General features: G+C 62.4%; 50 protein-coding genes (2 of these 50 only partly in view). 19 read left to right on the forward strand and 31 right to left on the reverse strand.

The features are described 5' to 3' along the window. The 5 genes from thiC to L4X63_RS05755 all read left to right on the forward strand — a co-directional run. Positions 1-649, forward strand: partial view of a phosphomethylpyrimidine synthase ThiC gene (thiC, locus tag L4X63_RS05735; RefSeq protein ID WP_250677623.1) — the final stretch only. 659 nt of this gene lie to the left of the window's left edge; 649 of the gene's 1308 nt are visible here — the last part of the coding sequence; the start codon falls outside the window, past its left edge; its stop codon occupies positions 647-649. A gap of 68 nt (positions 650-717) precedes the next feature. Then, a complete protein-coding gene (locus L4X63_RS05740; RefSeq protein WP_250677888.1) occupies positions 718-1401 on the forward strand; it encodes an energy-coupling factor ABC transporter permease in 684 nt (227 codons plus the stop codon). Next, positions 1394-1684 (forward strand): energy-coupling factor ABC transporter substrate-binding protein, encoded by a 291-nt coding sequence (locus L4X63_RS05745; RefSeq protein ID WP_250677624.1) that lies wholly within the window; start codon positions 1394-1396, stop codon positions 1682-1684. The genes L4X63_RS05740 and L4X63_RS05745 overlap by 8 nt, the downstream gene beginning before the upstream one ends. Before the next feature lie 15 nt (positions 1685-1699). Further along, the gene (cbiQ, locus tag L4X63_RS05750) at positions 1700-2461 is read left to right on the forward strand and encodes a cobalt ECF transporter T component CbiQ (RefSeq protein WP_250677625.1); all 762 of its coding nucleotides are present in this window, start codon (positions 1700-1702) and stop codon (positions 2459-2461) included. 10 nt (positions 2462-2471) lie between these two features. Further along, positions 2472-3320: an energy-coupling factor ABC transporter ATP-binding protein gene (locus L4X63_RS05755; protein ID WP_250677626.1), complete on the forward strand. Its 849-nt coding sequence runs from the start codon at positions 2472-2474 to the stop codon at positions 3318-3320. Between the two features lie 1156 nt (positions 3321-4476). On the opposite strand, the gene L4X63_RS05760 is transcribed toward L4X63_RS05755, so the two are convergent. Beyond that, on the reverse strand, positions 4477-5910 hold the full coding sequence (locus L4X63_RS05760) for a transglutaminase-like domain-containing protein (protein ID WP_250677627.1): 1434 nt from the start codon (positions 5908-5910) through the stop codon (positions 4477-4479). Between the two features lie 563 nt (positions 5911-6473). On the opposite strand from L4X63_RS05760, the gene L4X63_RS05765 reads away from it, so the two are divergent. Further along, positions 6474-8759, forward strand: a complete 2286-nt coding sequence (locus L4X63_RS05765; protein WP_250677628.1) for a sigma 54-interacting transcriptional regulator — start codon at positions 6474-6476, stop codon at positions 8757-8759. Between the two features lie 252 nt (positions 8760-9011). Then, on the forward strand, positions 9012-9197 hold the full coding sequence (locus L4X63_RS05770; protein WP_250677629.1) for a ribbon-helix-helix protein, CopG family: 186 nt from the start codon (positions 9012-9014) through the stop codon (positions 9195-9197). A gap of 218 nt (positions 9198-9415) precedes the next feature. Here the strand turns inward: L4X63_RS05770 and cysS are convergent, their stop codons facing one another. The 6 genes from cysS to L4X63_RS05800 all read right to left on the reverse strand — a co-directional run bounded on the left by cysS (position 9416) and on the right by L4X63_RS05800 (position 16214). Continuing rightward, on the reverse strand, positions 9416-10861 hold the full coding sequence (gene cysS / locus L4X63_RS05775) for a cysteine--tRNA ligase (RefSeq protein ID WP_250677630.1): 1446 nt from the start codon (positions 10859-10861) through the stop codon (positions 9416-9418). Positions 10862-10897: 36 nt separating this feature from the next. Continuing rightward, positions 10898-12583 carry a glutamine--tRNA ligase/YqeY domain fusion protein gene (locus tag L4X63_RS05780; RefSeq protein ID WP_250677631.1) on the reverse strand — a complete coding sequence of 562 codons (1686 nt, stop codon included), beginning with the start codon at positions 12581-12583 and terminating at the stop codon, positions 10898-10900. 36 nt (positions 12584-12619) lie between these two features. After that, entirely contained in the window at positions 12620-13096 is a 477-nt protein-coding gene (ispF, locus tag L4X63_RS05785; RefSeq protein ID WP_250677632.1) for a 2-C-methyl-D-erythritol 2,4-cyclodiphosphate synthase, read from the reverse strand. Positions 13097-13109: 13 nt separating this feature from the next. After that, complete coding sequence (gene ispD / locus L4X63_RS05790; RefSeq protein ID WP_284694461.1) at positions 13110-13799, reverse strand: 2-C-methyl-D-erythritol 4-phosphate cytidylyltransferase; 690 nt, start codon at positions 13797-13799, stop codon at positions 13110-13112. A 94-nt stretch (positions 13800-13893) separates the two neighbouring features. After that, the gene (selA, locus tag L4X63_RS05795; RefSeq protein ID WP_250677633.1) at positions 13894-15297 is read right to left on the reverse strand and encodes an L-seryl-tRNA(Sec) selenium transferase; all 1404 of its coding nucleotides are present in this window, start codon (positions 15295-15297) and stop codon (positions 13894-13896) included. A gap of 221 nt (positions 15298-15518) precedes the next feature. After that, positions 15519-16214, reverse strand: coding sequence for a GntR family transcriptional regulator (locus L4X63_RS05800; RefSeq protein ID WP_250677634.1), 696 nt, complete (start codon positions 16212-16214; stop codon positions 15519-15521). Positions 16215-16390: 176 nt separating this feature from the next. Here L4X63_RS05800 and L4X63_RS05805 point away from each other — a divergent pair, with 176 nt between their 5' ends. Continuing rightward, the gene (locus L4X63_RS05805; protein ID WP_250677635.1) at positions 16391-17467 is read left to right on the forward strand and encodes a potassium channel family protein; all 1077 of its coding nucleotides are present in this window, start codon (positions 16391-16393) and stop codon (positions 17465-17467) included. After that, the gene (locus L4X63_RS05810) at positions 17436-18233 is read left to right on the forward strand and encodes a sugar phosphate isomerase/epimerase family protein (RefSeq protein ID WP_250677636.1); all 798 of its coding nucleotides are present in this window, start codon (positions 17436-17438) and stop codon (positions 18231-18233) included. Before L4X63_RS05805 ends, L4X63_RS05810 begins: the two co-directional genes overlap by 32 nt. Here L4X63_RS05810 and L4X63_RS05815 read toward each other — a convergent pair. The 9 genes from L4X63_RS05815 to L4X63_RS05855 form a co-directional block, all read right to left on the reverse strand. Further along, the gene (locus tag L4X63_RS05815) at positions 18204-19268 is read right to left on the reverse strand and encodes a protein-glutamate methylesterase/protein-glutamine glutaminase (protein ID WP_250677637.1); all 1065 of its coding nucleotides are present in this window, start codon (positions 19266-19268) and stop codon (positions 18204-18206) included. The two genes, L4X63_RS05810 and L4X63_RS05815, sit on opposite strands and share 30 nt — an antisense overlap. Before the next feature lie 41 nt (positions 19269-19309). Next, positions 19310-20983, reverse strand: a complete 1674-nt coding sequence (locus L4X63_RS05820) for a CheR family methyltransferase (protein WP_250677638.1) — start codon at positions 20981-20983, stop codon at positions 19310-19312. Between the two features lie 19 nt (positions 20984-21002). Then, entirely contained in the window at positions 21003-23309 is a 2307-nt protein-coding gene (locus tag L4X63_RS05825) for a methyl-accepting chemotaxis protein (RefSeq protein ID WP_250677639.1), read from the reverse strand. A gap of 69 nt (positions 23310-23378) precedes the next feature. Beyond that, on the reverse strand, positions 23379-23738 hold the full coding sequence (locus tag L4X63_RS05830) for a hypothetical protein (protein ID WP_250677640.1): 360 nt from the start codon (positions 23736-23738) through the stop codon (positions 23379-23381). A 38-nt stretch (positions 23739-23776) separates the two neighbouring features. Beyond that, a complete protein-coding gene (locus L4X63_RS05835) occupies positions 23777-24328 on the reverse strand; it encodes a chemotaxis protein CheW (protein WP_250677641.1) in 552 nt (183 codons plus the stop codon). Further along, positions 24325-25983 carry a chemotaxis protein CheA gene (locus L4X63_RS05840; RefSeq protein ID WP_250677642.1) on the reverse strand — a complete coding sequence of 553 codons (1659 nt, stop codon included), beginning with the start codon at positions 25981-25983 and terminating at the stop codon, positions 24325-24327. Before L4X63_RS05840 ends, L4X63_RS05835 begins: the two co-directional genes overlap by 4 nt. After that, a complete protein-coding gene (locus L4X63_RS05845; RefSeq protein ID WP_250677643.1) occupies positions 25984-26409 on the reverse strand; it encodes a response regulator in 426 nt (141 codons plus the stop codon). A gap of 11 nt (positions 26410-26420) precedes the next feature. Continuing rightward, entirely contained in the window at positions 26421-27578 is a 1158-nt protein-coding gene (locus tag L4X63_RS05850) for an HD domain-containing phosphohydrolase (protein ID WP_250677644.1), read from the reverse strand. 298 nt (positions 27579-27876) lie between these two features. After that, positions 27877-29259: a sigma-54-dependent transcriptional regulator gene (locus L4X63_RS05855; protein ID WP_250677645.1), complete on the reverse strand. Its 1383-nt coding sequence runs from the start codon at positions 29257-29259 to the stop codon at positions 27877-27879. A gap of 183 nt (positions 29260-29442) precedes the next feature. On the opposite strand from L4X63_RS05855, the gene L4X63_RS05860 reads away from it, so the two are divergent. Continuing rightward, positions 29443-33180, forward strand: a complete 3738-nt coding sequence (locus L4X63_RS05860; protein WP_250677646.1) for a PAS domain S-box protein — start codon at positions 29443-29445, stop codon at positions 33178-33180. A gap of 49 nt (positions 33181-33229) precedes the next feature. Here the strand turns inward: L4X63_RS05860 and L4X63_RS05865 are convergent, their stop codons facing one another. Together L4X63_RS05865 and L4X63_RS05870 are read right to left on the reverse strand one after the other, a co-directional pair. Beyond that, entirely contained in the window at positions 33230-33718 is a 489-nt protein-coding gene (locus L4X63_RS05865; protein ID WP_250677647.1) for a DUF2127 domain-containing protein, read from the reverse strand. Positions 33719-33754: 36 nt separating this feature from the next. Continuing rightward, entirely contained in the window at positions 33755-34084 is a 330-nt protein-coding gene (locus L4X63_RS05870; RefSeq protein ID WP_250677648.1) for a DMT family protein, read from the reverse strand. Between the two features lie 417 nt (positions 34085-34501). Between L4X63_RS05870 and L4X63_RS05875 the strand changes: the two genes are divergently transcribed. Then, complete coding sequence (locus tag L4X63_RS05875) at positions 34502-35956, forward strand: glyceraldehyde-3-phosphate dehydrogenase (protein ID WP_250677649.1); 1455 nt, start codon at positions 34502-34504, stop codon at positions 35954-35956. Between the two features lie 140 nt (positions 35957-36096). On the opposite strand, the gene L4X63_RS05880 is transcribed toward L4X63_RS05875, so the two are convergent. Continuing rightward, on the reverse strand, positions 36097-36747 hold the full coding sequence (locus L4X63_RS05880; protein WP_250677650.1) for a response regulator: 651 nt from the start codon (positions 36745-36747) through the stop codon (positions 36097-36099). Between the two features lie 195 nt (positions 36748-36942). On the opposite strand from L4X63_RS05880, the gene L4X63_RS05885 reads away from it, so the two are divergent. Then, entirely contained in the window at positions 36943-37350 is a 408-nt protein-coding gene (locus L4X63_RS05885) for a hemerythrin domain-containing protein (protein WP_250677651.1), read from the forward strand. Positions 37351-37483: 133 nt separating this feature from the next. On the opposite strand, the gene L4X63_RS05890 is transcribed toward L4X63_RS05885, so the two are convergent. Beyond that, the gene (locus tag L4X63_RS05890) at positions 37484-38461 is read right to left on the reverse strand and encodes a lysozyme inhibitor LprI family protein (protein ID WP_350339162.1); all 978 of its coding nucleotides are present in this window, start codon (positions 38459-38461) and stop codon (positions 37484-37486) included. Positions 38462-38743: 282 nt separating this feature from the next. Here L4X63_RS05890 and L4X63_RS05895 point away from each other — a divergent pair, with 282 nt between their 5' ends. The 6 genes from L4X63_RS05895 (at position 38744) to scpC (ending at position 47066) form a co-directional block, all read left to right on the forward strand. After that, a complete protein-coding gene (locus L4X63_RS05895; protein ID WP_250677653.1) occupies positions 38744-40843 on the forward strand; it encodes a methyl-accepting chemotaxis protein in 2100 nt (699 codons plus the stop codon). A 145-nt stretch (positions 40844-40988) separates the two neighbouring features. Continuing rightward, positions 40989-41684 (forward strand): GntR family transcriptional regulator, encoded by a 696-nt coding sequence (locus L4X63_RS05900; protein ID WP_250677654.1) that lies wholly within the window; start codon positions 40989-40991, stop codon positions 41682-41684. A gap of 3 nt (positions 41685-41687) precedes the next feature. Next, positions 41688-42587 (forward strand): methylisocitrate lyase, encoded by a 900-nt coding sequence (gene prpB, locus L4X63_RS05905; RefSeq protein WP_250677655.1) that lies wholly within the window; start codon positions 41688-41690, stop codon positions 42585-42587. Further along, positions 42577-44034: a bifunctional 2-methylcitrate dehydratase/aconitate hydratase gene (locus L4X63_RS05910; protein ID WP_250677656.1), complete on the forward strand. Its 1458-nt coding sequence runs from the start codon at positions 42577-42579 to the stop codon at positions 44032-44034. The genes prpB and L4X63_RS05910 overlap by 11 nt, the downstream gene beginning before the upstream one ends. A gap of 64 nt (positions 44035-44098) precedes the next feature. After that, complete coding sequence (locus L4X63_RS05915) at positions 44099-45415, forward strand: citrate (Si)-synthase (protein WP_250677657.1); 1317 nt, start codon at positions 44099-44101, stop codon at positions 45413-45415. Between the two features lie 55 nt (positions 45416-45470). Beyond that, positions 45471-47066 (forward strand): succinyl-CoA:acetate CoA-transferase ScpC, encoded by a 1596-nt coding sequence (gene scpC, locus L4X63_RS05920; RefSeq protein WP_250677658.1) that lies wholly within the window; start codon positions 45471-45473, stop codon positions 47064-47066. A gap of 47 nt (positions 47067-47113) precedes the next feature. Here scpC and L4X63_RS05925 read toward each other — a convergent pair whose 3' ends face one another. The 11 genes from L4X63_RS05925 to L4X63_RS05975 form a co-directional block, all read right to left on the reverse strand. After that, positions 47114-48136, reverse strand: coding sequence for a zinc ribbon domain-containing protein (locus tag L4X63_RS05925; protein ID WP_250677659.1), 1023 nt, complete (start codon positions 48134-48136; stop codon positions 47114-47116). 59 nt (positions 48137-48195) lie between these two features. Then, complete coding sequence (locus L4X63_RS05930) at positions 48196-48603, reverse strand: type II toxin-antitoxin system VapC family toxin (protein WP_250677660.1); 408 nt, start codon at positions 48601-48603, stop codon at positions 48196-48198. Beyond that, positions 48578-48817, reverse strand: a complete 240-nt coding sequence (locus L4X63_RS05935; protein WP_250677661.1) for an AbrB/MazE/SpoVT family DNA-binding domain-containing protein — start codon at positions 48815-48817, stop codon at positions 48578-48580. Before L4X63_RS05935 ends, L4X63_RS05930 begins: the two co-directional genes overlap by 26 nt. A 205-nt stretch (positions 48818-49022) precedes the next feature. After that, positions 49023-49991: a hypothetical protein gene (locus L4X63_RS05940; protein WP_250677662.1), complete on the reverse strand. Its 969-nt coding sequence runs from the start codon at positions 49989-49991 to the stop codon at positions 49023-49025. A gap of 26 nt (positions 49992-50017) precedes the next feature. Continuing rightward, positions 50018-50293 (reverse strand): hypothetical protein, encoded by a 276-nt coding sequence (locus L4X63_RS05945; protein ID WP_250677663.1) that lies wholly within the window; start codon positions 50291-50293, stop codon positions 50018-50020. Between the two features lie 85 nt (positions 50294-50378). Then, positions 50379-50858 carry a hypothetical protein gene (locus L4X63_RS05950; protein WP_250677664.1) on the reverse strand — a complete coding sequence of 160 codons (480 nt, stop codon included), beginning with the start codon at positions 50856-50858 and terminating at the stop codon, positions 50379-50381. 148 nt (positions 50859-51006) lie between these two features. Then, a complete protein-coding gene (locus L4X63_RS05955) occupies positions 51007-51498 on the reverse strand; it encodes a DUF3124 domain-containing protein (RefSeq protein ID WP_250677665.1) in 492 nt (163 codons plus the stop codon). Positions 51499-51570: 72 nt separating this feature from the next. After that, entirely contained in the window at positions 51571-52581 is a 1011-nt protein-coding gene (locus L4X63_RS05960; protein ID WP_250677666.1) for a transposase, read from the reverse strand. Positions 52582-53092: 511 nt separating this feature from the next. Then, entirely contained in the window at positions 53093-53596 is a 504-nt protein-coding gene (locus tag L4X63_RS05965; protein WP_250677667.1) for a carboxypeptidase-like regulatory domain-containing protein, read from the reverse strand. A 148-nt stretch (positions 53597-53744) separates the two neighbouring features. Next, entirely contained in the window at positions 53745-54089 is a 345-nt protein-coding gene (locus L4X63_RS05970) for a hypothetical protein (RefSeq protein ID WP_250677668.1), read from the reverse strand. Positions 54090-54335: 246 nt separating this feature from the next. Further along, positions 54336-54731 carry a hypothetical protein gene (locus L4X63_RS05975; protein WP_250677669.1) on the reverse strand — a complete coding sequence of 132 codons (396 nt, stop codon included), beginning with the start codon at positions 54729-54731 and terminating at the stop codon, positions 54336-54338. 612 nt (positions 54732-55343) lie between these two features. On the opposite strand from L4X63_RS05975, the gene L4X63_RS05980 reads away from it, so the two are divergent. Beyond that, positions 55344-56845, forward strand: partial view of a DUF748 domain-containing protein gene (locus L4X63_RS05980; protein ID WP_250677670.1) — the 5' end (the start) only. It continues 2101 nt past the right edge of the window; the window shows 1502 of its 3603 coding nt (coding positions 1-1502); the start codon lies at positions 55344-55346; its stop codon lies off the right edge, out of view.

Consider the following 56845-nt stretch of genomic DNA (forward strand, 5'->3'; position numbering starts at 1 on the left):
CACCGTCCTCTCGCTCGGGAACGGCCTTAGGGCCGGCGCCATCCACGATTCCAGCGACCGCGCACAGATCCAGGAGCTCTTGATCAACTGCGAGCTTGCCGAGATCGGGCGCGAGATGGGATGCCAGATGCTGGTCGAGGGGCCGGGTCACGTCCCGCTGGACGAGGTGCAGGGGAATATCCAGCTCCAGAAGCGGATGAGCGGCGGTGCCCCCTACTACATGCTGGGCCCCATCTCCACCGACGTGGCCCCTGGCTTCGACCACATCACCGCCGCCATCGGGGCCGCCCAGTCCTCGCGTTTCGGTGCCGACCTGATCTGCTACATCACTCCGGCCGAGCACCTGGCGCTTCCCAATGAGGAGGACGTCCGCGCCGGTGTCAAGGCGGCCAAGGTTGCTGCCTACATCGGCGATATGAACAAGTACCCGGAAAAGGGACGCCAGCGCGACAAGGAGATGAGCAAGGCGCGCCGGGACCTCGACTGGCAGAAGCAGTTCGAGCTGGCCCTCTATCCCGAGGACGCCGCCGCCATCCGCAAGAGCCGGGTCCCCGAGGACGAGCAGACCTGCACCATGTGCGGCGACTTCTGCGCTTCGCGCGGGGCCGGCAAGATCTTCGCCGCCGACCTGCGCGGGGACAAGATCTAAAGGGAGTCGTCGTGCGGTTCGCTTACATCACACCAGTCCTGCTGCTGATCGCCACCCCGGCCCACGCCATGCACATCTCGGAGGGGATCCTCCCCTTCTCGTGGGCGGCGATCTGGTATGCGGTGGCCGCCCCCTTCGTTGCGCTGGGGGTGAGAAGGCTGAACATCCTCGGCCGGGACGATCTTTCGCTCAAGCCCCTGGTCGGGTTGCTGGCGGCGGTGGTCTTCATCATCTCCTGCATGCCGATCCCGGTCCCTACCGCAGGCACCTGTTCGCACCCGTGCGGCACCGGCCTCTCCGCGGTGCTGGTGGGGCCACTGGTGAGCGTGCTGATCGCTTCCGTCGCCCTCCTTATCCAGGCGCTCTTTCTCGCCCACGGAGGGCTCTCCACCCTGGGTGCCAACATCCTCTCCATGGGGATCGTGGGATCGTTTGCGGGTTGGGGGGTGTACCGGGCTATCCGCCGGATGGGGGGAGGCGTGGCGCTGGCCGGTTTCATCGCCGGCGTCGCGGCCGACTGGTCGACCTATGCGGCTACCGCCCTGGTCCTTGCGCTGGGGATCCGGGGCGACGCGCCGCTCATCCCCCTATTCACCAAGGTGGCGCTGGCCTTTCTGCCCACCCAGCTTCCCCTCGGCATCCTGGAAGGGGTGATCACCGCCGGGATGCTCAAGCTGCTTTACAACAAACGTCCCGATCTCCTCGTCAAGATGAAGGTGATTACGGAAAGGGAGCTGCCGAGTAATGGGTGAGGGGCGCAAAAGCTACAGGGTAAAGGTGGCCGCGGCCCTGTTTGTCGCCGTCCCCCTGCTTTTCTTTGCCGTAAAATCGTGCTATTTCTCCGGGAAGTCCTGGAACGGTGTCGACGAAGCGGTGGTGGAGAAGATCGCCAAGGAGCACGGCCGTCAGGCTGCCGCTCCCCTGCTCGATCCCGGCTCTGGCGACCTTTTGCTGTTCCTGTTCCTGCTGGCCGGAGCGGTGGGAGGTTTCGCGGCAGGATACTGCTGGCGCGACTTGGTCAAAAAAAATGATTAACCGTCAGGAAACGTGATGCACCATTTCACCCCCCACAATCCGTCAGCGACCCACCTGCTGACCCGGCTCGACGCCCGGGTGAAGCTCCTCTGTGTGCTGGCGCTGCTCCTCATGGTGATCAGCTGTCACGGAATGGTCTTCCCGCTGGTGGTGGCCTTTCTCTGCTGTCTGCTCTGCCTGCGACTCGGGTTGCCGGCCAAGCTGCTTTTGCTCCGTTTTTCCGAGCCCCTCTTCATTGCCTCCGGGGTGCTCCTCTTGAAGCTCTTCTTCAGTGGCCACCTGCCGCTCTTCACCTTGGATATCTTCGGGCTCCATCTCACCGGCTACCGCGACGGGCTCCTCGACGGCGCCGCCATCGCCAGCCGGATCATGGGCGGGGTATCGCTGGTGGCCCTCTTCGGCTTCGCCACCCCCTTCACCGAGGTAATGGCGGCTCTCTCCTGGCTGAAGGTCCCGCAGGCCCTGGTGGACGTGTCCCTGTTCGCCTGGCGCTATCTCTTCCTGCTCATCGAGGAGGCCCAGGTGGTCTACCAGGCGCAGAGAAACAGGCTCGGCTATGCGGGGTACCGGCGGGGGCTCTCCTCCTTCGGGACCTTGGCCGGTGTGCTGGTCATCAAGGCCTTCGACAACAGCCAAAACGTCACCACCGCCATGGTCCAGCGCGGCTACGACGGCCGGATGCCGATGCTGTCCCACCAGCCGTTCCGGGGTGCCGAAGTGGCGCTCTCCATCCTCGTGGTGGCCGCCATGGGAGTGCTCCGGATGCTGGTGGTCTAGGGGGGAGGCTATGGACGATGTCAGGATTTCAGCGAAGATAGAGAATTTCCGGTACCCGGACGGGACGGTCGCCCTCTCGGGCATCGACCTCGGGGTGGTCCGCGGGGAGTTCACCGGCATTCTCGGTTCCAACGGCTCCGGCAAGACTACCCTCCTCAAGGCTATGGACGGGCTGGTCAAGGGGTACCAAGGCGAAGTGCTGCTGGATGGAGAAAACGTCCTACGTCTGCATCCCCGCGATATCTACCGCAAGGTCGGCCTGGTGTTCCAGAATCCCGACGACCAGCTGTTCGCCGCCTCGGTCTTCGAGGATGCCGCCTTCGGGCCCCGCAACATGGGATGCCCGGAGCCGGAAGTCCGCGAGCGGGTGGAGGCAGCGCTGGCCAGTGTGGACATGGCGGGACATGCCGCCAAGTCGATCCACAACCTGAGCTACGGTCAGAAGAAGCGGGTCTGCATCGCCGGCCTACTCGCTATGGGGCATGAGATCCTGCTTTTGGACGAGCCGACCGCCGGCCTCGACCCGATGGGGGAGTACCGGATGATGGAGCTCCTGACCCGCCTCAACCGCGAGAAAGGGGTCACCATCGTCATGGCAACCCACAGTGTAGACCTGGTGCCGGTCTTTCTCCACCGGCTCCACATCCTCAGCCGCGGGGCCTTGGTCAGGGGGGGCGCCCCCGAGGAGGTCCTCACCGCTCCCGACGAGCTGCAACAGGTCAAGCTGCGCCTGCCGCACATCGCCGAGCTGATCTACCGTCTCAAGCACGAGGAAGGGGTTCCATTTGGCCGGATCCCGCTCACCATCGGTGAGGCCAGGAGAGAAATTGTGGAGACGCTGGGCCGCCAAAAGGGATGACCCTGCCGGAAAGATGTAAGCCTCCAAAAGAGCTGCCAATGGGCGGCTCTTTTTTTTGTGCGCGGAACGCCGACCGGCATGGGCGGGCTCGGAGTGGTAGGTGAAAAGGCTAAGACTTTTATTTCATTAAAGACGAAACACATGTTTTATTTTGTCCGGCGCCGGACACCACCCGAGCGAATGTGGACTAATATTTCTTGGCGATAAAATAGACCTGTCATTCCGATGGTTTGTAAGGATAATTCCTGCTGGTAACCATATGGTAACGCGTAAATGACGAAACTGTCATAAAAGCAAAGACTTGACGGAGTGGAACAGGAAATGTTCTTTTACCAAGCCTGAGTATCATGATGTTTTATCGTTTTTAAATAACTGGTAATGCAACATAAATTCTTTTGGAAAGGCAATGATTGTTGCTTGCGTTCAATAATTTATAGAATAAAGTTTTATGGCATCTATATTGAGCTAATTGCCCGACAACAAAAGATAAAGCAATAAAAGTAATAACTACATTGAAAAAAATCTAAAAGAACTTGACAGAGGGCTAATTTGGTCTTATAAATTCCATCACAAAATTAATTCCATTGTTTTAATGTAACCTTGGTTGCGCACCACTCATTGGTTGCCGGTTGCGCGATATTGCGGTGTTTGGAATGTCGTAATTCTTATGAGGCCGCACGACCGAGGGTGCGGAGGCGCCGCCAGCTGACGGCGTCTCATGCCTCACTACGAAGCCTGAGCCAGCGTTATGGCTCACAAAAGGAGTCCGATCATGGGAAAGATCATCTGGGGCTGGAGTATCGTTTATGCGGTAGTAGTGGGGGTGTACGGAATGTATCTTCTGAAGAAGTACCTGTTCACCAAGGATAAAAAGTAGCGGGCACCGTTTTGATCACTTGCCTGCCCTAAGGGCCGGCTATCAATACACGGTAAGGAGTGAAAAGATGGGAAAACTGTTTGTGCTTCTCGGAGTTGTGTACGCGGTCATGGTTGCGGTGCAGATTCTGTCGGGAATGCTCGGCAAGAAGCAGGCGTAACCGGGAGAAGTCAGCGGCGATGCTGACCGATCTGCAAAGAAGCAGGCGTCTTCGGATGCTGTAGGAAGAGTTGAAAGGGGGGTGGACCACCAGGTCCACCCCCCTTTCGCGTTCCGGTCTCAGTAAGCCTTGTCGGCGACCTTTATCTTGATCCTGCCGATCACCCCGGCCAGGGCTTCCATCTCCCCGGCAGAGTCCCCCTCAACGAGCTTGATGTGGGTAACATCGGCGGGAACCTCTCCGAAGGTGGGATCCACCGGCACCCAGCCGTTCAGGTAGCTTTCGGCCCAGCTGTGGTAGAGGAAACCGCGCTCCGGGAGATAGACCAGTCCGGAGACGAAGCGGGTCGGGATGCCGGCTGCACGGGCCAGGGAGGCATAGAGCCGGGCGTGGCTCTGGCAGTTCCCTTCCTTCTTCTCGAGGGTTTCCAGTGGCGATTGGCTGTCGGTGCCGCTCCCCTTGATCTCCCTGGCCACCCAGGCCGCCAGGAGCCGTACCTCGGCGACCGGGTCGCTCTCCTTGACGAGGATCTCGTTTTTGAGGGCGACGATCTGGGGGGCGTCCGCGGGGATGCGCTGAGTCGCTTCCAGGCCGGTACCGGCAGGGGGTGCCCCTTCGGGAGCCGGTGCCGGGTTCGGCATTACGAACCGCACCGAACCGTCGAGAAGCCGCGTCGCGGATTGGCCCTGCCCCTGCAGAAGGGGGTAGCGTTCCGGGATGCCGGAGACCTCCACCGCGAGCCGTTTCAGCCCCTGCGGATTCTCCAGCGGAGGGGTTACCGGCACCAGGCTGAAATCGAGCACCATATCCTTCTTGGAGAGGGCGTCATCGGCAAGCTGCAGCTTGGCAGTCGCCTCGTCCACCGCTTCGGTCACCACCAGGTCCTCGCGGACCGCCTCCTTCACCGTGTTCCCCTTGAGGTCCACCCATATGTCGTTGTCGACGATCGGGTAAAGGTCGTTGGATAGATGGACGGCGGGAAGCCCGGACGGCAGAGTCTCCTGGCCGATCACCTTAACCTTGACCTGCTTGACCTTGAGCGCTTCCAGGTCGAGCATGGGAATCTTGTAGCTCTTACCGGACACCGCCCCCGCCATGAGGGGGTAGATGTTGAGGGCTTCGGGAGGGTAGGAGACCCCTTTGTGCTTGATGGTGCGTTCCTTGGTTCCGCTGCGGGACTGGACGGTGGCATGGATGGCGTTGGCGGCGACCTTGCCGTTGACGGTCAGATGGCTTCCGTCGATCACCGTGTCGGAGAAAAACGACACCAGGGCGAGGTCGGGACGGACCAGGTAGCTCTCCTTGGCCGAGGCCTCCCGGGAGAAGCCAAGCCCCTTCATCTTCACCCCGGACTCGGAGGAGATCCGGTACCCTTCACCTTCCCGGGTGATGTTGAGATGGGCGAAGCCGACCCGTTCTCCTCCCATGCTGACGGTGAACCAGCGCTCCCCGACCGGCGGGGCGGAGAGTTTGGGGAGGGAGGCGGCAAGCAGTTGCAGCGGGATCAGGACCAGCAGCACGGTCAACAATAAGGTGAGATAGCGAGTTTTCATGTGATTACCTGGTGGATAGCCCCTCGAAATTGCCCCGGCCGTTAAAGGCGGGAACGAGGGATGAGATTGCCGCCTTTTTTGCGGCGTGGCAGCGAGGAACAGAAAAGGAGCTCACGGTCCAGGTAAGGCCGCCGCGGGGCGGATGTGCGCGGGCACATCCGTCCCTGGACTGCCGGTGCGGACTCAATGAGCTCTCGTTGGCATCGATTTTAATAGACATATAACACAGCAGCCGTCGCACGTGCAATCGGAGCCGCTTGCACTCTGGAAGAGTTGTGGTTAAATATTGCTAATGTATTCAATCTAGCTTTCGTCATGCCCCGTTCGGCCAAAAATTGTGAGAAAACTAGCTACTTGCGGCGCTATTGGGGCGGCAGTATAATGAAGGTAGAGATAAGAGTTGCGGAGGGTCGTAGGATCCTCCTTTCCCCTAGCTGACTTGCCCTCCTAGTCGCTAGGGTTTTTTTTGCCCGGTTTCCGGAAAAGGTGTGCCAAATCTTGCACAGGTTCTGCTCTTCGTATACAATGGCGCCTCGATCAAATATTGCCGGACCAGAGGTGTCATGTACCCCATCGTTACCCTTACCGATCAGTGCCGTAAATGCTACTCCTGCGTCAGGAGCTGCCCGGTCAAAGCGATCAAGGTAGAGAGAAGCTACACCGAGATCATCTTCGAGCGCTGCATCGGCTGCGGCAACTGCCTGAGCACCTGCCCCCAGCACGCCAAGGTCATCGCCGACAAGGTCGGGGAGACCGAGGCGCTCCTCGCCTCGGACGCCCGCGTGGTCGCCGTGCTTGGCTGCTCGTTCCCCTCCTATTTCCACTATGCCACCCCCGGCCAGCTCTCCGCCGGTCTTAAGCTCCTCGGCTTCGCCGAGGTTCACGAGGGGGCCGAGGGTGTCGAGCTGATCGCCGAGGAGTACCGGGAAGCGATCGGCAAGAGCGAGGTCCCGCTCATCTCCTCCCACTGTCCGGCGGTGGTCGACCTGATCGAGCGCCACTATCCCCAGCTGATCGGCAACCTCGTGGGGGTGGTGACCCACATGGTGGCCGCCGGCCGCTACCTGAAGAAGGTGCTCGGCGACCAGGTCAAGATCGCCTACATCAGCTCCTGCATCGCCGGCAAGTTCGAGGTCCAGGCCGAGGAGACCAAGGGGGCGGTGGACGTGGTGCTGACCTACCGCGAGCTGGAATCGATGTTCAAGGCACGCTCCATGGACCTCCAAAGCCTCGACGACGCCCCCTTCGACGGCAACGAGCCGCACCTGGGGAGGGTCTTCTCACTTTCCCAGGGATCGTTCCAGGCCTTCGGCATCGAGACCGATCCCCTCGACACCGAGATCGTTACCGCCGAGGGTGAGGTCAACGTCATGGGGATCGTGAAGGACCTGGCCCAGGGAAGGATCAGCCCCAAGCTGGTCGATCTCCGCTTCTGCTACGACGGCTGCATCGGCGGCCCCGGCAGGAACCAGGCGCTGACCGAGTTTTCCCGCCGCAACCTGGTGATCAACCACTTCAGGAAGAAGACCCCTTACCTTACCCGCCCGGTCTACAAGAAGGCGCATCCCGCGGTAAGCCTCTCCCGCACCTTCGCCGACCGCTTCGCGAAGCTTCCGACCCCCAAGGGTGGCGACGTCAAGAAGATCCTCCAGGCCACCAACAAGTTCACCCAGAAGGACGAGCTGAACTGCCGCACCTGCGGCTACAACACCTGCCGCGAGTACGCGGTGGCGGTCTACCAGGGGCTTGCCGACCTGGAGATGTGCCTCCCCCACAACCTCCAGCAGCTGGAGGAAGAGCGCGGAAGGTTGATCCAGAAGTACGAACTGGCCAAGAGGGAGCTCGACCGCGAGTACGGCGACGAGTTCATCGTGGGGAGCGACCGCAACACCCACGAGGCGCTCGACCAGATCAAGCAGGTCGGCCCCACGCCGACCACCGTGCTTTTGCGGGGGGAGTCTGGCACCGGCAAGGAGCTCGCGGCCCGCGCCATCCACCGCTACTCCAAGCGCAACGACAAGCCGCTGGTCACCGTGAACTGCACCACCATCACCGACAGCCTCCTCGAGAGCGAGCTCTTCGGCCACAAGAAAGGCTCCTTCACCGGCGCTCTGGCCGACAAGAAGGGGCTCTTCGAGGCGGCCGACGGCGGCACCATCTTCCTCGACGAGATCGGCGACATCACCCCCAAGCTGCAGGCGGAGCTCCTGCGGGTGCTCGACATGGGGGAGGTCCGCCCGGTCGGCGGCACCACCGCCAAAAGGGTCGACGTCCGCCTGATCGCCGCCACCAACAAGCCGCTCGAGGAGGGTGTGCGGGACGGCTGGTTCAGGGAGGACCTCTACTACCGGCTGAACGTCTTCTCCATCACCATGCCTCCCTTGCGCGACCGGGTGGAGTCGATCCCCATGCTGGCCCACCACTTCCTCGAGAAGGCGCGCCAGAAGCTGAACAAGAACATCGTCGGGATCGAGGAGCGGGCCATTAACGCCATGGTGAAGTACCCCTGGCCGGGCAACATCCGCGAGATGCAAAACGTCATCGAGCGGGCCGCGGTCCTCACCCACGACGAGGTCGTTAAATTGGGGAATCTCCCGCTCGCCTTCGCCGAGAGCTACGCTGACGAGGCGGAGAACGTCATCGACCTCCGCTCCTTCAAAAAGGAGCGCGAGCCGCACGTCCTGCGGGTGGAGAAGAAGCTCATCCAGCGCTATTTGGCCGACGCTGGCGGCAATGTGTCAAAAGCGGCACAGCTTGCCAACATCCCGCGGCGCTCATTCTACCGCCTCCTGGATAAACACGGACTTAAAGGGCGCACGATACGCGCACGGGAGGGCGAAGAGGACTAACTTGGTCCGAAATGGCGGGGTGAAATTGTTTACTATTGACCACATTGGGACACAATTTCCACCGGTGTGCCAAAACTGTCTCACTTTGTATACAGCATAAAATAACAAGGCCTTAACCTTGACAGATCTCACTCGTGTAATTTCAGCAAGTTAGCTGAAAAAAGGTGGTCGTTTTCGTGTTGGCACGGATATAGCTATATAAGGGTAACAGCGCCGCACTTAAATGAAACATCTTAGTAAGGAGTGAATCAAATGGGCAGAATGAGAGAAAATCCGAGGTACAACGTCATTTCGATGAGGATCAGCGACGCCGAGCGCGAAACCCTTGAGCTGATCATGAGCACCACCAAGAAGAGCGTCTCCGACATCATGAGGGAGGCCATGGAGCTGGTCAAGATGAGGGCTTGCGCCGCAGACATCAACCAGAAGGCGGCTTAACGGCCGCCTCTCCCATCGCGCCCCGGATAACGAGCGCAAAAAAATAGGCCGCTATGAGCGGCCTTTTTTTTGTCCAATTGCTAAGGGGAAGTCCCCCGAAGGGGCTCGGGATTTAGGGGGATTGCCTCTCGATCCTAAAGAGTAATAACCCTCGCCGCCGTGGTACTAACTGCAAATCCCCCCCTGCCCCCCTTTGACAAGGGGGGAGTTAGAGTAGCCTACTTCGCCTTCCAGGTGGTCCCTTGGGCGCTGTCGAGGATCTGGATGTTCTTGGACAGGAGCAGGTCGCGGATTTCGTCGCTACGCTTGAAATCCTTGGCCTTCCTGGCCGCCGCCCTCTCTTCGATGAGGCTCTCGATCTCCGCCACCGAAATATCCAGCGCCGAGCTCTTCCGCTCCTGCATTCTCTTCAGGAATTCCGCAGGCACCGTGTCGCAGACCCCCAGCACCTTCGCGATCCCCGCCACTTCCGCCTTGACCCTTTCCAAAAGCTCTTTCCCGGCCATCGGGAGCGCCTTGTTGACGCTTCTTACCAGGTCGAAGAGATGACCCAGCGCCAGCGCGGTGTTGAAGTCGTCGTCCATCGCCTCCGCGAAGCGGGCGGCCAGCGTCCCCAGCTTCTCTTCGAGCTCGGCGGTCTCTTCCCCGGCGGCGGCACCCGGGCAGCCGGCGGCGAGCCTCTCGTCGATCCCGGCCAGCGCCTTGTAGATCCTCTCGATCCCCTGGTCCGCCTCGTTGAGGTTCTGGTCCGAGAAGTCGATCGGCGAGCGGTAGTGGGCGGAGAGCAGGAAGAAGCGGAGCACCTCGGCGTCGTAGCGGTCGAGCACTTCCTTGATGGTGAAGAAGTTGCCAAGCGACTTGGACATCTTCTCAGCGTTGATGTTCACGAAGCCGTTATGGAGCCAGTACTTGACGAACGGCTTCCCGGTGGCGGCCTCCGTCTGGGCGATCTCGTTCTCGTGGTGGGGGAAGATCAGGTCCTTGCCGCCGCCGTGGATGTCGAAGGTCTCGCCCAGGTACTTCATGCTCATGGCCGAGCACTCGATGTGCCATCCCGGCCTCCCATTGCCCCAGGGGGACTCCCAGTACGGCTCGCCCGGCTTGGCCCCTTTCCAGAGGGCGAAGTCCATCGGGTGCTCCTTGCGCTCGTCGACGTCGATGCGGGCGCCGGCCTGCATGTCCTCCAGGTTCCTTTTGGAGAGCTTGAGGTAGGTGGCGAACTTGTCGACCCGGAAGAAGACGTCGGAATCCGACTGGTAGGCGTATCCCTTCTCGATCAGCTTCTCCACCAGGGCGATGATCTCCCCGATGTGCTCGGTGGCCTTCGGCTGGTGGGTCGGGAGCTGGAGCATCAGCCTCGCCATGTCGATATCGAACTCTTTGATGAAACGCTCGGAGATCTCGTTGTAGGCGACACCGTCCCGGTTGGCCCGGTTGATGATCTTGTCGTCGATGTCGGTGTAGTTGCGGACGTAGGTGACATCGTAGCCGCTCGCCTTCAGGTAGCGGAAGATCATGTCGAAGACCACGTTGGCGCGGGCGTGGCCGATGTGGCAATTGTCGTAGACGGTGACGCCGCAGACGTACATCCCGACCTTGCCGGGGGTGATCGGTACGAACTCTTCCTTGCTGCCGGAAAGGGTGTTGTAGACGCGTAAAGCCATGAATCCCTCGTTTAAATGTATGACGGCGTTAGCCGCTTATTTTTTGACGGTCCAGGAGTCGCGCAGGGTGGCGGTCCTGTTGAAGACCAGCGCCTCGGGCTTGGAGTCGCGGGAGTCGAGGCAGAAGTAGCCGAGACGCTCGAACTGGAAGCGGCTCTCCAGGTTGGCCTGGCTCAGCGACGGCTCGAGCTTGGCGTCCTTGACCACCTCCATGGAGTTCGGGTTGATCGAGGTCCGGTAGTCCGGCTCGTTCTTGCCGCCCGGGTTGGGGGTGCTGAAGAGGCGGTCGTAGAGCCGGACCTCGGCGTCGACCGCGTGAGCGGCGCTCACCCAGTGGATGGTCCCCTTGATCTTGCGGCCGTCGGGGGCGTTCCCGCCGCGGGAGCCCGGATCGTGGCTGCAGCGGACCTCGACGATCTCGCCGTTGGCGTCCTTCACCACCGACTCGCACTTCACGATGTAGGCGTAGCGAAGGCGGACTTCGCGCCCGGGGGCGAGCCGGAAGAACCCTTTGACCGGCTCCTCCTGGAAGTCGTCACGCTCGATGTAGACGGTGCGGGAGAAGGGTACCTTGCGGCTCCCCATGGCCGGATCGTTCGGGTGGTTGGCCGCCTCGAACTCCTCGCTCTCGCCCTCAGGATAGCTCTCGATGACCACCTTCAGCGGCCTGATGACCGCCATGGCGCGCGGGGCGCGGACGTTGAGGTCTTCGCGGACCGCGTCCTCGAGGATGCTCATGTCGATGATGCTGTCGGATTTCCCCACCCCGATGGTCTCGCAGAAGTTCCTGATCGACTCCGGCGTGTAGCCGCGGCGCTTCAAGCCCACCAGGGTCGGCATGCGGGGATCGTCCCAGCCGTCCACGAGCTTCTCCTGGACGAGCTCCAGAAGCTTCCGCTTGCTCATCACCGTGTAGGAAAGGTTCAGCCGGGCGAATTCGATCTGCTGCGGGTGGCAGGGGACCTTGAGGACGTCCAGTACCCAGTCGTAGAGCGGGCGGTGGTCTTCGAACTCCAGGGTGCAGATCGAGTGGGTGATTCCCTCGATGGAGTCGGAGAGGCAGTGGGCGTAGTCGTACATCGGGTAGATGCACCATTTCGCCCCGGTGCGGTGGTGCTCGACGGTCTTGATCCGGTAGATGACCGGGTCGCGCAGGTTGATGTTGGGCGATGCCATGTCGATCTTGGCGCGCAGGACCAGCGAGCCGTCCTCGTATTTGCCGTCCCGCATCCCCTGGAAGAGCTCCAGGTTCTCCTGCACGGAACGGTTACGGTAGGGGCTTTCCTTGCCGGGCTCGCTCAGGGTACCGCGGTAGCTCCGGATTTCGTCGGCGGTGAGGCTGTCGACGTAGGCGAGCCCCATCTCGATCAGCCTGACGGCGAACTGGTAGAGTCTTTCGAAGTAGTCCGAGGCGTAGTACATGTTGGTGCCCCAGTCGAAGCCCAGCCACTTGACGCTCTCGCGGATGGAGTCCTCGTACTCGACCTCTTCCTTGGCCGGGTTGGTGTCGTCGAAGCGGAGGTGGCAGCGGCCGGCGAAGTCGCGGGCGATGCCGAAGTTGAGGCAGATCGACTTGGCGTGGCCGATGTGGAGGTAGCCGTTGGGCTCGGGCGGAAAGCGGGTGACGATGGACTGGTGCTTCCCGCTCTTGAGATCCTCGGTGACGATGTTCCTGATGAAGTTGTTCGGCTTTTCCGGCGTTGCGATCTCTGTACTGTTCATATCGTTTTCCCGTGGGAGGCCAAGGCCTCCGGATGATTAGCTGTTGGGTTCGAGGAGGGCGACGGCGTAGGAGGCGATCCCCTCCCCGCGTCCGGCGAAACCGAGCTCCTCGGTGGTGGTAGCCTTGACGTTGACCCGGTCCTCGCTGGTGGAGAGCGCGCGGGCCACGTTGGCGCGCATCTGGGCGATGAAGGGGGCGAGTTTCGGACGTTGCGCCACGATGGTGACGTCGACGTTGCCGATTTTATACCCCTTGGACGAGGCGAGCCCCATCACGTGTTCGAGGAGTTTGACGCTGTCGGCCCCCTTGTACTTCGGATCGGTGTCGGGGAAGTGGCGCCCGATGTCTCCCTCCCCGATGGCGCCCAGGATGGCGTCGGAGAGCGCGTGGAGCGCCACGTCGGCGTCGGAGTGCCCGAGGAGCCCCTTCTGGTAGGGAACGTCCACCCCGCAGAGGATCAGCTTTCTCCCCTCCACCAGGCGATGCACGTCGTAACCGTTTCCTATTCTCATGATTCTCCCTTCTTTATCCCTTGAGGAAGGCCTCGGCAAGCACCATGTCCTCGGGGGTCGTGATCTTGATATTGCGGTAGTCCCCCATCACCACCCGGACCGGCAGCCCCAGGTGCTCCATGAGCGAGGAGTCGTCGGTGCCGAGGAAACCTTCGCTTTCCGCCTGGGCGTGGGCCCGCTTGATCAGCCCGTAGCGAAAGGCCTGCGGGGTCTGGGCCAGCCAAAGCTCCTCCCGGGGCGGGGTGGCGATCACCAGTCCGCCGCGCGCCACCTTGATGGTGTCCTTGGAGGGGACCGCCACTACGGCGGAGCCGGTCTCCCGGGCGGCGGCAGCGGCGGCTTCCAGCACCTGGAGCGGCACGAAGGGGCGCACCCCGTCGTGGATCAGCACCAGGTCCTCGTCGGTCACCCCCTTCATTGCCTTGAGGCCGTTGGCCACCGAGTGCTGGCGCTCGGCGCCGCCGGGGACGATGGCGCGGACCTTGGAGAATCCGAAGCGGTCGATGACCTCGGCACGGCAGAAGGGGATCTCGGCCTGCGGAGAGACGACATAGATGCCGTCAACAAAGGGGGCATCCTGGAATACCCTCAGGGTGTGCGCCAGGATCGGGATGCCGTCCAGCAAAAGGTACTGCTTGTTGGTCCCGGCACCCATTCTCTTACCCATTCCGGCGGCGGGGACCAGCGCGTAGATCTTGCTCAATGTGACCTCTATGTCATCTGCGATGCACGAAATAGTATAGCACTTCCAGGAAAAGCGGGATTATAGCTTGGCGAAGCCAAAAAACCAATAAAAACTAACCTTGGTGCGGGTTCTCAAGCAGTGCGGACAGGGCGGCGGCCAGATCGGCGACGTCGGTATCCTGCACCGTGCGGGGATCGATCAGGAAGGCCCCCTTGGAGATTCTCCCGAGCACCGCCACCTGCCCGTTTCTGAGCCTGGCCTCGATGTCGTTGGGGGAAAGCCCGGGGACACGCACCTCGATCAGCAGGGTGGGGAGCTCCAGCAGGGGGAGCGCTCCCCCGCCTGCCTGGGAGCTTCCCTCCTGGAAGGAGAGGGCGATCCCGTCCGGAAGGCGGCGGCGCAGTTGCCGGACCATGCTCTTGGCGCGGGCAGCCAGTTCCTCGAAGGGAGCGGTCAGCATCCTGAGGGTGGGGACCTCGATGAGCGCCTGGCGCTCGTCCCGGTACAGGGCGAGCGTCGCTTCCAGGGCGGCGAGGGTGAGCTTGTCGGGGCGCAGGGCGCGCATCAGGGGGTGCTTCTTCATGGCGTCCACGAGCGGCTTCTTGCCGACCACGATCCCGGCCTGGGGGCCGCCCAAAAGCTTGTCGCCGCTGAAGGTGATCACGTCCACCCCCGCGGCCACGAACTGCTGCACGGTCGGTTCGGCCTGGGGGAGGAGGGCCGAGAGATCGGCCAGGTTGCCGCTCCCCATGTCGGCCATCACCGGGACCCCTGCCTCGTTGCCGAGCCGGACCAGCTCGGCCGCCTCGACCTCCGCGGTGAAGCCGATCACGGCGAAGTTGCTGCAGTGGATCTTGAGGAAGAGGGCGGTTTCGGGGGTCACCGCGTTGAGATAGTCGCGAGGATGGGTCCGGTTGGTGGTCCCGACCTCCTTGAGAGTCACCCCGGAGAGCCGCATGACGTCGGGGATCCGGAATGAGCCGCCGATCTCCACCAGCTCGCCCCGGGATACCACCGCCTCACGGCCGGCGGCCAGCGCGGAGAGCGCCAGGAGCACGGCGGCGGCGTTGTTGTTGACCACCAGCGCCCCTTCGGCCCCGGTCAGCTCGCACAGAAGCGCCTCGATGTGGCTGTGGCGGCTGCCGCGGGAGCCGGCCTTGAGGTCGTACTCGAGGTTGGAATAGGAGAAGGCCATGGTCTCCAGCGCCTTCTTGGCGCTTTGGGGGAGAAGGGAACGGCCGAGGTTGGTATGGACGACGACACCGGTGCAGTTGATGACCCGGCGCAGGCTGGGTGCGGAGAGGTCGGCGAGCTCGCGGCCGACGAGGGAGACGATGCTCGCCTCGGCGAACACCTCGGGGGCGAGGGAGGAGTGCCGTGCATCTTCGCGCAGCCGGTCGAGGACGGCGCGGATGGTTTTCAGTAGGAGCGCTCGAGGGTAGCGGAGGGCCAAGGCGCGCACTCCCTCCCACTCGAGGACCCGGTCGACCTTGGGGATCAGCTTCATCTGCTGCATGCGGCCTCCTTGCGGATCGGTAATCCGGGCAAATGTACCCTAAAGGTGGCGGGTTAGGCAAAGAAAAAGGTTAGTTGGGAGTTCCCTCCCCCCTGGAGGGAGAGGTCTACGGTGAGGGGGGGTGCCCAAGTTCGGGGATGTTCGGAGGGGGAACCAACAAAAAAGCCGGTGCGGCCCTGGGGGCGCACCGGCTGGTGAACGGCGAAATGGGTGTTGCGGGATCAGATGTCCATCTGCGGCAGCGCAGGGTTGGTTTGGGCAGGGCCACCGTTGTCCTCGATGAGGACCTTGCCGCCGTACTCCGCGTTTTTCTGAACCAGCATCTCGGCCAGGGTGGCATCCCGTTGGCGGAAGGCCTCGATGATCTTCTCGTGCTCCTCCACCGAGATGAGCATCCTTCCCGGCTTGCTGAGGGAGGCGAGTCTCAACCGCTGGAATTTCTTGAGGAGGGCGGCGATCATATCGTGCAGCTTCTCGTTGCGGGCGCCCCTGATGAAGAGGTCGTGGAAGCTGTTATGCACCTTGAAGAAGTGCCGGACATCCCCCTCGCAGGCGATCTCGCGGAGCTTCTCGTTGATCGCTTCGAGCTTGTTGATCTCGCGGGTGGAGAGGAGCGAGCAGGCCTTGCGGGCGGCATACCCTTCCAGGATGCTCTTGATGGCGTAGAACTCTTCCACGTCCTTGGCGGAGAAGGAGGCGACCAGCGCTCCCTTCCTCGGGACCACCGAAAGGTACCCCTCCGACTCCAGCTGGCGGAACGCTTCCCTGATCGGGGTGCGGCTGATGCCGAAACGGGCGGCCAGCTCCGGCTCGGCCACTTTTTCTCCCGGCTTGAGGGCGCCGGACATGATCGCGTCCCGGATGGTTTCCAGGATCCGTTCCCTCAGAGTCAGATGCTTCTCCACATTTTTCTTCATAGAGCGGCCCCCCCAATAGCCGCAGTATTGTATACAGTATACAATGATTGTCAAGTATCTCGTATACGGTATCCCGATAAAAAGGGCACTCTCCCCGCTGCCGGCGCCCGCAGAACGGCGAAATTGCTTGAAATCCTGGGGCGGTGACGGTATCTTTGGCGCCTGAAGGGGGAGGCATGGATCCGGTCCGACATCTTAAGATCTCCATCTGCGTACTGGCCCTGCTGGTATCGTGCGGGACCTTCGGCTACATCGCCATCGAGGGGTGGGACCTCCTCGACTCCCTCTACATGACCGTCCTTACCCTCAGTACGGTCGGCTTCCGCGAGGTCCATGAGCTTTCCGACGCCGGGAAGCTCTTCACGATGGTGCTGATCTTCTTCGGGGTCGGCGTGCTCGGTTACATCGTGGGCTCCCTGGCCCAGATCATGTTCGAGGGGCAGTTTCAACGGATCATCGGGAGGAAAAAGGTGGAAAAGGCCATCGCGGGGCTGGAGAACCATTACATCATCTGCGGTTTCGGCCGCATCGGTGCCCTGGTCTGTAAGGAGCTGGCCGCCAAGCCGCTCCCCTTCGTGGTGGTGGAGAAGGACGCCGCCACCGTCGATCGGATGGAGCAGGACGGCCACGGCTACCTCTTCTTGAGGGGGGACGCCACCCAGGACGATACCCTGCTGAAGGCCGGCATCAAGCAGGCCAAAGGGCTCATCTCGGTGGTCACCTCCGACACCGAGAACGTCTACATCACCCTGACCGCCCGCGGATTGAACCCCGACCTCTTCATCCTGGCCCGTTCCGGCGAGGAGGGGAGCGAGATTAAGTTGAAGCGCGCCGGGGCCAACAAGGTGGTCTCCCCGTACCTGATCGGGGGGAGCAGGATGGCCCAGGCGGTGCTCCGTCCCACCGTGGTCGATTTCATCGAGATCGCCACCGGCCACGAGCACATGGAACTGCAGATGGAGGAGATCCTCATCCCCGCCGACTCGGCCTTCATCGGCGAGACCTTGGCCAGCTCCGGTTTCAGGAAGGAGACCGGGGTGATGATCGTCGGCATCAAGAAGGTGAGCGGCAAGATGGGCTTCAACCCGGAGTCGCACACGAGGATCGAGGCCCACGACACCCTGATTGTCCTCGGGGAACCCAACGCCATCATGAAACTCGACCAGCTGGTCCGGTGCGACAACTGCGCCGAGGAACTGATCAAGAAACACCGGAGATCGCATGAGCACCAGCAGCACGAAAGCCGCCCCTAAAAGGCTCTTCGTCCACGTACCGTTTCCGCAGCTCAAGGAGCGGCTCCCGCTTCTTGCCAGCCGCCGCCTCAATCCCGAGCTCTTCCTCTCCGCCCCGGTCCTCGACACCACCCCCCTCTCCGAGATCGCGGAAGCTGCCCGCATGCTCCGGGAGGAGGGGCTTTCCTGCACCATCCACTGCCCCTTCATGGACCTGAACCCGGGCTCTTTCGAGCCGCTTTTGCGGGAGGCTTCCCGCAAGCGCTTCTACCAGGTGCTGGACGCGGCGGAACACCTCAGGCCCGAGGTGATGGTCTTCCACCCCGGCTACGACCGCTGGCGCTACGGGGAGCAGAAGGAGCTCTGGCACAACCTGAGCCTGGAGATCTGGAAAGGGGTGTTGGAGAGGGGGCGGGAGATCGGCACCGTGATCGCGGTGGAGAACATCTTCGAGGAGGAGCCCTCGACGCTCAAGGCGCTCATGGAGGCGATCGGCGGCGGGCAGCACTTCGGCCACTGCTTCGACGTCGGTCACTGGAATCTCTTTCACAAGGTGGGGATGGTGGAGTGGTTCGAGGCGCTCGGGGAGAGGATCGCCGAGGTGCATATCCACGACAACCGCGGCACCCGCGACGATCACGCCCCTCCCGGCGAGGGGGGGATCGATTTCGAGCTGTTCTTCTCGCTCATGGAGCGCTACGCCCCCAACGCCGCCTACACGGTGGAGGCCCACAGCCTGGAAAACCTCGAGCGGTCGCTAAAGGCCCTGGCGCCCTACCTCGGCTGATATCCGCTCCCCCACCTCGGGGAGCGGGAGCGTCCCGTCCACCTCCAGGGCGGCCGCAACCGCCCTCGGCATGCCGTTGACGACGGTGGTCTCGGCCGCCTCCACGAAGACCTTGCCACCCCGCCGCTTGATCTCCATCGCCCCCCGCACCCCGTCCGATCCCATTCCCGTCAGCACGAAGGCCAGGCAGCCGCTCCCAAGGTGGGTGGCTGCCGAGTCGAACAGCACGTCGACCGAAGGGCGGTGGAGAGTCCCCTCCGGCTCCAGGTCGAGCCGGGTTACCAGCCGTTCCCCCCGCCGCGTGAGCTTCAGATGCTTTCCCCCCGGCGCGATGTAGACCCAGCCGGCCCTGAGCTCCTCGCCGTCCTGCGCCTCCTTGACGGTGACCGCGCAGCTGCGGTTGAGACGCTCGGCCAGGGGGCCGGTGAAGCCGGGGGGCATGTGCTGCACCACCAGCACGGGACAGGGGAGCTCGGCGGGAAGCTTGGCCAGCACCACGGTGAGCGCTGCGGGGCCGCCGGTGGAGGTCCCGACCACGACCAGTTTCGGGTGGATGCGGGGCGGTTCGCTGTCGGGAATGGGGAGGGGGGCGGCCTGCTCCGGGGGAAGGGGAAGGGCGACGCGGATGCCGGCGGCCACCCGGATCTTCTGGGTCAGTTCCCGCTCGAGGCCGGAGATGTCCATGGCGCCCCCGACCGAGCATTTGTCGATGAAATCCACCGCACCGAGCTCCAGGGCCCGGATGGTCTTTTCGGCGCCCCGGCCGGTGCAGCTGCTCAGCATGATGACCGGGGTGGGGCGGCGCTCCATGATCTGGCAGAGGGTGGAGATGCCGTCCATACCCGGCATCATCACGTCCAGGGTGATCACGTCGGGAACCAGCTCCTCGATGAGTTCCAGCGCGCTGGCCCCGTCGGGAGCCACGCCGGCCACCTCGATCTCGGGGCTCTCCTCGAACATCCTGACCAGCGCCTTCCGGACGAAGGACGAGTCGTCCACCACGAGCACTCTGATCCTGGATCCCACCGATTTCATCCCCTTTCCCTCCTGGACGTCGTCACCTTCCGATGCACCTATTAGCCTATTGCCAGCCCGGCCGCCGCGGGACGGCCACCGCCCTTTTCGAGTGCTGCGATCACCGGCGAGGCGAGCGAGGCCCGACCGGGATCGGTACGGAGTGCGGCTTCCCTGAGCGCCGGGAGCGCAGCGGGATCGCCGATCTTTCCCAGCGCCTGCATCACCGGGAGAAAGAGGAGCTCCTCTTCCAGTAGCCCGATCAGGCGGGGTACCGCCTCCAGGCAGCCAAGCTCCCCGAGGGCAGCGATGGCCGGAAACTGGAGCCAGAATCCCTGGTCGAGCAGGTCGAGTAGCGGACGGCAGGCCCGGCGGTCGCCGATCCTCCCGAGCGACTCGGCCGCGCCGTGCCTGACGTTGAGATCGGGATCGTCGAGGGCGGCGATCAGCGGCATGACGGCGCCGGGGCTTCCTATGTTGCCGAGCATGACGGTGGCAAAATTCCTCACCTCGTGGTCGGGATCCTTCAAAAGCCCCTCCAAAAGCGGAACCGCCTGCTCCCCGAAGGCTACCAGCGCCTCCATGGCGCCGTTTCTCAGGTCGGCTTCGTTGTTGTTGCGCACACCCTCCTCGAGAACGGGAGCCAGGGTGTCGAGACCGATGGCGGCCAGGGCGGCCAGGGCCTCGTCGCGCTTGCCGGGGAGCGCACCCGCCACCTGGAAGAGCAACTCGTCGACCGCCCAGCGGGTGACCGGGGGAGGGACCTGCAGGGTGATCGACGGCTGCTGAGAAGCCACCGGCTGCTGAATAACTGGCGGAGGGGTGAGGGCCGCCAGCAGGGCGACCGTCTCTTCCCGGGGCGGTTTCGCGGCGCGGCGCTTTCGATAGATGAGCGAAGTGGCGTGATTGACCGTTTCGAGCTCGTGGCGGTAGAGATGGAGCGGCTCTGCGTCCCCGGTGAGGAGGTATCCCCCCGGCACCAGAAGCCGCTGGAGCCCGTCGATGAGGAGCTGCTGCCGCTCGAGCGGGAAGTAGATCATGACGTTGCGGCAGAAGATGAGGTCGAAACCGGCGAAATTCTTCGGGGTTCCAGGGATGCTCCCTCCAGCCATCACCTCGGCAAGGTTGAGCCTCGTGAAGCGGATGAGGCGTTTCACCTCGTCCTTCACCACCCATCCCTGGTGATCCTTTCTCAGGTACTTGTCCCGGTAGGCGGGGGGAATTCCCTTGATCCTCGCCTCCGGATAGCGTCCCTCGCGGGCGGTCCGGAGGCACTCCTCGCTCAGGTCGCCCGCCACGATCTCGATATCCCAGGCCAGCGGGTAGCGGAGCGCTTCCAGGACGGTCATGGCCAGCGAGTACGGCTCCTCTCCGGTGGAGCAGGCGGCACTCAGAAACCGGAGCTTGCGGAAACGGTCCCCGGTGCCGCAGGGAAGCGCCGGCCGCTGGTTCCTCGCTTCCTCCAGCTCGGGGAGAATGGAGGTCTTGAGATCCAGAAACTGCAGCTGGTTACGGAAGAAGCTGGTTTCGTTGACGGTGACCAGGCTGTAGAGATCCCCGCGCTCCCCGGCCGAGGAGGTGAGGAGGTCGAGGTAGTCGAGGGGATCGTCCACCCCGAGCCGTTCCATCCTTCCCTGCAGGTGGCGGCGCAGGGCCGCCTCGCGCCTCCCCGCAAAGCAAAGGGCGCTCTCTTCCCGGAGAAACCCGGCTATTCTGTCCAGATCCTTCTTCAGCATCGCGTTTCCTTGTCCCCGGTTACGCGACCCGGAACTGGCCGACCAGGACGGTGAGTTCCTCGGCGCGGGCGGAAAGCTCGCGGGCGGAGACGGCGAACTGCTCCACCGCCGCCAGATTCTCCCGGGTGAGGCCGCTGATCTTCTCGGTGGCGATCACCACCATCTCTCCCCCCTTCTTCTGCTCGAAGGTCGCGTTGGCAACCTGCATGGTCATCGAGTTCATGCCGGTCACCGCATCGACGATCTGCCCGGAGGAGAGCGCCTGCTCGCGGGTGGCGAGGGAGACCTGGCGGGTGGCGCTGTTCATGTTGTCGAGCGCGATGCGGATCTGCTGCCCCCCCTGGGCCTGCTCGCGGGTGGCGCCGGTGACTGCCACGGTGATGCCGTTCATCTTCTCCACCGCGATCCGGATCTGGCGCCCGCCGAAGGCCTGCTCCTTGGCGGCGTTGGCTACCTGGAGGGCGGACTTGCTCATCTTATCCACCGACTCGTTGACCCTGAGGGAGGCGGCGGACTGCTGGTCGGTCATGCCGGCGATCTGGGCGATCAGCCCGGCCGAGGCCTCGATGTTGCGGACGATGTTGGAGAGGGCGTTGCCCGCCACCCCGGAGAGTTCCATGGATGCCTGGGCCTCCTTGGAGGCGAGCTCGCCGTACTTGACCGAGTCGAGGGTGTCGGCCTGCACCTGCTTGATCACCTGGGCGATCTCCTTGGTAGCCACCACGCTCCGTTCGGCGAGCTTTCTCACCTCGTCGGCAACCACGGCGAAACCCTTGCCCGCTTCCCCGGCGCGGGCGGCCTCGATGGCGGCGTTCAGCGCAAGGAGGTTGGTCTGGTCGGCGATCTGGCCGATCACCTGGACGATGTTGCCGATCTCCTCGGAGTGCTTGCCGAGGTTGAGGACCGAGTCGGCGGTCATGGTTATGACGCCGGAGAGCCGCTGCATGGCGGCCAGCGCCTCCTGGACGGCCGACTGGCCTGCCATGGCTTCCTTGGTGGCGACGGTGGCGACCGAGTCCGCCTCGGCGGCGCTCAGGGCAATCCGGCGGATGGAATCGGTCATCTCGCCGATCACGTCGCCGGTTTCGGTCACCACCTGCTGCAGGGCCTGGGAGTTCTGGGCCACCTCCCCGATGGAAACCGTCATCTGCTCGATGGTGGCCGAGGTCTCGGAGACCGAGGCGGCGAGCTCCTCGGAGTTCTTGGCGACCCGGTCGACCGAGGCGATCATCTGTTCGACGGTGGCGGAGGTCTCGGAGACCGCCGAGGCCATCACCTCGGAGCTTTTGGCCACCTGCTCGCTGGAGGCTCCCAGCTCCTGGACGGAGGAGGAGACCTCGGTGACCCGGCTGGAGAGGTTCTCGGCGTGCAGGGCCACGGTCTGGATGGAGGCGGCCATCTGCACCATGGTGCTCGAGGTTTCCTCGGTGGCGGATGCCTGCGAGTTGGCGCTTTGGGCCAGCTGGTCGCTTCCCGAGATGATCTCTTCGGAGGCGGTGGCGAGCTGGGCGGAGGTGTCGAGGATCTTGCCGATCATGGCGCGGAGCTTGGCGGCCATGCCGTCCATGGCGTTCAAGAGCTGGCCGATCTCATCCTTGGCCGAGGTCTGGCAGCTGGCGGTGAGGTCGCCGGAGGCGAGGGTTTCCGCGATCCGCACGGCGTTGGCCACCGGGGTGGTGATGGAGCGGGTGATGAGGACGCTGATGCCGAGGCAGAGAAGGATGCCGACCGCCACGATCCCTACCACGATGAGAGTGATGTGCCGGGCCAGGGCGGCCATGACCTTCTCCTGGCTGTCCATGCGGGTATTTCCCTCGACGGCGAGCTCGTGGGAGATGGTGTCCAGGCTGTGGATCTTATCCTTGTATGCCTCGATGGCCGCGTTGGCCCCCGCCGGGGTGGTCACCTTGTGGGCCACGATGGCGTTGTGGACATTGGTGAACCCCTCCTCGTAGCCGCTTTTGAGGGCGTTCATCTTGGACAGGGTCTCTTTGTCCTTGGCCAGGGAGGCGTACTTGCCGAGCTCGACCAGGTGCTCGTCGAGTTTGGCACGCTGCGCTTTCCACTTGTCGAAGTAATCCTGGACCTTGGCGGGATCCGCTACGTTCAGGAAGCAGTCCTTCTCGAAGCGCCGCAAGTTGATGATGTCGACCTCGCACTTGAAGGCGAACTCGCTGACCGAGGCGTCGCCGTTGAGGAGGTTGATGGTGGCGCTGGTCGCCTTGTCCACGCCCCAGTAGGCGGTGATCCCGCTGATCACGATGAGGAGGAGCATCAGGGTGAATCCCGCCCCCAGGCGGGTGCCAATCTTGTAGTTCTGCAGCATTCACATCTCCTTATGCAATAAATACCATGGGCTCACCGGTCCTCCCGGTCTCCCTCAATCCGTCCAAATTCAAACCCGCAATCCAGCAATCCGGGAATCCTGGCGCCTCACACCTGGAAGGTCTCCACCAGCGAGGAAAGCTCGCGGGAGTGGGAGACGGGCTCCCTCGCCGCTGCGGCCGCTCTCCAGCGAAGCGGCTACGCCGGGGGCCTGGGCCAGCATGGCCACCTCGCGGACCCGGCTGGCGATCATGAGGTCGACCTTGCCGATCACTCCTTCGCTGCTGTTGTCCAGCATGGTCTCGGTAGTGGACTCCAGGCTCGCCTTGGCACGGTAGTAGGAGGCGCCGGAGATGATCCCCAGGGGGATCAGCGCCATGAGGAGGAAGCTTGCCGTCAGTTTGCCACGCAGTGTGTTGAATATCGCCATGCCGCACCCCCCAATCCCAACCGGAAGTTAGTGGTGTTTCAGCTGCCGAGCATCAATGCGCGCTGGAGGTCCAGGATGAAGATCAGCGCGTCTTCGAGTTTTCCCACCCCCAGCAGGTACTTCTCTTCCACAGCCACCGCCTCTTCCGGGATCTCCTCGACCAAGGCGGCCGGGACCCGGATCACCTGGGAGACCGAGTCCACCAGCATCCCGATCCGCTTGGGCCCAAGCTCCACCACCATGATCCTCTGGGCGTCGCTCGCCTCCCCCTCGGGAAGGAGGAACCGCCTGCGGAGGTCGACCACCGGGATGATCCTCCCCCGGAGGTTGATGACCCCTTTCACGTGGGAGGGGGCTCCCGGGACGTGGGTGATCCCCTCGGCCCGGATGATCTCCTGGACGCTCTCGATGGGAACCCCGTAGCACTCGTTGCCGAGCCCGAAGCTCACCAGGTGGAAGGTCTCCCGCCTCTCGGCCACCGCCTGCTCGACCTCCCGGTCGGCCTGCTCCTGGGCCTTGGTTATGAAGCCCGCCAGTATCTCTTCAGCGAGTCCCGAGGCCGGGAGCTCGATCTTCGTCGTGCCGTTCACGCTGCTCCTCCCTTCCCCTTCGCCAGCAGCGAGGGGAGATCCAAGATGAGTGCCACGGTGCCGTCTCCCAGCACGGTGGCGCCGGAGATGCCCGGGGGCTCCTCCAGGTAGTCGTCGAGCCCCTTGACCACGATCTCCTGCTGTCCGAGCAGCCGGTCCACGAGGAGCCCTCCGCGCTTATCGGCGCTCTCCACCACCACCAGGTACCCGCCGTCATCCTCCCGGGGCGGGAGCGAGAAGAAGCGGTTGAGCCGTTTGACCGGGAGCAGGCGGTCCCTGAGCCTGAAAATCTCCCCACCCGAAGCCTCGTGGAGCTGGGAGCCCGCGATGGTGAGGCTCTCCAGCACGCCGGAGAGCGGCAAGGCGAAGATCTCTCCGGAGACCTCCACCAGCAGCGCCTGGATGATGGCCAGGGTGAGCGGGAGCTTCATGGAGAAGGTGGTCCCTTTGCCGGGGACGCTCTCCAGCTCGATGACGCCGCCGAAGCTCTCGGCTCCCTTCTTTACCACGTCGAGGCCGATCCCCCGCCCGGAGGTCTCGGTGAGGCGGCCGGAGGTGGAAAAGCCGGGGAGAAAGACCAGCTGGAGCGCCTCCTGGTCGGAGAGCTGGCTGGCCTGCTGCGGGTCGATGAGCCCCTTGTCGAGGGCGCTCTTCTTGAGGTTGGCGGGGGAAAGGCCGCGGCCGTCGTCGGAGAGGTAGACGATGATGTGGCTCTTGTCGTGGCGGGCGCCCAGGGTGAGGGTGCCCGCCGGGGGCTTGCCCGCCGCGGCCCTCTCGGCGCGGGATTCGATGCCGTGGTCCACGGCGTTTCTGATCAGGTGCAAGAGGGGTTCGCCGATCTCGTCGATCACCGTCTTGTCGAGCTCGGTCTCCTCACCCTCGAAGACGAGCGAGACCTCCTTGCCGCTTTTGAGGGCCAGATCGCGCACCAGCCGGTTGAAACGCCGGAACACGGTGGCAGCCGGGAGCATGCGGACCTTCATGATCGACTCGCGCAGGTCGGCGGCACTCTTGCCGATCAGCTCGCTCGTCCCGGAGAGAAGCGCCAACAGCTCGCGGTCCTTCACCTCGTGCTTTAGGCGCCCCTCCAGCGAGGCGAGCGTGGTCCGCTGGATCACCAGCTCACCCACCAGGTTCAGGAGCTGGTCGAGCTTGGCGAAGTTCACCTTCACGGTGTCCGACTTCTGGTTGAGGTACTCGTACCCCTCCCCCCGCTCGGGGAGGACGGGAAGCGGCGCGGCCTCGTTTTCTTCGGGGGAGGCGGCCAGAAAGCCCAGGAGCATCTGCTCGGCGCTTAAGTCGACCGGCGCCGTGGGGTTGGACGCGAGCTGGTCCAGGGCGCCCCGCAGGGCGTTCAGGGACGAGAAGAGGGCGGAGAAGAGGCGCTCTTTGAGCGGGATCTTCCCGGCGCTCCCCAGCTTGAGGACCTCCTCCAGTTCGTGGAGAAACCCCTGCAGGTGGGCGAATCCCATCATGCCGGCGTTCCCTTTGAAGGTGTGGAGGCTTCCCAGCATGCTGGTCACCAGGGAGAGATCGGCTTCCCCCTCGCGCACCCCGCGCTCGAAGAGCAGCAGCGCCTGCTCGGCCTGCTCCAGGTGTCCTTGGGCGTCCTCTACGAAATCCGCGCAGAGGATGGAGAGATCGACATCCTGCATCTAGCAGGCCTCGGCGGGGGTCAGCGACGCGGAGGAGGGGCGGCTCCCCTGGACCTGGGCGGGGAGGATCTTTTCAACGAGGTTGTAGAGATCGGTGGAGTTGAAGGGCTTCTTGAGGTAGCCGCGGGCCCCCAGCCGGAGCGCCAGCACGGTGTCCTCTTCTTTTCCCTCGGTGCTGATCACCACGATGGGGATCCGGCTGCCGATGCCGAGCTCCCCGGCCTTCTCCATGAACTGGACGCCGTTCATGACCGGCATGTTGATGTCCAAAAGGATCAGCTCGATGTCGTCTTCGCGCTGAAGGATATCCAGCGCCTCCTGTCCGTTCATAGCGTCGAGGAACTGGCAGCCGTAGCGCTGCATCACCAGGCGGTACATGTGGTGGATCAATTCGGAATCGTCGACGATAAGAACCTTTTGCAGCATAACATCCTCCATTAGTAGGTACGGGCCATTGCATGGTAACCCGCGGCGGGCGCGGTAAAGAGTTCGGTGACCGTGGCCCCTTCCGGCCGGCGGGAGCGGGGGGGAGGGGCGTTGTCGAAGGCGTCTCTCAAAAGGGGAGCGCACTCCCTGAAGGCCTTGAGGATACTGGGGTCGAAGTGCTCGGGGCGGGTGGAGCTGTCCCCTTCGGTGATCACCCGGCAGGCGGTTTCGTGGTCCATGGCCGGCTTGTAGGAGCGCACGCTCCGCAGGGCGTCGTACTGGTCGGCGATCATTACGATGCGCCCGGCCAGCGGGATCGCCTCCCCGGCGATCCCGAAGGGGTAGCCGGAGCCGTCCCAGCGCTCGTGGTGGGTGAGGGCGATGGAGGCGGCCATCTGCAGCATGGGGTGCGTGGAGCCCGCGAGGATCTGCTCGCCGACCACGGGGTGGGTCTTGATGACCTCGAACTCCCGCGGGGTGAGGTGGCTCGGCTTGAAGAGAATGGAGTCGGGGATCCCGATCTTGCCGATGTCGTGCAGGGCGGCGGCCACCGTGATGTTCCTCACGAACTGATCGGGCATCCCGAGCGAGCCGGCGATGATGGCCGCGTAGCTCCCGATCCTGGTGATGTGCTCGCCGGTCTCCTTGTCGCGGAGCTCGGCCGCCACCGAGAGCCTCTCGATGATCTCGACGCTCATGGAGTTGTGCTGGCGGATCGCCTCCACCGGCTCGCAGCCGCTCTCGACCACCAGCCGCTCGAGCTCCTTGCGGAACTGCCGCTCCCGGACCAGCTCGCTCTTGGCCCGGACGCCGTTTTGCACGGACAGCACGAGCTGCATCGGCTGGAACGGCTTGAGGACCATGTCGTAGGCCTTCAGCTTGACGGCGGCCACCGCAATCTCGACGTCGGCCGCGGCGGTCATGAAGATGACCGGGGTGTCCTGGTCGAAGGCGCGCAGGCGGGCCATGAGGGTGGTGCCGCTCATGCGCGGCATGTAGATGTCGGTGAGCACCAGGTCGGCAGGCTCGGTGAGGAGTCCGTCGAGGGCAGCGGCCCCGTCGCTGTAGGCGCGGACGGCGAAGCCGCGGCTGCGTAAAAGGACGGAGAGCATGTCCAGAGCCAATAGGTCGTCCTCGACTACCACCACGGTCCCTTGGGCAGGTTGCATAGCGCGGCTCCCTTCCGATAGGTGATTGTTCATGAACAACTACACTAGCAGGATGCGTGCCCGAGGCGGCGGGGAGGGAAAAAGTAGTGAATCCGGCGGGTTGGGTGGCATGTAGCGGGACGGAAGGGATGCGACATAAGTTGCCGGGTACCGGGGTGGTCCCGAAAATCCCTAAGGGATTCCCTTACTTCCGCCTCGGCGCAACCTTGGTTGCGCTCTGCAACTTTTGTCGCATCCCTTGTGCGGGAATGAGCTGACCGACTTTCCGGGAGGAATGCAGTGGAATGTGGGGGATTGGCTAGCGCCGGTTGAGCCGCTTGTTGAGCGCCTGGCGGCTGATGCCGAGGAGGGCGGCCGCCGCTCCCTGGTTGCCGCCGGTCCTCTGCAGCGCCTGCTCCACCAGCCGTTCCTCCATCTCCTTGAGGGTGGCAAAGCCGTCCGCCGCAGGGCAGTCGCGGTTGAGGGAGGTGAGGCCGTGGCCGATGGCGTCGCGGAAGGTGCCCATGGAGAGCACGCCCCCCCGGTGGCGGGCCACCGCGTCGTAGACCATGGCGCGCAGCTCCCGGATGTTGCCGGGAAAGCTGTAGCCGGAGAGGTAGCCGATCAGTTCGGGGGGGAAGGAGGGCCTCCTCTTTCCCATCGAGTGGGCAGCCTCGGTGAGGAAGACCTCGAGCAGGGGGGCGATGTCCTCGCTGCGCTCCCTGAGGGGAGGGATGCGGACCTGGTGCGAGCAGAGCCGGAAGAAGAGGTCCTTCCTGAAAGATCCGTTGGCCACCAGGGTGGTGAGGTCGCAGTTGGTGGCCGCCACGATGCGCGCGGTGGAGAAGCGGGGGCGGTCGGAGCCGATCGGGTAGTATTCCCCCTCCTGGAGAAGCCTCAAGAGCTTGACCTGGGAGGCGGGGGCGAGGTCGCCGATCTCGTCGAGGAAGAGGGTGCCGCCCGCCGCCCGGGCCACCATGCCGTCCCGGTTGCTGTCGGCCCCGGTGAAGGAGCCCTTGCCGTGGCCGAAGAGGGTGTCGGCGAAGACCTGGTCGTCGAGCCCGGCGCTGTTCAGGGCGACGAACTCCCCCGTCCGGCCGGAAAGCCCGTGCAGCGCCCGCGCCACCAGTTCCTTGCCTACCCCGGTCTCCCCCAGCACGAGGACCGGCTGGTCGGAGGGGGCCACCCCCTGGAGGTAGGCGAAGACGAACTGCATCTTGTCGCTTCTCGTGTGGAACTGGGAGAGCGCGCCGGCCCGGTGCGGCTCCCCCGGGGCGAGGCTCTCCCTGAGCGAGGCGATCTCGCGGCGCAGGGAGCTGATCTCGAGGGCCTTGCGGATGGCCGACACGAAACGGTCGGGGGTGACCGGCTTCACCAGGTAGTCGAAGGCCCCCTCCTTCATGCAGTCCACCGCGGTGTCCAGCTGGTTGGCCGCCGTCATGATGATGACCGGGACCTCGGGATAGCTGGAGGTGATCTCCCCCAGAAGCTCCTTCCCGGAGAGATACGGCATCTGCAGGTCGAGCACCACCGCCCCCGCCTCGTGACGGGCCAAGAGGGGGAGGAGCTCCCGGCTGTCCTGGAGGTCCTTCACGTCGGAGAAACCGGCCCGCCGCAGCATGATCCCGAAACTGAAAAGGATCTCCGGCTCGTCGTCGACCAGCACGATGGTGGAGTGCGAAACGCCGGTTTGCTCTTCCATAAGATCTCCTTTCCGGCGGTTTTATAGCAGAATCGGGTGTCCCAGGCAAGAGACCTCCCCGTTCCCCCTTTCATTTTTCTTTCGCAGGAACGACGGTTTATTTTGATTGACGCCTGCTAAGGTGCTATAAAGGCTGGCGCAATCGCTATTTCCGATATCACCAAAAGGGGCTTTCTCCGCTTCATGCGTCTCGTCCTCGTCTTCATCGTCGCCCTTCTGATCGTTCGCCCGGCTCCCGCCAGGAGCGAGGGGACCCCTCCGGGGCTGTCGGAGGAGCTCGTCCTCACCTCCGAGGAGAGCCAGTGGCTCCGCGCCCACCCGGTGATCCGGGTCAGTACCGGGAACGTCTACGAGGATTACTTCGCCGCCGAGCTGCGGCAGGGGATGGCGAGCGACTACCTCAGGGCCGCCTTCCGGAGGCTGGGGCTCAAGTTCGACCCGGTCCCGGGGCTGAACGTGCAGCGCTCGGTGGAGCTTCTGGGCAAAAGCGGCGGGGTCGACGTTGCCCTCAACATCCCGCTGGAGCTCGAGCGGGTGGGGCAGGTGGAATTCACCATGCCGTTCATGCGCTCGCCCCAGGTGATCTTCACCCGCAAAGACGGCCACTTCGTCGCCGGGATCGCCGATCTGGCCGGGCGGACCGTGGCGGTCACCCGCCGCCAGGGGCTGACGAGCCTCCTCGTGAGGGACATCCCGAGGGTGCGGATCCTGGTACGGGCCAACTCGGCGGAGGCGCTGCAGGCGGTCTCCTCGGGACGGGCCGACGCCTACGTCGGGAGCCTCGCCCCCGGCACCTTCAGCATCGAGCGGATCGGCGCCCTCAACTTAAAGGTGGCCGCCCCCGCCCCCTACCCCGACGACCAGCTGGCCATCGGCGTCAGAAAGGACTGGCCCGAGCTGGCCCGCCTGATCAACAAGGCGCTCGCCTCGCTCCCCCCCGAAGAGCACGACGCCATCCGGCACCGCTGGCTCACCCTCCGCTACGAGCACGGCATCCGGACGAGCGACGTGGTCAAGTGGATCTCCTTCCTGGCCATCCTGGCCCTGGCGGCGATCCTCGGGATGCGCCAGGTGATCCGGATGCGGACCGCCGACCTGATGAGGGAAGTGGAGCTCAGGGCCCAGCGCGAGAGAGAGCTCGAGCGGGAGAAGGGATTCGTGGAGCAGGTGATCGAGTCGCTCCCGGTCATCTTCTACCTGCACGAGGGGGGGAGGTTCGTGCGCTGGAATTCCGCCCTCGAGCGGGCAAGCGGCTTCACCCCCGAAGAGCTCTCCTCCCCCGCCGTCCCCCTCCCCTTCCACGAACACGACCGCGCCCTCTCCCGGGAGAAGATGGCCGAGGTGCTGGAGACGGGAGAGGCCCAGTGGGAGGCGAGGTTCACCACCTGCGAGGGGGTGCGCCACTACCTGGTGACCGGGAAAAGGGTGGAGCTCGACGGCGCCACCTACGTGATCGGGACCGCCGGCGACATCTCCGCGAAGAAGCTGGGGGAGCTGGCGCTCAAGGAGTCGGAGCGGCGCTTCACCGAGATGCTGGAGAACCTGCGGCTCATCGCCATCATGTTCGACAACAACGAGCGGGTGACCTTCTGCAACGACTACCTCCTCGAGCTGACCGGCTGGGAGCGTTCCGAGGTGCTCGGCAAGAACTGGTTCGACATGTTCTATCCCGACGCCGAGGAGTCGCGGCGAAGCTTCCACCAGGCGATCGGCAACGGCATCTACTTCCTGCACCGGGAGCGGACCATCCTCACCCACCAGGGGGGGCGCCGCATCATCTCCTGGAACTCCACCGTCCTGCGGACCCCGGAGGGTGAGGAGATCGGGGTGGCCTGCATCGGCGAGGACGTGACCGACCGCCGGCAGTACGAGATCGCCCTGCAGATCATCAACGCCGGGGTCTCCTCCACCACCGGGACCCGGTTCTTCCAAGCCCTGGTAAGCCACCTGGCCCGGGCGCTCGAGGTGCAGTACGCCATCGTCGCGGAGCTGGGGGAGGAGGAGCGCTGGGTCTCCACGGTGGCGGTCTGCGCCCACGGCGAGCTCCTTCCCAACTTCAGCTACACCCTCGACGGCACCCCGTGCGAGCAGGTGGAGAGAAACGGGATGGTGCTTATGGACGGAGGGGTGCAGGAGCTCTACCCGGGAGTCTCTTTCCTTTCGGAAAACGGCATCGAGAGCTTCGCCGGGGTGAACCTCACCAGCGCCTCGGGGGAGTTCCTCGGTACCCTGACCGTGCTGGCCACCGGGCACTTCTCCAATCCCGAGCTGGTGGAAGCCATGCTGGGGGTCTTTGCCGGGCGGGCGGCGGCCGAGATGGAGCGGACCCGGGCCGAGCAGGCCCTCAAGCAGAGCGAGGAGAAATACCGCCTCCTCTTCGACCGGATGCTGAACGGCTACGCGGTGGCCGAGGCGATGACCGGCGAGGACGGCTCCCCCTTCGACTTCCGGCTGCTGGAGGCCAACGAGTCCTTCGCCACCCTGATGGGATTTCCCCGCGAGGAGATGATCGGGCGGACCCTCACCGAGCTCATCCCCCACGCCGAGCAGAGCTGGATCACGCGGCTGGGCGAGGTGGCGCTCACCGAGAAGGCCGACCAGTTCGAGGCCTACTCGCGTTTCCTGAGGAAGTGGCTGAAGGTCGCCGTCTACTCCCCGAGGAAGGGTCAGTTCGCCGCCACCTTTTCCGATATCAGCAAGCGCAAGGTGGCCGAGCAGGCGGTCCTGCAGAGCGAGGAGCACGTCCGCCAGATCTTCGCCCAGAGCGACGACGGGCTTATCCTCTTCGAGATGGACACCTTCCGGATCGTGGAGGCCAACCCGGCGGCGCTCAAGCTGTACGGCGCCACCATGGAGCAGTTCAAGCTGGCCAAGCCGTGGGAATTCATCAGCCCCTCCGATTTCCGGCGGGTGATCAGGGGGCTTGCGCGGGAGGAGCAATCGAGCGGGTTCCAGCTCGACCGCGCGACCTGCTACCGCTCGGGAGGGGGGAGCTTCACGGTCGCCATCCGCGGCAAGATTCTCGTCTTGCGAAACGAGTACGTGATCCTCTGCAGCATCCGCGACATCACCGCCAAGGCCCGGCTGGAGGACGAGATGAAGGCGACCCAGGCCCGGCTGATCCAGGCCAACAAGATGACCTCGCTGGGGATGCTGGTCTCGGGGATCGCCCACGAGATCAACAATCCCAACAATTTCATCTCGGTCAACTCGCTGATGCTGACCGACGTCTGGCAGGAGACGGCCCCCATCCTGGCCGAGCACCGGGAGCGTGGCGGGGAGTTCTACCTGGGAGGGCTTCCCTATTCGGAGATGGAGAAGGTGGTGCCGCGGCTTTTATCGGGGATCACCGAGGGATCGAATCGGATCGCCACCATCGTGAGCAACATGCGGAACTTCGTGAAGAAGGAGGATGGGGGGGCCGAGGGGGTGATCGACATCAACCGGACCATCGACGGGGCCGCCTCGCTCTTGTGGCATCACATCCACCGGCACACCGACCAGTTCTCGATGTCCCTTTGCGAGGGGCTTCCGGCGGGAAGGGGGAGCGCGCAGCAGATCGAGCAGGTGATCATCAACCTGATCATGAATGCGTTGCAGGCGCTGCCGGGGAAGGAGTGTGCGGTGCGGGTGGAGAGCGGGTTCGAGGAAAGAAGCGGCATGGTCACCATTGCGGTGATCGACGAAGGGTACGGGATGAACAAGAAGGTGCAGAAGCGTCTGACCGAGCCGTTTTTTTCGACCAAGATCGACAAGGGGGGGACCGGGCTTGGGCTCTACATCTCCTCCTCCATCATCCAGGAGCACCGGGGCGCCCTCATCTTCCACTCCGCGCCCGGCAAAGGTACCACTGCCCTGATCAAGCTCCCGGTGGCCGCCGGGCCCCCTGAGCCGTCCCTGCCCTCCCCTGAGGTCCCTTAAGCTCCCTTAAGTCCCTTGGGTCCCTCCTTAGGTCCCTTCGGTCCCTTTCTTAAGTCCCTTCGGTCCCTTTCTTTCTCCCCTTGACCAGCACGTCCCCGAGGTAGCCGACCACGCAGAGGTTGATCACCAGCACGGTGATCCGGGGCCAGGTGAGCTCGCGGGAGACCTCGAAGATCTCCATCGGGATGTAGACCGCGCCGGAAAGAAGTCCGAACCACTCCGCCCACGACTGCTGTTTCCAGAGTCCGTAGGCCTCCACGAAGCGGACGGTGGAGTAGATGAGTGCCGACAGGGCGAGCATCCAGAGCTGCAGGTCGGTCACCCGGTTGGCGGCGTCGATGAAGATGCTCGGGTAGTGTTTGGCGGGGTTGAGGTGCAGGGCCATGACGAGCTTCATGGCTGCGTCGTGGAGGTCCTTGTGGACGAAGGCGAGCAGCCCGAAGCCCGCCAGAAGGACCGTGGCCCCCTTGGCGGCCTCGAAGAAGGCGACGATGTGAAGACCGGTTTTTTCACCCGATCCGGGTAGATGTTTGGCCACGCGAGGTCTCCCTGGCGGTTGGAATGAGGGCGAGCCCTAGCTGCGGAAGATGAAGAAGACCGCTCCGGCCAGGCAGAAGCCCGCCCAGAGGTAGTCGAGCTTCAGCGGCTGGCCCATGTAGAAGACGGCGAAGGGGACGAAGACCGAGAGGGTGATGACCTCCTGCACGATCTTGAGCTGTCCCAGCGAAAACGTCCCGTAGCCTGCCCGGTTGGCCGGGACCTGGAGCACGTACTCGAAGAAGGCGAGTCCCCAGCTGGCCAGTATGGCGATGTAGAGCGGTGCGCTGCGCAGGTTGCGCAAATGCGCGTACCACGCGAAGGTCATGAATACGTTGGACAACACGAGGAGTGCAACTGTTCTCATAAACAAACCCTTGCTGAAAAAATTGCGGTCCCCAACGTCCCTGCAGTTCCCCTAACGTCCCTGCGGTCCCTTGGATCCCTAGGGTCCCTTTCCCTTAAGTCCCTGGCAGCATACCATGCCCCTACCTCAGGCGCAAAACCTTTGCAAGAAAGTCACCAGCTTTCCCGGCAAAAGTTACAGCGGACATATTAGTGTGTATAAATAGTTGAGTGGTATGAGGTTTTTCTTTGTTTACAGGGCCGGTATGAAGTAAGATACGCGGCTATGTCTTAAACGCGGGCGCGCTCTGTCACAACCTAACCGGCTTTGCCATTACGGGAAAGCACCGTCGCATCGAGCCCCTGCGAGTCCAGATTCAATGAGCTCCGGCCATTCTATAACGTCCGGAGACTATTTTCGTAAACGGAAGGAATGAGTATGAAGATTCAAATGCAGGAACGTCATCTCAAGGAGTGGCAGGGGCAGGAAGAGATTGCGGAGCGGATGCTTCCCATCATTGGACACCTCTACCGTGACAACAACATCGTCACCACCGTCTTCGGGCGCACCCTGGGCAACAGTCCGACCATCGACCTCCTCAAGGCCCACCGTTTCGCGCGCCTGATCCTCGATTCAGATCTCACCGTGGCCGACACCTTCCCGATCCTGGAAGCGATGGGGAGGCTCGACCTGGCCCCGGCCCGTATCGACATCGGCCGCCTGGCCGTCCGCTACCAGGCCCAGCAGGGCGTCAGTGTGGACGACTTCGTCCGCCAGGAGCTCGCCTCGGTCAACACCGGCCGCACTCCGCTCCTCGACGAACCGAAGGACATCGTCCTCTACGGTTTCGGCCGCATCGGGCGCCTGTTGGCCCGCATCCTGGTCGAAAAGGCCGGCTCCGGCGAAAAGCTGAGGCTGCGCGCCGCGGTAGTCAGGAAGGGGGGCGCCGACGACCTCGTCAAAAGGGCGAGCCTCTTGCGCCGCGACTCCGTGCATGGCCCCTTCCACGGGATCATCACCATCGACGAGGAAGAGAACGCGATCATCGCCAACGGCAACATGATCCGCATCATCTACTCCGACGCACCCGAGAACGTGGACTACACCGAGTACGGGATCCACAACGCCCTGTTGATCGACAACACCGGCAAGTGGCGTGACCGCGCCGGCCTCGAGCGCCACCTGAAGGCCAAGGGGATCTCCCAGGTGCTCCTGACCGCTCCCGGCAAAGGGGACATCCCCAACGTGGTGGCCGGCATCAACAACGAGCTGATCGTCCCCGAGGAGAAGATCTTCTCGGCGGCGAGCTGCACCACCAACGCCATCGTCCCGGTCCTCAAGGTGATCAACGACCGTTTCGGCGTGGTGAGCGGACACGTGGAGACCTGCCACTCCTACACCAACGACCAGAACCTGATCGACAACTACCACAAGGCCGACCGCCGCGGGCGGAGCGCCCCCTTGAACATGGTCATCACCGAGACCGGTGCCGCCAAGGCCGTCGCCAAGGTCCTCCCGGAGCTGACCGGCAAGCTGACCGGCAACGCCATCCGGGTCCCGACCCCCAACGTGTCGCTGGCGATCCTCAACCTCGAGCTCTCCAAGGCGACCACCGCCGAGGAGCTGAACGCCCACCTGCGCGACGTCTCGCTCGACTCGCCGCTGCAGAACCAGATCGACTTCACCAACTCCCCGGACGTGGTCTCCAGCGACTTCGTCGGCTCCCGCCATGCAGGCGTGGTCGACTCGCTCGCCACCATCGTGAAAGAGAACCACGCCGTGGTCTACGTCTGGTACGACAACGAGTTCGGCTACAGCTGCCAGGTTGTCCGCATGGTCCAGAAGATGGCCGGCGTCGAGCTCCCGTCGCTCCCCATCGAGGCCAAAGCCTAGCCGCTTTGGCCATAGAGCAGCACTAAAAAGGGCGCCCTCCGCGACAGGCAGGGCGCCCTTTTTTTTAGCCGGTTAGTCGTCATCTTCCGCCAGGCTCTTGGCGGCTTACCCCCCCCTTTGAAAAAGGTGGCCGCTTCCGCTCAGATCCTTTCCACGTCGATCATCTCTTCCCCCATCACGTACTCTATCTTCGCATCCCGGGAGGCCTCGGCGAGCCGGGAGACAATCCGCCGGATCTTGTCGATCTCCAGCTTCATCTCGGAGAGGTGGGACCTCGTTTTCCCGTGTCCCTCGCCGATCTCTTTGGAAGCGAGATGAAGATGCCACAGGATGGCGGTCAAGGGGTTGTTGAACTCGTGGCTGATGGCCACCGCGATTTCCCGCAAAAGTTTCAGCCGCTCCAGCTCGACCGCCATCTGCTGCTGCCTTCTTGAAGCCAGGTGGAGAGATACGCGCGCCACCAGTTCCTCGGGGTAGAAAGGCTTGACGAGATAGTCGTCCGCCCCCGCCTCGAACCCCTGCACCTTCTCCTGGCCGCTATCGCAACTGGTGAGAAAGATCACCGGGATCTCCCGGGTCCTCGCGTCCCCCTTCAACTGACGGCAGATGTCGAAGCCGTTCATCCCCGGCAGGTTAATGTCCAGAAGAATCAGGTCGGGAGCGGTTTTCACCGCGGTCGGCATCGCCGAGGCGCCATCCTCCTCGACCATCACCTCGTACTTCCCGGCGAGGATGTCCCGTAGCTGGGCCTGCGACACCTTGCTGTCTTCTACTGCGAGTACCTTTTCCATACGTGGCTCCGAATAATTACCGGCACCTTCATCGCGGCCGGGCCGGCTTGCTCACACCCGCGGGAATCCGGGACACGGTCACTGCACAAAAGCGGCGGCTTCGTCGAGTAGTTGACCTGGGTCAAGCGCTTCGCTCACCGGCAGGCGTAGAGTGAAGGCGTCGGTAACTACTTCCCCAGGCGAAGGAGAATCAACATGGCAAAGCTCATCGATGACCTCAAAAAAGACCATCTGCAAATCACCTCCCTGCTCGACCGCCTCAAGGATCGAAGCGTCAGCAACGAGGAAGCCCACAAGATCCTGCTGACCGCCCAGACGAGCCTGCTCGCCCACCTCAAGAAGGAGGACCAGCAGCTTTATCCGGTACTCAATGCCGCGGCCGAGAAGAACCCGGGCCTGAAGCGGACGGTCGACTTCTATGCCAAGGACATGGACGAGATCACCCGTCAGGCGGCGGAGTTCTTCCGCCTCTACTCCCGCCACGATGCCAAGATCGACCTCGAGTTCGCCAAGGCCTTCGGCAATCTCTTCGCCACCATCTCGAGGAGGCTCCGCAGCGAGGAGAACATGCTCTACAAGGAGTATGAGAGAATCAACCCTTGATGATGGCCGCCGCCGCTACCGTCGATCCCCCCGCCTGACCAGGGCCGGCGGGACCACCCATCCCCCGATTACCAGAGGCATCGCCAGAGGAAAGGGGCGTTCCCGCAGCCGGGCGCACCTACCTCTGGAAACCTCACTGGTCATCGTCCTTGACGAGCTTCACGGAAGTGATCCGGAAGCGCCCCTCCTTGATCGCCAGGGTCACCAGGGCCTTTCCCCCGGAAGGGCAGCAGTTCGGGTCGTTCTCGTGCGACAGGAACACTTCCGCAGTCATGGTCGCGAGGTCGGGCCAAACGCCGCTGGCAACGTGGGTGTCCCGCGGGATCTCCTTCTGCAGATCCGTGAGCCAGCTCGATCCATCCAGGTACTTCCACCCCTTGATCCCCTCATCCCAGATGAAGTAATCGCTCTCGTTGAAGTTGCCGGTCCCGTCGGTGACGATCGGGAGGTATAAGAGCTTCCCGAAGCTGTTCTGCACGATCTCCGGTTTCCGGTAAATGTAGAGCCCGATGTCGTACGACCCGCGATCGAGGAAGAGTTTCAGCTGCGGCGAAGCGCCGTCCTGGACATAGACGGACATCCCCCTTTTGCCGTGGTACGATTCCGGACTGCAACCTTCCGGCTCCCCCGATCCCTCGGGGAGCAAGCAGTAAAGGGCATAGCGGTACGTCTTGTTGCCGACGGTACCGATCCTCCCCGTCTCGGAGACCCGGCAGGCGGAGATATCGTCGATATCGTTTCGTTTGAGAAAGCCGTCGCAGGTGGAGGTGAGGGAACGAAGCGGGACCAGGACCGGGCCCTCGAGCTCAACCGTGCGGTCCTTGTAGAGTTTCAGCAGCACTTCCCGGTCGCTGAACGCGTTGCGCTTCTTGAGCCACTCCCTTTGGGCGGCGATAAGTTTGTCGCGTTCCTTGCTCTTTGCCAGCACCTTCTTATAGAGCTGCGACAGGCGGTCGTCTGCCGAGGAGAGTTCCAGGTCGTCGCAGAGCAGCTTTTCCATCTTCGTTTTCGCCTTGGAACAGTCAAAGCCCGCGGCAGGAACTTTCAAAGGATTGCTGACGGCAAGAAACGCCAGGACGGATACGGCTGACAAGATCATCTTCGTGCTCATTCACATCCCCTTAGTCATTCCACTAATCAAATCCCCGCTCGCCACATCACTCTCATCCTTACCCTTTCTTGCCGTCAGCAGGAAGTATGGATAAGAGTGCCTCGCCAGGAACAGTACAATCCAGCCAAAAATTAAAGAGGACTATATAGGGATCGATAATCTATGTCAAAGGCCAATGGTGACGAGCTGGCACAGCTGCGTACGCCGGACGTGGCGTTGGAGTAAAATGTGAGAGTGGGAAATTACCCTTCTCTATTGGGGTGTCTCTCCGCGGGAGGACCTATGATTTCGTTCGGAAGCAAAGCAGCGATGACCTATGCCGGTAAGGAGCGTGGCCGGACCGCACCCGGCGGTGCGGAGGCCCGCGAGGATTTGGCGTCAGCCCGGGGATCTCTTTTGGACGCCACCCTGGACCCGCTGATCGCCCTCACCCGGGAGGGAACGATCGCCGACGTCAACGAGGCCGCCGTCAAGGCGACCGGGAGGCCGCGCCAGAGGCTGATCGGGGCCGCCTTCGCCACCCTCTACACGGAACCGGCCCTGGCCGGGGAGCTGTTCCGCCAGGCGTTGCAAAAGGGGGAGGTGAGGGATTATCCCCTCACCATCCGGGGAGCTAACGGCACGCTCACCGAGGTCATCAACAACGCCGCGGCCTACCGCGGTGCGGACGGGGCGGTCGCAGGGGTCGTCGTGACGGCACACGACGTGACGGAGAGCAACCGGGCGGTAAACGAACTGGTGGAAAGTAAACGGTTCCTCGACAACGTACTCCAGAGTTCCACCAAGTACTCCATCATCGGTCAGGACCTGCAACAGCGCATCCTTTCCTGGAACGAGGGAGCCCGGCGCAATTACGGGTATCAGCCGGAGGAGGTCATCGGCAAAGATTCCGCCATGCTGTACGCCCCGGGGGAGATCGAGTCGGGGGCGGTCGACCGGCTGATAACCGAGGCCCACGAAAAGGGGATTGCGGAAGGGGAGTTCACCCGGATCCGCAAGGACGGCTCGCGCTTCGTCGCCAGCGTGGTCCTGACGCGCCGCAACGACTCCGGCGGGCACCCCGTCGGCTATCTCGTGATGAGCCACGACATCACCGACAAGAAACAGACCGAGGAGCGGCTGCATGAGTCCTCGAGGTACGCCAGGAGCCTCATCGAAGCCTCCCTCGATTCGCTGGTCACCGTCAGCCCGCAAGGGACGATCACCGGCGTGAACGAGGCGACCACCAGGATGACCGGTCTCGGCAGGGAAGAGCTGATCGGTACCGACTTCTCGAGCTACTTCACCGACAGCGCGCTGGCGGCCAAGGTGCACCGGGAGGTCTTCGAAAAGGGAGTCGTCCGCGACTATTCCCTCACCATCCGGCACCGGGACGGCACCCTTACCGACGTCCTCTACAACGCCTCGGTCTACCGGGACGACAACGGAAAGGTCCTCGGTGCCTTCGCCGCGGCCCGCGACATCACGGAAAGGAAAAAGGCCGGCGAGGAGCTCGCCAAGTTGAACCAGGCGCTGGAGCAGCGGATTGCCGAGCGGGCCGCGCAGAACCAGGAAATCCTCGAGGCGGCCAGGATCCTGGCGGGATCGTCCAGCGACATCATGGCCTTCATGAGCCAGATCGCGTCCGGGGTGACCGAGACCGCCGTGACGGTGAACGAGACGACGAGCGTCGTGGAGGAGGTCAAGGCGACGGCGCAGTTTTCCAGCGAGAAGGCCCGCAAGGTCGCGGCGGTGACCCAGGAGGCGGTAGCGGTGGCCCAGTCCGGGAGAAAAGCGGTCGACGATTCGCTCGCCGCCATGGGGCGCATCCAGGAGCAGGGCGCCTTGACCGGGGGCGCGATCATGCGGCTCTCCGAGCAGAGCGAGGCGATCGGGGAGATCATCGCCACCGTGCAGGACCTGGCCGAACAGTCGAACCTGCTGGCGGTGAACGCCTCCATCGAGGCGGCCAAGGCGGGCGAGCAGGGGATGGGATTTGCCGTGGTGGCGCAGGAGTTGAAGAGCCTGGCGCAGCAGTCCAAGCACGCGACCATCCAGGTGAGAACCATCCTGAAGGAGATCGAGAAGGCGAGCCAGGAGGCGATCAAGGCGATTGAGCAGGGGAAAGAGGTGGTGAACGCCGGGGTGGTCCAGTCGAAATCGGGAGGGGAGGCGATCGTGCGGCTGGAGGGGATCATCACCGATTCCGCCCAGTCGGGGCAGCAGATCGGGGCCTCCAGCGAGCAGCAGCTGGCCGGCATGGATCACATAGCGCAGGCGATGCAGAACATCAGGCAGGCGAGCACCGACAACGCCAGCGGCATCAAGCAGATCGAGATCTCCCTCCAAAAGCTGAACGAGCTCGGGCAGAAGCTCAAAAGGCTGGTGGAGCAGTACCAGTGAAGGAGCCTTCTCCCTGAAAAGCGTCCGGACCTAGGGGGGGCGCCGGAGGGTGAAATGAAAAAGTGTCGACACTTTTGTGTTGACATAGTCGGCAAACGGCGTATTTTACCGCTCATCGGGTCATATTATCATAAAGGTGTCGACAATGAACAAGGCTCTTACCGAGGAGGAAGCCGCAGCGCTTCCGTTATCCGACCGCGTTTTCGAACAGCTGCAGACGGCGATCGTGAAGGGGACGATCCCGGCCGGGAGCAAGATATCCGAACCGGAGCTGGCCAAGAGTTACGGGATAAGCCGTGGAACACTGCGGGAGGCGCTCAGCAGGCTGGAGGAGCGCTACCTGGTGGTGCGTTCCCCAAACCTGGGGGCCCGGGTGGTGACCCTGTCGTACGAGGAGCTGATCGACATCTACCAGGTCCGTGAGGCACTGGGGGGGATGGCCTGCGGACTGGCGGCGGTCAACATGTCCGACGAGGAGATCGCGGACCTCGGGCGGCTTTTGGACGACCACGAAAAAAGCATTCACGAAGACGAGGGGAGCTCGTACTACCAGCAGGAGGGGGAGTTCGACTTCCACTACCGGATACTGCAGGGGAGCCGCAACGGCAAGGTGATCAGCATTCTTGATGGGGGGTTGTACCAGCTGATGCGGATGTACCGCTACCAGTTCTCCACCTCGACTCCGCGCCCCCTGCAGGCGCTCAAGGAGCATCGCCGGATCGTGGAGGCACTCGCGGAGCGGGACAGCGAGCTCGCGGATCTCTTGATGCGCCGTCACATCAGGGCGGCCCGCAAGAGCATCGAGGAAAGGCGGCAGCAATCCTTGGAACGGAAGGGGTAACCCATGCCGGAAACAACGGTCACGGCAGGAAAGCGGCTCCGGGCGGCCATCGAGGCGGAGAGGTTATTGCCGATCGTCGGCACCGTCAACGCCTACTGCGCCATGCTCGCCCGCGCGGCCGGGCACCGGGCGCTCTACCTCTCCGGGGCCGGCGTCGCCAACGCCTCCTACGGCTATCCCGACCTGGGGATCACCTGCCTGGACGACGTCCTGGAGGATGCCCGCCGGATCACCGGCGCCTGCGACCTCCCGCTGCTGGTGGACATCGACACCGGCTGGGGATCTCCCTTCACCATTGGGCGCGCCGTCCGGGAAATGACCCGCGCCGGTGCCGCCGCCGTCCACATCGAGGACCAGGTAGCCCCCAAGCGCTGCGGCCACCGCGCCAACAAGAGCCTGGTGACCGCTGCCGTGATGGCCGACCGCGTCAAGGCAGCGGTGGATGCCAGGCCGGATGCTTCCTTCGTGATCATGGCCCGCACCGACGCGCTGGCCGGGGAGGGGATCGAGGCCGCCATCGAGAGGGCCTGCCGCTACGTCGAGGCGGGGGCGGACGCGATCTTCGCGGAAGCGGTGACCGATCTCCCCCAGTACCGGAGGATCGCCAATGCGGTGAAGGTCCCGCTCCTCGCCAACATCACCGAGTTCGGCCGGACACCGCTCTTCACGGCGGAAGAGCTCGCCGGCGCGGGGGTGAGGATGGCGCTGTATCCCCTCACCGCGTTCCGGGCCATGAGCAAGGTGGCCGAGCTGGTCTACGAGACCATCCTGCACGCGGGGACCCAGCGCGATCTCCTCGGGATGATGCAGTCGCGGGAGGATCTTTACCGCATCCTCAACTACCGCGAGTACGAGGAGAGGCTGGACCGGTTGGGGAAGGAGGGGGGAAACGATGAGCAGTGAGGAAACCGCCGCGACCGCCCACGCCAATGTACGCCCCGGGCCCGATCCGGAAATGGTGGAGATCGCCCGCTACGTCAAGGAGACCCCCATCGTCAGCGAGGAAGCGTACGCGACCGCGGCCTTGAGCCTCATGGACGCCATGGGGTGCGCCATCCTCGCCACCCGTTTTCCCGAATGCATGAACCTCCTCGGACCGCTGGTGCCGGGAACGGTGGTGCCGTGCGGAGCCCGGGTGCCCGGGACGGGGTTCGAACTGGACCCGGTGACGGCAGCCTTCAACATCGGCACCGTGATCCGCTGGCTCGACTACAACGACACCTGGCTCGCCGCGGAGTGGGGGCATCCCTCGGACAACCTCGGCGGCATCCTGGCGGTGGCCGATCATATAAGCAGGAAGAGGGCCGCCCAGGGAGAGGCGCCGCTTACCATGCGCGATGTGCTGACCGCCATGATCAAGGCCCACGAGATCCAGGGTTGTCTCGCGCTGGAAAACAGTTTCAATGCCGTGGGGCTCGACCATGTGGTGCTGGTCAAGGTGGCGACTGCCGCGGTGGTGACGGATCTCCTGGGAGGCTCGCTAAGCCAGGTGATCGATGCGGTCTCCCAGGCGTGGGTGGACGGGCAGAGCCTCAGGACCTACCGGCAGGCGCCCAACACCGGCTCCCGCAAGTCGTGGGCCGGGGGGGACGCCACCAGCCGCGGCGTGTGGCTCGCGCAGATGACCATGCGGGGCGAGATGGGGTATCCAAGCGCGCTCTCGGCACCGGGATGGGGATTCTACGACGTCTCCTTCCGGGGAGAACGGTTCCGCTTTCAGCGCCCGTACGGAAGCTACGTGATGGAGAACGTCCTTTTCAAGGTGGCGTACCCCGCCGAGTTCCATGCCCAGACCGCGCTGGAGGCGGCCGTCAGGCTGCACCCGCAGGCGGCGGGGCGGCTGCCGGAGATCGAGCGGGTGGAGATCCGGACCCATCGTGCCGCCATCCGGATCATCAGCAAGACCGGGGAGCTGCACAATCCCGCCGACCGCGACCACTGCCTCCAGTACATCGCCGCCGTGGGCCTCATCTTCGGGGGGCTGACCGCCTCCGATTACCAGGATAAAAGGGCCGCCGACCCCCGCATCGGCGAGCTGCGGGAGAAGATGGAGGTCGTCGAAGAGCAAAGGTACAGCCTCGACTACCTCGATCCCGGTAAGCGCTCGATCGCCAGCTCGCTCCAGCTCTTTTACCGGGACGGCAGCCGCAGCGAAAAGGTGGAGGTCGAGTACCCCCTCGGGCACCGGCGCCGCCGGCCGGAAGCCTTGCCGCACCTCTTCGAGAAACTCGGGGACAACCTCGCCTCGCTCCCGGAAGGGAAGGCGTCGCGCATCCTGGCGCTCGGCCACGACCGGCAACGCCTGGAGGCCACCCCCGTTAACGGCTTCATGTCGCTTTTCACCGTTTGACCTGCTGCAGAAATCGCAAGCGCTTGCACTCCTCCGCAGCTTAATCCCACACAAGGAGACGAACATGGCTCTAAAGGAAGCCGTCAGGCGGAAGCTTGACGAGTTCAGGCCGAGGATTGCCCGGCTTACGAAGGAACACGGCAAGGTAAAGATCGACGAGGTAACTATCGAACAGTGCATCGGCGGGGCGCGGGACATCCGCTGCCTGGTGACCGACATATCCTATCTCGACCCGCAGGAAGGGATCCGTTTCCGCGGGAAAACCATCCCGGAAACCTTCGCCTCCCTCCCCAAGGCGCCGGGCTCGGAGTACCCGGCGGTGGAATCGTTCTGGTACTTCCTGCTGACCGGGGAAGTTCCCACCCAGGCCCAGGTGGACGAGGTGCTGGCGGACTGGAAGCAACGCCAGGAGGTGCCGGCCTACGTCTTCGAAATCATCCGCGCCATGCCGCGCGACAGCCACCCGATGACCATGCTTTCCACCGGCATCGGCGCCATGCAGCGGGAGTCGAAGTTCGCGGCCTACTACGCTTCGGGAAGCTTCCACAAGCTGAACGCCTGGGAGTACGTCTACGAGGACGCCTGCGACATCGTGGCGCGCATCCCGGTGCTGGCCGCCTTCATCTACAACCTGAAGTACCGCGGCGACGTCCAGCGGCCGATCGACCCGGCCCTCGACATGGGAGCGAACTTCGCCCAGATGATCGGCCAGGGAAAGGAGTACATGGACGTGGCCCGCATGTACTTCATCCTCCACTCCGACCACGAGTCCGGTAACGTCTCGGCGCACACCACCCACCTCGTGCACTCGGCGCTCTCCGACCCGTATCTCTCCTACGCCGCCGGTCTCAACGGCCTGGCAGGCCCGCTCCACGGCCGCGCCAACCAGGAGGTGCTCGACTGGACCCTGAAGTTCCAGGAGAAGTACCTGGGCGGAGAGGAGCCGACCCGGGAGCTCATCACCAAGGCCCTCTGGGACACCCTCAATTCCGGCCAGGTCATCCCCGGCTACGGGCACGCGGTGCTCAGGAAGACCGACCCGCGCTACACCTCGCAGCGGGAATTCTGCCAGAAGCACCTTCCCGGCGACCCGCTCTTCAAGCTCGTCTCCATGATCTTCGAGGTGGCGCCGGGAGTCCTCACCGAGCACGGCAAGACCAAGAACCCCTGGCCCAACGTGGACGCCCAGTCGGGAGTCATCCAGTGGCACTACGGCGTCAAGGAGTGGGATTTTTACACCGTGCTCTTCGGGGTAGGGCGCGCGCTCGGGTGCATGGCCAACCTCACCTGGGACCGCGGACTCGGGTACGCGATCGAACGGCCGAAATCGGTCACCACCGGCATGCTGGAGCAGTGGGCCGCGGAAGGCGGCCGCCGGTAGGGCTTTTTTTTAACCTGCCGCCGTATACGGCGAAATAGAACAAGGAGGATTTACCATGTCGGAATATGGAACCCTGCAGGACCGCGTCCGCTGCAAGCAGCTCTTGAGCAAGGTGATGACCGCGGAACAGACCATTCCCTTCTTCTCCCCGGGGATGAACCTCGGCTGGTCGGGCTTCACCCCGGCCGGCTACCCGAAGGCGGTACCGATCGCCCTGGCCGACCACGTCGAGAAGAACCATCTCCAGGGGAAGATGCGTTTCAACCTCTTCACCGGCGCCTCGGTAGGGGCCGAGACCGAGGACCGCTGGGCGAGCCTCGATATGCTGGACCGCCGCTGGCCCTACCAGACCGGCAAGAACATCGCCGCCGGCATCAACGAGGGGAGGATCCGCATGGGTGACAAGCACCTCTCCCTCTTTGCCCAGGACCTCGGCTACGGCTTCTACACCAAGGAAACCGAGACCGGCAAGCTGGACATCGCCATCATCGAGGTCTCCGCCATCACCGAGGACGGCGGGCTCGTCCCGACCTCGTCGTGCGGCGTCATACCGGAAATCCTGATGATGTGCGACAAGGTCATCGTCGAGGTGAACGTGGGTCAGCCTTCCTTCGAGGGGATGCACGACAACATCTCCTGCCTCAATCCCCCCAACCGGCAGATTCTCGGCATCACCAGGGCCGACTCCAGGATCGGGACCACCGCCGTCCCATGCGACCCCGCGAAGATCGTGGCGGTGGTGGAGTCCCGGTACCGGGACAACGGGAGGGCCTTCTCCGAGCAGGACGAGACCTCCGAGGCGATCGCCCGCAACATCATCGACTTCTTCTCCCACGAGGTGAAGGCGGGGCGCCTTCCGAAGAACCTCCTCCCGCTGCAGTCCGGCGTCGGCTCCATCGCCAACGCAGTCATCGGCGGGCTCGCCAAGGGGCCCTTCGCCGACCTCACCGTCTATACCGAGGTGCTGCAGGACACCATGCTCGACCTGATCGATTCCGGAAAGCTCAACTGCGCCTCCTCCTGCTCGCTGTCGCTCTCCAAGGACGAAGGCTTTCCCCGCTTCTTTGGGGACATGGACAAGTACGCGAAAAAGATCCTGCTCCGGCCGCTCTCCATCTCCAATGCCCCGGAACCGATCCGGCGCCTGGGGGTGATCGCCATGAACACCCCGGTGGAGATCGACATCTACGCCCACGCCAACTCGACGCTGGTGGGGGGGACCCGCATGATCAACGGGATCGGGGGCTCCGGCGACTTCTTGCGCAACGGCTTTCTGAAGATCATGCACACCCCGTCCTCCCGCCCGAGCAAGACCGACCCGACCGGTATCACCTGCGTGGTGCCGCACTGCTCGCACATCGACCACACCGAGCACGACCTCGACTGCGTGGTGACCGAGCAGGGGCTCGCCGACCTCAGGGGGCTTGCCCCCAAGGAACGCGCCAAGAAGATCATCGAGAAGTGCGCCCATCCCGAGTACAAGCCGATCCTCACCGAGTACCTGGAGATGGCGAGCAAGGATTGCCTCGCCCGCAAGGTCGGCCACGAGCCGCAGCTGTGGGACCGTGCCTTCAAGATGCAGCTTAACCTGGCCCAGAACGGGACCATGAAGATCAAAAACTGGGATATCAAGATCGATCTCTGCGAATAGGAACAACTCGCCCCGGTGGCACAATTCCGGTGCCACCGGGGCGGTTGTTACTGGATCCGCTGCATCTCGATGAGGTAGGTGGCGAGGCCGCAACCAATGGAAGCCACCACGAAGAAGGTGGCCAGGTAAAGCAGTTTGATGCGGGATGCCGACATCACCTCCCGCAGGGCCGGGTCCCAGGGAGACACCTTGTACCTGCCACCGGGGACGTAGCCGGTGGCGTACATGAGCCCAAGTCCCGCCACGAAAAAGACCGCCGTGGCTTTTGCCGCCAGCGCGGACCAGTCCCAGTACTTGGAAACACCCTTGGATTGGATGTCAGCAAGTACCTCCACCTGGTGCTTCCGGAAATCGGCCGAGGTCAGGGGGGTGGCGCCGCGGAAGGCGGTCTCACCCCAGGCGGCAATCGGGATGGGGGAGCTGGCGAAGTTGATGCCGGGCCATTGCGGCAGGTCGCGGTTCTCCTGGGGAAGGCCACGGGCCCCCTGGGGGAGGTAGCAGGTTGTGTCGGTGTCGAAGAAATCGAAAAGAGTCGCTCTGAGGAACAGGAAATGCGGGGTCCTTGGCAACCGCAGCATCCCCGAGCGATCGGTATAGGTATAGAAGGTCAGCGTCTTGGTCGTTTCCCCGCCGTTGCTCCCATCTCCCCAGTAAAACCGCTCCCTTTTCCGGAAACCGACCTTGACCACGACTGGCAGGCCGGCGGCGGGCTCTCCGGCGATCCGTTCGCCGGTGAAGGTCCAGTTCTTGACGACGGGAACCGCCGCTTTCGGGAGTTGCCAGACGTATAAGCGGCCGGCGAAGACGTAGAAGGCGACGTACAGGGCCAGCGGCAGGAAAAGCCGGTGTTTCAGGCGGCGGCGGCTCGAGGCTTCGCCCGGCAACACGCTTGCCGTGCCCGGTTGCGGCGGGCGGGGAACGGACGGGGTGTCGCCGGTCGGGGAGGACAAAGGGAAATGGGCGCCGCATTGAGGACAATGAACGGATGCTGACGCCTTGGGGATGCTGTCCGGTTTGACGCTACGTTTGTAGTCGCAAAGCGGGCAGCGGACTACCACCATCTCTTCCATGCTGTTTCCTTACCGCCGGTGCCGCCTGCCCCGTCCGCTTCTACGGTGGTTGACTGCCATTAGCTCGCGGCCGTCTGTTTAATGACCCTTTTGAGTTCTTTGTCGAATGTCATGACGCGATGCCCGGCCAGAGCCGATTGAGCCGCGAGAATGCAATCGACTGGGTCGAGTGGTGTTTCAGCGAACAGACGGAGCGATTTTACCAGAACGGCTTTGTCAGGGTTGGCAACGCCCTTGTATTGGAGAAGAGCGGTGAGATTGGAGGATGCTGCGGTGCGGGGGACTCCGTAATACTTCGTTAGGATGTAAAGGCACTCAACTAGAACAAACTCGGCAATCAGGGCGGCAGTTTTACCACTGCGAACATCTTCGAAGAAGGTCTCCGCCTCCCGAAACTGGTCCTCGATGTCGCGCAAAAGGTAGCGAAGGATGAAGTTGGTGTCAGGGAGTGCCGCCAGCTTTCTCATCCGCTACCTCCTTCCACACGTTCGCCCGTACCGAAGCAAAGTCGTCCTTTCCTTTGGCGTACTCCGCCAGCGCTCCAGCCACACTTCTCACTGGCCGCAGGATGACCGAGTCTCCCTGGATCTCGACCTCGACAGTGTTTGTCTTCAGCGCCATCCTCGCCGCACGCGGAATGGTGATCTGGCCTTTAGAAGTGATCTTTGCGGTAATTGACATCGCGCGTCTCCTTACAATTTTTACAACCATTACCGCTTAGAATTGTAAGTTATTGAATCATTCGCGTCAACGGCTCAAATGTAAGGCGTAAACGAAGGGTTTGGCAATGCTCAACCACCCAGGGGGCGAAAGACCTGCCGATACCAACATAGGTTCCGGTCCGCCCGTCCGCCGAAAGGGACCTCTCCCGAGGCTCGCATCAACGTTATCTTTGGGTGGTATTTAGCGCTCCTGGGACCCCAGCATTACTGCCGCTGCTCGTTATCGAAGAGAAGGAGACGAACTTCCACTGTTGCTTGTCGTAGCCAAAGACCGCTTCGACTTCTTCTGCCGAGGATGGGTCGGCGGATTTCGGGTCGACACTGGTAAAGAGAACCGTAGCGGTCCGTATTTTGGTATCGATTTCCGGGACACCTTTGCCGAAGGTGACCCGTTTCGCGTCGAAGTAGGGGTAACACTGACCCCGCAACTCTTGTACGACAGCGCCCGCCCCGGAGATATTGACGGCTTGATCGAAGTACGGCCGGGCCTTTGGCAGCATCATGTCACGGTACTCTGTGAGCCCCCCGCTGCAGTACACCTTCAGCACACCTTTCAGCGCATGGATGACGACTCTCTCCTGTTTACCGAACAGTTTCAAGTCGGTACGGTTGACAGGCCTATCGTCCGCATCCCGTTTGTGCGAGGGTTTCTTTGTTCCCGCTCTTTTCTTTCCCGGAACCTTCGATTTGTCGTCGCTGAAAACCACCGTCCCGTTTTCGTCCACTCCCGAAAAGGTGGCATCCTTGTCAGGGGGCTGCCCATCAGTTTGATCAGTCACCGGTTCCCGTTCAGAAGTCATTGGAGGCGCCTGGGCGGGTGCCCGCCATCCCGTTTGGCTGGTATGCGAGAATCCAGGGACGAAATAGATACGTGGAAAGGTCCTGTTCAAGGACTTACTGCTGAAGTTGAACATGGGCGGGGAGTCAGGAAAGGAGATTTCCTCTCCAACCGAAAGAGGCGTTTGCATTGCCGCAGCCCAAAGGTCCGTCCCTCCTTCCCTGCACCGCACATAGGTGTACCCTCCGTTATCGAAGTGCTCCTTAACGGTGCAGTAATGGGTTTCGCCTGCTGCCATCCCCTGGCATAACCCCACAATGGCCATCGTACTCAGAACCAAGGTCCCGTATCTCATCAAACCTCCGAACTACTAAGTAAAACCTACCTAACCTCTTTCAAAATCAGTTTCCCTTCTCCGTGCCCCGATAATGCTATGAACCGGCGAAATTCGTAGGTTTCCAAGGTGTCACCATCATGCAGAGGACGGGTCAAAATCCAAAGGTCCTGATTTTTCCATGCCGCCGACATCAGTTTTTGACCGGCAGGAAGCGTTTGCGTCTCTGTGTTATCACGTATGAGGCTCTGGTAAGTTGACGTACAGCCGGTAATAAGAGCGATGCTGCAGACTATGAAAGCCGCCTTGATCCTGTTGCTCATGTCCTCCTCCTTATACACTTTCTGTATTTAGACTCCAACTCTTCAATCTCAATAGCTCCCGCCGCCCCAGCCCCTGGTACATGAGCTATGGAATAACTAATTTATAGATATTGCCTTTGTCATCCTTGGCAACCCCGGTGCTTAGCCAAGGTTTGGCGCCATTAAATTCAAGCTGGATAACAGTTCCCTGGGACCCGGTGATGATGCTCCTGTTATGGCTAAGTGACCCTAGCACAGTCGATAAATAGTATCCGTCTCCGTAAACAGCATCCCAGGCCAAGTTGATGTCGGTTTCTCTGAGTTGAGCAAGTTTCTCTGGATTTGCGTTGATGTAGAGATTACGCGACCATTGTCCACTGAAGGTCTCTCCATTAGGGAGGGAAAAGGATATTAATCCTATGTCGTTCAAATTGCTTCTAACAGAAACCGGGATGACGGGGATGGGTTTTCCCGTGGATATCGGTCCTCTAACCGGAAATAGATAGGATGTTGTGTATGCAATTGGCGGGGTGCACCCCCATAGCATGAAGATCGTAAGGATTCCAACAAATCGAGAAACCGTCATAATCACCTCCTATAATTTGTTATCCAGTGATCGTACATCTGCCCTGTATTCATCGATTCTCGGTACCGCATACGTTACAAACGGCCACAGCCTTCACCCTTTCCCATAATTCCGGTTCCAGACCCTATGTCAGCCGCGGGGGGCAGATTCATTCCTTGATCTCCTGGCCGGGGCTCACGAAGGAAATCCCCTGGCCGCTGGTCGCCCCGATCATGACGCACTCGATGATGGGAGCGTTGACGACCCTATTGGCATCCCATCGTACGATGAAGTTGGCGCCGAAGCCTCCGCCTACATCCTTTTCTTCGATATGGACGTAGGTGGAGGCTAGAGGCCCCAGGGAAAGGGGCTTTTCCAGGTAGCGGCGGAGGAGTTTCCCCCTGGTGTCGAAGTACTCTATTGAGACCACCCGTAGCGGCGCGGTGGGGTCGGTGTTCCTTATGCTCAGGGTGGCTGCCAGCTGGAAGGGGCGTCTTTTCGGCCCGCTGAAGACGTTGGAGTAGACCGGCACGTAGACCGTTTGCCCCTTGGACAGGCTTATTCCGGAGGCTGCACTCCAGCCGGTGGTAGGAGTGGCAACGAGTGCTGAAGCAGCCAAGGCAATGATGACGGCGAATTGAGCGACCCATCTTTTCTTCACGCAAACCTCCTCTTGTGACAGGGTTGTCCCCCAGTCCCGTGTTCGGTGTGCCCGGCCGGTAGGTGGTGCGGTCTACCGCCGCAGGCGGTAGAGGCGATAGTCGTTGCTAAGCAGGGCTTCTCCCGCCAGGGCTCCGGCACAGATGGTCGAGTGGGCGACACCCAATTCGGCGGCTACCACCTTGCCCGGGTGACCGTTCCGTATGTACGCCAGGTAACAGACTACGCTGCGTGCCATCCGGACCTCGGGAAGCCGGCTCGGTACTCGCACCTGCTCCGGGCTCAGCCCGAGCGCCGCGGCTACCTTCTCGACCACTTCCGATACCGAAACCACCGCGCGTTTGGGAGCGAAGAGGTTCGCCGCCCTCCCGCGCACTTGCGCCCGGCTCCACTCTTGCGCTTCCTCTAATTCCTGGACGAAGGCGCTGGTACCCAGCACGCGCCCGTCGCACCGGGTTGGATGCGCCTCGACACCTAGCCTTCGCACCCGCAGCTTTCCTCCCCCGGCCAGCTCCCGCCGCTCGCCTTGCCCCACGCCAGCCTTCATGAACCGGCGGTACGCCAGGAGGCAGCGGACCTTTGTCGTGCCGAAACTCTTCAGCACCTCGCCCACGCTTTGCCATCCCAGCACCGACGAACCGATGATCGCGCCGTGGCCGCACCATGGGTGGCTCTCGAGATCCTTGTACTTCGCCACCTCACCCGAGCGCAACGGGTGGAGGTGAAGGTAGCGGACCAACTCCTTGAGGACGGTGTTGTCCTCGCAGGCCACCGACTTGTAGCGCCCGCGGAACAGGCGCCCGCGCCGACCGTGCCGCTTGTTGAAGCCACGGGCATAGCCCACCAGGAGCGGCAGCATCAAGGTGGTGAGCCTTTGCCTGGTCGGGCGCAGCAGCAGGTGGAAGTGGTCGGGCAGCAGGACCCAGGCGAGGCACTGGGTCTCCGTCCGGGCGAGGAGAGGTTCCAGCATCCTGAGAAAGATGTCACGGTCGGTATCGTCCTCGAAGAGCCGTTGGCCCGGGACGGCTTTGACGATGACGTGCTGGAGAAGTTCGACCTGGTCTATGCGAGCGAGGGTAGGCATGCCGGAAGTCTACCAGCCCCCCCCTCGCCGGCAACCGAAAGGTGTACCCGTTTAGACGGTCCTGAAGGGGTAGGTCCCCACCCCTCATGGATCTGCCGATCTCTTGGCGATGAAGAAATACCATGTAATTCCGGATAAATAGCCGCAGCACCGCCATTTGATGCCGCTCCGAGGGGGCGCCTGTGGGGGCTGATGGTTTTTCCGGTAAAACCCTGCAATTCAGAGACCTTAAGCCATTTCTAACCGCTTTTGGCCCAAATGTGCATTTTCTTGCCTCAGCAAACAAGGCAAACAAGGGGACGCCTATGCGTTCCATGCGTTTCTCGCCGCAGGCGGTCCTCGTTCTCCTCTCGCGATCCTCTCAATCGGGCAAACGCATGAATTGCATAGGCCTCCCCCTCGGCTACCCCTGATAACGGCAGGTTGAGTTTTCCTGACTTAACAAGGCTTCTTCCCAGTAAGTCAACGAAGTAACCAGCGTCCCCTTTTCTCTTTCGGCTTTGCTACTTACTCAAAAAGCAGCCTGGTACTGTATGTTAATATCCAAATTAACCACGGCCCCCGGGACGACTTGCACTGGATTGACAAGGCCATAACCACCAAAACGATTTATGTAGTAGTTTGAGCCTTCTTTGATAATGACGCTGTAGACTCCTGGCGGAAGACTCATTTCATAAAAACCTGATGCATCCGATGATGTTTTTCCTACGAGTTCGCCTGGGATTTGAGTTAAAAACGGTCCTGACCAAAATGGATCGATATCTCGGATTGTGATTACCTTGTATGCTAGAACCTCACGTTGCACCGGTGAGATAGAAGAGTGTTTTTCTGAGTCAAAAGGCTGAAAATCCCCCTTCCAGAATCTGACGACACCAAATATTCCTTGGTTTATTGTGAGTTTTGGCGTGGTCGCCAGTGGGGTCTCCCCGCATGCATCGATTGCGACCGTAACAAAAAGGACAATTAGGAGGACAAATTTTAATACGGAACTGAGACGCCATTTTCTCAAGTCCATGATTACATTCTCCTTAAGTAGTACAACGATTGTGGTGCTCTGGGGGACGCTGGTTACTTGGTTGAGTTCCTGACTTTGACAAGGCTTCTTCCCAGTAAGTCAACGAAGTAACCAGCGTCCCCTTTTCTTTTCCCTCTTGGGGGTAACGCTAGATCTGCGGTGCAACCAGGTGGCTGATGAAGGGATTGACTGCAATGGCAACCTCCTGGTGGATGACCACCGGATCGGAGATGAGCCTGTACTGTGCATCTTCAGGGTAGGTTACGGCGATATGAGGTGCTTCCCCGGCAAATGCCCGGATGGCAGACCAAGACTGCCAGTAAGTGCAGAGAAAGAAGTGAGCGTACAGGCCTTGGTTAACACGATGCACGTACGCGCCTGCGTTTCCAGTGATTAAACGAGATTCACGGACACCGGTTCTTTCAAGGTGTTGTTCGAATTGGTCACCCAACTGGATCGGCACTGTGCCATGCCACGTCCGCGAAATAATCATTGCATTCCTCTGGTTGATCTACCCTGATACGTTCGCCAACGGCGGCGTGACCTGCGGAGCACTAAACATTCAATCCACCCATTCCAAGTCGCAAGTGCTGCGGAGCCAGGTTCACGCATTTTGTTGGAGTCTGCCTTCTCCCGTTACCAATTTGTCAATGCCTGGCCCCATCATTGTTCAAAAGGTAGTGGCCCCTTGAACGGTTAGTGTTAATGATCTTCTAATACTCCTGAGGTGGAGGTATTGTCACATTTTTCCAGCTTGGGGTTGGAAGACGAGTACCTTGTAAGGCTTTTTGGAAACATTCATCACTTCAATTTTGATAGTGCCTTTTATTGGATCAAATTTGAGTCCACCGTAATATGTTAAAATAGATTTGCTGGTTCCAACCTGCTTCATTTGGATGGGATATTGACCTTTTTGCATTTTCTCCCAATCATCCTGTTTCATCTCAGATTGTATCCAGATTTCTTTAGTCTCAGTAGATTTTATGGTGACGACTTGTTTTTGGCTAGGCTGTAATTTGAGGTCTGCGATGACTATGTCATTGGTCCCAATCCTATACCACTTTTTGTCAGCTGCATTTACCAGGCAGGGCATTAGGGCTAACATCAAAAACAAATGTAGGCTAAGTTTTTTCATTATCATCTCCTCTACAACAAGTTATTGACCGGAAATTGTTGATATCCGCTCGAGCGAGACGCTCGGGTAAAAGTGGGGGCCATCGACTGTTGACGCAACCGGCTGATATGCCACACTCGTGAGGTGGTGAAAAGCCGGGCGCTTGACTCTAGTGCGTTACACTTACCTAAAAAAATTAATGGGGACTATATATAGATTCGGGATGCTTGTCAAAGGGGAACCTATGGCCGACGCCACTCAAGGCATAATTTTAGGTTCAGTACATTTGATTCATATCATGAAGAGTGCCTGTAATGGTTGGGGCGCTATCTCGCGTTTGCTGATACACTGCATGCCGGTTCTCACCACGAAGGAGCCGATGAGTCCACTTGATTTCTGAGCTGCATCCCAAAGCCGGCGGGGAGACTTGGCACTTCATTGCTTCGTTGCCGCCTTCCCCCACCCCCTGCCCCCCTCCCTCAGGGGGAGGGGGACTTGGAGATCGGCATTGGTGGGGAAGGGGGAAGTGGAAGGCCGGTGCAGGTTAAACGGGTGGGGGTTGACCTTTCATTGGCTATGGGGTAAATCCCCTGTTATCATTGATGAAAAGACTGGCGGTTTCGGGCGGGGATTATGGGGCAGGCTGTAGAAGAGGAAAAAAGGGTGAAGGGGGGGAGACGGTTCGGGCGCATCGCTGCGATGGCGTTCCTCCTCTCGCTCCTGGTGGCGCTCGCCGCGCTCGCCATTTACCTCGCCTCGCCGTTTCCTGCCGCCCACCTCTCCCGGCTGATCCGCTCCCAGTTGCACCAGGACTTCACCATCTCCTCGCTTCACCTCGAAGGGGGGAGCATCGTCCTCGTCAAGGTCCGCCTCGACAACCCTCCCGGTTTTCCGCCCCGTCCGCTGCTCGCCGCCGACCGCGTGCTGATCGCACCGAGTTGGGGAGATCTCATCCGGGGGAACCAGCGCTTCCGGCAGATAGTCATCGACGGCGTCACCGTCGACCTGGAAAAGGATGCGGCCGGAACCTGGAATTTCTCGAACCTCCAGCGCTATCTCGCCAGCCGCAAACCCTCCCCCAAGGAGACGGTGATCGGCGAACTCTCCATCCGGGGCGGGTCGCTGAAGGTGCAGGGAGAAGGGGTGGACGGCATCTCCCTCTCGGTCCGCAACGTCGCCACCAAGGGCTCCGGGAGCTCCACGGTCAACTTAGCCTTCGAGGATCCCGCCCATAACGCCTATCTTCTTAAGGGGACCGCACGCGCCGGGGCCGAGCCTGCCGTCGATCTCTCCCTGACCGCCCCCTCGCTCTCGCTCCAGGAAACCGCGGCCTGGCTGAAGATGAAAAACGCCCAGCTTCTCAAGGGGGGAAAGGCCTCGCTCCAGGTGAATGCCACCTTGCAGCGCTCGGTGCTTTCGGCGGCCGGAGACCTCCGTCTTTCCGGCGTCCGCCCTCCGGTCAAGGGGGCTCAGCCGGTCAACGGTGCGCTTCATGTCTCGGCCGGTTACGACGCCTCGAAGGATTCCCTTCACCTCAGCGAGGCGACCTTCTCCCTTTCCAAGCTTTTGAAGCTCCACGCGAAGGGGACGGTGGAAGGCCTGAAGGGGCGGCGTGCCTATGCGTTTTCGGTCGCCATGGACGAGGTCGATCTGGCCGCCATCGCGCTACTGGTGCCGAATCTCGATCTCAAGGGGATGGAGGCCGGCGGCAAGCTGCGCTGTGACTCGCTGACGCTCGCGGGGGATCGCTCCGGCCTCGCAAACCTGACGGGACTTCTCACCCTGCGTGACGGCACCCTCTCCCGCGGCGAACGCCTGCTGGCCGAAGGGGTCAACGGCAGCATCAACTTCGCCCGCCAAAAGGGGGGGATCGCGACGGCCGCGGAGCTCTCGGTAGCGGGGAATCATCCCGCGGCGCTGGTCAATGCCCTGAAGCTCCCGCTCAAAGCCACCCTGTCGCCCAAATTCAAACCGGTCCGCGCCGAAGCTTCACCATTCTCCGCGGCCGTTTCCGGAATCCCCGTCACCGGCCGCCTCTCGTTCGATGCTGGCGCCGCCCGCCCCCTGGCTGCCAGCCTCAACTTCCCGCCGACCCGGGCCGCCAACCTCAACGAGCTCCTAGGCCGGTACGGTAT

This window comes from Geomonas sp. Red32, assembly GCF_023652955.1.
Lineage (GTDB): Bacteria > Desulfobacterota > Desulfuromonadia > Geobacterales > Geobacteraceae > Geomonas.

Bases quoted from the DNA above. Each gene is read 5' to 3' on its own strand.
- L4X63_RS05740 (WP_250677888.1), top strand. From the start codon at position 718: ATGCACATCTCGGAGGGGATCCTCCCCTTCTCGTGGGCGGCGATCTGG.
- L4X63_RS05745 (WP_250677624.1), top strand. From the start codon at position 1,394: ATGGGTGAGGGGCGCAAAAGCTACAGGGTAAAGGTGGCCGCGGCCCTG.
- cbiQ (WP_250677625.1), top strand. From the start codon at position 1,700: ATGCACCATTTCACCCCCCACAATCCGTCAGCGACCCACCTGCTGACC.
- L4X63_RS05755 (WP_250677626.1), top strand. From the start codon at position 2,472: ATGGACGATGTCAGGATTTCAGCGAAGATAGAGAATTTCCGGTACCCG.
- L4X63_RS05760 (WP_250677627.1), bottom strand. From the start codon at position 5,910: ATGAAAACTCGCTATCTCACCTTATTGTTGACCGTGCTGCTGGTCCTG.
- L4X63_RS05765 (WP_250677628.1), top strand. From the start codon at position 6,474: ATGTACCCCATCGTTACCCTTACCGATCAGTGCCGTAAATGCTACTCC.
- L4X63_RS05770 (WP_250677629.1), top strand. From the start codon at position 9,012: ATGGGCAGAATGAGAGAAAATCCGAGGTACAACGTCATTTCGATGAGG.
- cysS (WP_250677630.1), bottom strand. From the start codon at position 10,861: ATGGCTTTACGCGTCTACAACACCCTTTCCGGCAGCAAGGAAGAGTTC.
- L4X63_RS05780 (WP_250677631.1), bottom strand. From the start codon at position 12,583: ATGAACAGTACAGAGATCGCAACGCCGGAAAAGCCGAACAACTTCATC.
- ispF (WP_250677632.1), bottom strand. From the start codon at position 13,096: ATGAGAATAGGAAACGGTTACGACGTGCATCGCCTGGTGGAGGGGAGA.
- selA (WP_250677633.1), bottom strand. From the start codon at position 15,297: ATGCAGCAGATGAAGCTGATCCCCAAGGTCGACCGGGTCCTCGAGTGG.
- L4X63_RS05800 (WP_250677634.1), bottom strand. From the start codon at position 16,214: ATGAAGAAAAATGTGGAGAAGCATCTGACTCTGAGGGAACGGATCCTG.
- L4X63_RS05805 (WP_250677635.1), top strand. From the start codon at position 16,391: ATGGATCCGGTCCGACATCTTAAGATCTCCATCTGCGTACTGGCCCTG.
- L4X63_RS05810 (WP_250677636.1), top strand. From the start codon at position 17,436: ATGAGCACCAGCAGCACGAAAGCCGCCCCTAAAAGGCTCTTCGTCCAC.
- L4X63_RS05815 (WP_250677637.1), bottom strand. From the start codon at position 19,268: ATGAAATCGGTGGGATCCAGGATCAGAGTGCTCGTGGTGGACGACTCG.
- L4X63_RS05820 (WP_250677638.1), bottom strand. From the start codon at position 20,983: ATGCTGAAGAAGGATCTGGACAGAATAGCCGGGTTTCTCCGGGAAGAG.
- L4X63_RS05825 (WP_250677639.1), bottom strand. From the start codon at position 23,309: ATGCTGCAGAACTACAAGATTGGCACCCGCCTGGGGGCGGGATTCACC.
- L4X63_RS05830 (WP_250677640.1), bottom strand. From the start codon at position 23,738: ATGGCGATATTCAACACACTGCGTGGCAAACTGACGGCAAGCTTCCTC.
- L4X63_RS05840 (WP_250677642.1), bottom strand. From the start codon at position 25,983: ATGCAGGATGTCGATCTCTCCATCCTCTGCGCGGATTTCGTAGAGGAC.
- L4X63_RS05845 (WP_250677643.1), bottom strand. From the start codon at position 26,409: ATGCTGCAAAAGGTTCTTATCGTCGACGATTCCGAATTGATCCACCAC.
- L4X63_RS05850 (WP_250677644.1), bottom strand. From the start codon at position 27,578: ATGCAACCTGCCCAAGGGACCGTGGTGGTAGTCGAGGACGACCTATTG.
- L4X63_RS05855 (WP_250677645.1), bottom strand. From the start codon at position 29,259: ATGGAAGAGCAAACCGGCGTTTCGCACTCCACCATCGTGCTGGTCGAC.
- L4X63_RS05860 (WP_250677646.1), top strand. From the start codon at position 29,443: ATGCGTCTCGTCCTCGTCTTCATCGTCGCCCTTCTGATCGTTCGCCCG.
- L4X63_RS05870 (WP_250677648.1), bottom strand. From the start codon at position 34,084: ATGAGAACAGTTGCACTCCTCGTGTTGTCCAACGTATTCATGACCTTC.
- L4X63_RS05875 (WP_250677649.1), top strand. From the start codon at position 34,502: ATGAAGATTCAAATGCAGGAACGTCATCTCAAGGAGTGGCAGGGGCAG.
- L4X63_RS05880 (WP_250677650.1), bottom strand. From the start codon at position 36,747: ATGGAAAAGGTACTCGCAGTAGAAGACAGCAAGGTGTCGCAGGCCCAG.
- L4X63_RS05885 (WP_250677651.1), top strand. From the start codon at position 36,943: ATGGCAAAGCTCATCGATGACCTCAAAAAAGACCATCTGCAAATCACC.
- L4X63_RS05890 (WP_350339162.1), bottom strand. From the start codon at position 38,461: ATGAGCACGAAGATGATCTTGTCAGCCGTATCCGTCCTGGCGTTTCTT.
- L4X63_RS05895 (WP_250677653.1), top strand. From the start codon at position 38,744: ATGATTTCGTTCGGAAGCAAAGCAGCGATGACCTATGCCGGTAAGGAG.
- L4X63_RS05900 (WP_250677654.1), top strand. From the start codon at position 40,989: ATGAACAAGGCTCTTACCGAGGAGGAAGCCGCAGCGCTTCCGTTATCC.
- prpB (WP_250677655.1), top strand. From the start codon at position 41,688: ATGCCGGAAACAACGGTCACGGCAGGAAAGCGGCTCCGGGCGGCCATC.
- L4X63_RS05910 (WP_250677656.1), top strand. From the start codon at position 42,577: ATGAGCAGTGAGGAAACCGCCGCGACCGCCCACGCCAATGTACGCCCC.
- L4X63_RS05915 (WP_250677657.1), top strand. From the start codon at position 44,099: ATGGCTCTAAAGGAAGCCGTCAGGCGGAAGCTTGACGAGTTCAGGCCG.
- scpC (WP_250677658.1), top strand. From the start codon at position 45,471: ATGTCGGAATATGGAACCCTGCAGGACCGCGTCCGCTGCAAGCAGCTC.
- L4X63_RS05925 (WP_250677659.1), bottom strand. From the start codon at position 48,136: ATGGAAGAGATGGTGGTAGTCCGCTGCCCGCTTTGCGACTACAAACGT.
- L4X63_RS05930 (WP_250677660.1), bottom strand. From the start codon at position 48,603: ATGAGAAAGCTGGCGGCACTCCCTGACACCAACTTCATCCTTCGCTAC.
- L4X63_RS05935 (WP_250677661.1), bottom strand. From the start codon at position 48,817: ATGTCAATTACCGCAAAGATCACTTCTAAAGGCCAGATCACCATTCCG.
- L4X63_RS05940 (WP_250677662.1), bottom strand. From the start codon at position 49,991: ATGAGATACGGGACCTTGGTTCTGAGTACGATGGCCATTGTGGGGTTA.
- L4X63_RS05945 (WP_250677663.1), bottom strand. From the start codon at position 50,293: ATGAGCAACAGGATCAAGGCGGCTTTCATAGTCTGCAGCATCGCTCTT.
- L4X63_RS05950 (WP_250677664.1), bottom strand. From the start codon at position 50,858: ATGACGGTTTCTCGATTTGTTGGAATCCTTACGATCTTCATGCTATGG.
- L4X63_RS05960 (WP_250677666.1), bottom strand. From the start codon at position 52,581: ATGCCTACCCTCGCTCGCATAGACCAGGTCGAACTTCTCCAGCACGTC.
- L4X63_RS05965 (WP_250677667.1), bottom strand. From the start codon at position 53,596: ATGGACTTGAGAAAATGGCGTCTCAGTTCCGTATTAAAATTTGTCCTC.
- L4X63_RS05970 (WP_250677668.1), bottom strand. From the start codon at position 54,089: ATGATTATTTCGCGGACGTGGCATGGCACAGTGCCGATCCAGTTGGGT.
- L4X63_RS05975 (WP_250677669.1), bottom strand. From the start codon at position 54,731: ATGAAAAAACTTAGCCTACATTTGTTTTTGATGTTAGCCCTAATGCCC.